We start from the raw sequence: 57,671 nt of genomic DNA on the forward strand, positions 1-57,671 counted from the left end.
GATGCCAATAATCCACCGTGGCAAAAGGGCATCTACGGCACTGGTACAAAAGAAGATCCTTTCCGCGATTATCCCGACGCGAAGAATCCACCATGGCAACAAAACATTACTGGAAGCGGTACGAGAAATGATCCCGTTCGCAATGTGAACATCCCACCTGGACAGAATTTTCCAGCTTCACCGGGCCAAGGGCCAGGCGTACCGAAGCAACCTGGGATGCCAAATGCACCTTTTTATAATCCTAATAGTTGGGTTCCTGTAAATCCGGATGCACCTTTTGACCCACGGGTAAATCAATGGATTGGGTCGCGGGAAGTATATTCCAATGATTGGGAAGTAACGCCCGATGGAAAATTTGTCACCCTTAAAGATAATCCGCTATTTGTCATTCCGATTTCTCAAATTACGGGAGATTCTGGGGATGACTGGGCGACGATTTTTAGTACCCCAGTTCCAAGCGCAGATCATGATCAATATGTTGAAGGTATTGTTGATACGGCTTTGATCATTGATAGTCTTGAGGCGTTAACGGGTGATTCTGAGATCCGCCCATTGACAAGATCGGGCTGGAACCAGCTTTCTGATGCGGACAAACAGCAAACCCTACAATACATTGCGAATTTATGTGGCCATAAATTGGGAGTAGGGCCGGTACAGGTCGATTTCGGTTCTGGCCTAAAGGATGCTAATGGCAATATGGTTCATGCCCACTTCGATCCAAATACAGGGCGAGTTGTGTTTAACACTGACTCATACATGTATAAAAATCCTCAACAGGCGATCGCCACCATCGGCCACGAAGTGAAGCACGCTCAACAATGGGATCCGAATAACCCCATGGAAAACCCCACGGCCCGCCACGCCGCGACGACGAATGCCCAAAAATATACAGGCTCAGACACCGATCCAGTGATTTATGCGGGTCAATATAACGAAAATGATGCTGAATCCTTTGGTAACCGTTTGGGCAATGCCCTGAGTAAAGAAGCCTACAAGAAAGAGTTAGCCAGCATTAAAGATGTCTGGGATCAACTGAAGGGAGGCGCAGAACAGGCACCAAAAAATCAACCACCAAAATCCTGGGTACGGGAGAAAACGCTCATGGATTTTGTCAGTAAGGCAAATCCCCAGCAACGGCAGCAAATTTATAACCTTGTTAAATCCGGTGCTTTAAAAGTTAAAGATGATTGGGGGCGAGAGGTATGGTAACGCCACAAGAACATCCGTTATTACCCTTAGCAACGGCGATCGCCAATTTAGGCTATCAACCAACGTCGTTACTCTGGAATGCAACCCAACGCATGGCCCAGGTACCGGGTTTAGCCCAGGATCTCTTGGCCTATGTAAAAGCAGGTTCACCGCCTCCAGATTTTTCCCAGCAACAACCCGCCATCTTATTTAAGCCTTTACCAGGTGGCTATAGTGTTGCAACTTTAATTCGGGATTATCAGTTTCAGGCCATTGGTGCTTTTTTGATCGCTGTAGAACTCAGTCTGCGGCCCGACCAAGGGAAAGCTTTGTTAAATTATTTTCTGCACCGGGGTTATTGGCGTACAAATACCGATGGTTCAAGGGATCTGATCTTTCCCCCGCTCACAGAACAACTGCCCCAATGTCCCCAATGCCGTAGCCGCTGGTTTGAAGATCTGCCCCGATGCCCAAACTGTGGCCTTGTGCGTCGTCATGTCACCGTTGAGGATGGCCCCTTACCCTTGGAGGAATTGGCGACAATGACGCAAACTCAATCTGTTGATCAAAAAGTTCCAGCGGCGATCGCCCCTAACCATCCCATTCCCCCGACGAGCGTGAATCGACGCTGTGCCCAATGTCATCATCTTTTATCCCAAAACAGTCATTTTTGTCCCCATTGTGGTGCCGTTGTTGCGGTGGCTGCTGCACCTATTGAGCATCCTTCAGCTTGTCCGAAATGTGGCCATCTAGCCCGCCCTGGTGCAAAATTCTGTAGTCATTGCGGTCTGAATTTAAACTAACTCTCGTCTCTACACATCCCTGGGACTCATCTCCTAACGATAGAGGGTAAAAATCCTCTCATCTATCATTCATTACAATTCATTATTACTTCTTAAGTACTGTCGTATTGTTAAAGATGGAGTCTCTATTTTTTTAGACGACTCTTAAGTAAAGAAAATCTGGAGAAAAATTATTGTGGATACCGCAGTTCGTAAGGTGACAGGTCAATGCCGTTGTGGACAGGTGAAATTTGAGGTTACGTCAGAACCATTGATTACAATGGCTTGTCATTGTGTGGGGTGTCAGAAAATGACTGCAAGTGCGTTTAGCCTGAGTGCATTATTTCCGAGCGCTACCTTTTCAGTCACCTCTGGTGTACCTGTTATTGGTGGACTGCATGGGAACACGCGTCATTACTTTTGCGGATATTGCATGAGTTGGCTATTTACACGGCCTGAAGGTTTGGATGATTTTGTCAATGTCCGCTCCACGATGCTAGATCACCCTCAAAACTACAAGCCATTTATGGAAACCTATACGGATGAGAAGCTAGAGTGGGCTACGACAGGTGCAAAGCGTAGTTTTAAAAAGCTCCCACTTCCAGAGGAATACCCAGCGTTAATCCAGGAATACGCCAACAAATAGCAGCGGCTACAAAATTGAGAAATGTACAGTGCAACACATAAATTCCACCATACTTAATCGATATTCAAAGTGTCAGACATATTAGATACAAAGATCTCTGAGAAGATAGCGAGGAAGTGATTTACCGATGAGGCGATCGCCATGTTGCATCACGAAAGTCTGCGGTAATATCCTGATAAGCCTGGTTTGTTGTGTGGCAGGTGCGGCGTACCCTCTAGTTCAACCATAAAAACCAAAAAGTAAAGCCCACGGAGAGGAAATATGTCATGGCAGACCAAACATTTAAGACGTCGCCACAAATCTACGCGCGGGCAGTAGGGGTGTTGTATCTGATCATCATCGTTCTCGGACTTTTTAGCGAAATATTTGTGCGATCGCCACTTATTGCTCCAGGAGATGCAGCGACAACTGCCAGCAACATCATGGCAGCAGAGCCGCTTTTCCGGGTTGGATTTCTAGCCGACTCAATCATGTGCCTGAGTGATGTGGCCGTGGCTGTATTACTGTTCGTACTTCTGCGGCCAGTTAATAAAATACTTGCTCTGATTGCCCTATGTTTCCGCGTGACCCAGACAGCAGTAATTGCCCTTAGTCTCCTCAACTATTACGCAGCCATACTTCTTTTGAAAGGTTCAAATTATACTGCGGCATTCGATATCGCTCAACTCAATTCACTTTCATCACTATTTCTTGATCTTCATAGCTATGGGTATGATCTCGGCCTGATTTTGTTTGGGGTTCATTGTCTCGTTCTCGGTTACTTAATTGCCAAGTCGCTATATATGCCCAGGGTGCTTGGATACTTAGTCATGGCTGCGGGTGTCACTTATTTGATCGGGAGTTATACACGGTTTTTGTTTCCGGACTTCGTCGAAGCTATCGCGCCGATTTATCTGGTGACGATTATTTCAGAACTCTCCCTATGTCTGTGGTTGCTGATTAAGGGAGTGAATCCAGAACAGTGGCAAGAAAAAGCAGAAAGTGTTGGTTTGCTATAAAAAAATATATTTTTTGAATGGGACAGATTACTTCATTGTTCGTTAGAAAAGTTGTCGGAGTCGTTGAAGATGCCCTCGACAAAGATGACCTCTTGAAATCGCTCGGTATTGATCCAGATAGCGCCGCTGATCCCTCCCAGATGGTTTCTGATACGGATTACTATTCCTTTCTAGAAAAGATTGCCATAGCCGAAAGTAATGGTACAACTTTGCCACTGCGAGCGGGGACAGCAATGCGTTGTGATGATTATGGTGCTTTTGGCCTGGCCTGGAAGTCAGCCACAAATCTGGGCGGCTCCTATGAACGGGCAGAACGTTATGCTCGTGTGCTGACGAGCGTTTCGACCTATACAGTTGAGCGAGTAGACCAAGGCGCATTTATACACTTACACCGAATGGGCGATCGCCGTCTGGGGATGCGACTTTCCAATGAAGCGACAATTGCCAGTATTGTCTCAATTAGCCGGCAAGTCTCTACCAAGCCCTTCACACCGCTAGCCGTTTACTTCAAGCACCAAGCCCCTAAACGCATCAGAGAACATCAAGCCTATTTTGGCTGTCCAATGCACTTCGATGCAGACCGAGACGCATTATTAGTTTCCAATGAGTCGTTGCGAACCCCCAACCAGCTTGGCGACAAAAGTATTTCCCAATTTTTTGATACCCATCTTGAGACTGAACTCTCTAAACTAGCAGACCCCCATTCCCTCGAACACCAGGTGCGTATTTACGTTTCTCGATGCCTGAGTGAAGGTGTGCCAACGATCTCTGATGTTGCCGAGCACTTCACCATAAGCGGACGCACCTTACAGCGCCGACTCTCAGAGCTAGGTTACTCCTACCAAACGCTGGTGGATGAGTCACGGCGTCAGTTGGCAGAACGGCTTTTACATCAGACTGATTATTCTCTAGCAGAAATCGCTTTCATGACGGGCTTTTCTGAGCAAAGTGCTTTTACACGAGCTTTTAAGCGCTGGGCTGGACAGACACCACGTTCTTTCCGTCTCAATTTCCAGACCAAACCAAATTAAGCCGAACTTGGCGCACTCAGTCAAAATTTCGGCAGCAACTGTCAAGAAATTCCCTAGTTGGACTTTTTATAGTGGGCTTACAGTTCACCCAACAAAGGGAAGCAAACCATGAACACTATTCAACATCAAGCTTATAATTCAAACGGATTAACCCTTGTCCTTGGTGGCACCGGCAAGACAGGACGACGGATTGTTACTGCGCTAGAAGCAAAGGGCATACCGACCCGGATCGGTTCACGCTCAGCCACACCAGCCTTCGATTGGCACCATGAAACTAGCTGGGATGCCTGTCTTAAAAATGTGGCAGCAGTTTACATCAACTATGCGCCAGATCTAGCCATGCCGGGAGCGACGGATGCTATTCAGGCTTTTGTTGATCGCGCTAAAGGTCATGGTGTTAAACGCTTGGTACTCCTGTCGGGTCGAGGCGAAATCGAAGCCCAAGCCTGTGAACAGATTGTGCAAGAGAGTGGTCTTGATTGGACAATCATCCGAGCCAGTTGGTTTAATCAAAATTTCTCAGAGGGTGCGTTCCTCGAAATGGTCACGGCTGGACAAATCACTCTCCCAGCGGGTGATATTTCTGAGCCTTTTGTAGATGTCGATGATATTGCCGAGGTTGCTGTCGCTGCCCTGACAGAAACGGGGCATACCGGAGAAATTTACGAAGTCACTGGCCCTCGCTTAATGACCTTTGCTGATATTGCGGCTGAGTTGTCAAATGCCAGCGGCTGTGAGATTACCTATGTGCCAGTTCCCCACGATGCTTTTGTGGCTGGTATCAAAGAATCTGGCGCCCCCAAAGAAGTGGTTTGGATGCTGGACTATCTTTTTAACACTGTGCTTGATGGCCGCAATGCCTATCTCACCGATGGCATTCAGCGTGCCTTAGGACGTTCACCCAAGGATTTTGCTGATTATGCTAGCGAGATTGCTACCACTGGCCTATGGCAACCAGTAACCCTGTAGAAAAACACGAGAAGTTTGAGGCAGGACGCAGAAGTTAGAAATTGTTACCAATATTTTTGTGCGTCCTGTTTAAACCGATAAAACTGGTCGGCCGCTAACCCTAGGGAATACATCATCAGGCTGTTGCTCGAAACCCCGACCACTGTACCCACCAGGGGAATCATTTCGAGAAAACTTAGGCCTGTTTTGAGACCATTGCCGCCGAGGGACAAGCCAAAAATTGCCAGAATTTCTGCCCGGCGACGGGGATCCTGGAGATTCAGCCCATGGAGGCCAGAAATTTGATAAACCATCTCCGCCTGGAGTCTTGTCATACTTGCCAACTCCCAGCCAAATAATGCCAGGGCCAAAGGGGGTAAAAGATTGGCCACAAACCCTAATTTGGCAGCTTCTAGACTTTTTGCTTGGATAACTCGCTGGGTTAGTTGGGTTGAATTTTCGTTGGGATAAGCCTGTTTTAACCGCTGAATCTCAGCCTGAACCATTGCCACATCCACATCTCCGACAATTGCTGCTAGCCAACCAAAGCCAAAGATTTTCTGAATTGTTTTAAAAATAGGATTGTTGGCGATCGCCGCCAGATTTTGCCCTGTATTAGCAGTGAAAGTTTCAATGAAATCGTGAAGATCTTTTTGGCGGGCTTTGGAATCGAAGGGATTAGTCGGCATAAACTCCCAAATCACTTACAGGCTAATAGTCGTTTCTTTACCGTAACAAGTTGCTCCCCAATCAACCTCTGTAAAGAGAAGCAGTTTGATGCTGATTACCTATGCATAGAATGCTAGAAAAAATTGTCTGGAGGTCGTGAAAGAGCTTTGATGGGGCTAGGAGCAAGCTTGACGTAGGCCAGTCTTCAAGCCATGGTGGGGAAAATAGTTATTGTTCACAGTATCCTTTAGGATATGGGTAGCTTCCCTAAAATGCTTTCTCCTGTTTTTGCTGGACTTTCCATGTAGAAAGCTTTTTAGAGCTTGTGTTTGTCAAGCGGCTTAAGTTGACAATGCCGTTTAGCCCCATCCATATTTTGGATTGCTGAAAGTCAGTATATTTTTACCATTACTAACACTCATCAACTTTTTTAAAATGCCTTTAAAAACTAGCTCTACCGCTGTTACAACGCCAGCAGACAAAGCAGGGCTAGGTATGTTCGGTGGGGTCTTTACCCCTTCGCTGCTGACTATTTTGGGGGTGATTATGTACCTCCGCTTTGGTTGGGTGGTTGGCAATGTCGGCCTTTTTGGCACATGGCTGATTGTCACGATGGCTGTGAGCATTACCTTTCTGACGACATTATCAATTTGTGCGATCGCCACTGATCGGGTCGTGCGAACTGGTGGCGCTTATTTTATGATTAGCCGCTCCCTAGGCATCGAGACCGGAGGAGCCGTAGGGATTCCCCTCTACTTTGCCCAGGCTTTGTCAGTTGCACTCTATACCATTGGATTTGCCGAAAGCGTTGTCAATGCCTTTGGCCGCTTCAACCAGACTTACATTGCCCTAATTGTCACCATTCTTGTGGCAGTATTAGCAATTACCTCAGCCGAAATTGCCATCAAAGCCCAGTACTTCATCATGGCGATCATCGCCTTATCGCTTGTTTCCCTAGCTTTCGGTTCACCACTAGAAGCAACTCAGCTAGAACCCTGGGGTACGGATAGTGGCGAATCTTTCTGGACAGTTTTTGCCGTCTTTTTCCCAGCCGTGACCGGAATTATGGCCGGGGTTAATATGTCCGGCGATCTTAAAGAACCGACAAAGGCAATTCCTACAGGTACATTGGCAGCTGTCGGCGTTGGTTACTTGATCTATATGGCTCTGCCTTTTTTTCTTGCCACTCGAGCCGATGCCAGTACGTTAGTTGAAAATCCCCTAATTATGCAGCAGATCGCCTTTTGGGGGCCATCAATTCTGTTAGGCATTTGGGGAGCGACATTATCGAGTGCTATCGGTAGCATTTTAGGTGCCCCCCGGATTTTGCAAGCCTTGGCAAGGGACCGCGTCTTACCGCGATGGCTAAGCTTCCTAGGCAAAGGCAGTGGTCCTAATAACGAACCACGCATCGGCACGGCGATCACCTTAGGGATCGTCACAGTAGCGGTCATGGTGGGTGATTTAAACTTAATCGCACCAGTGCTGAGTATGTTTTTTCTCACAACCTACCTAGTACTCAACATTGCCGCTGGCGTTGAAGGATTTCTTGATAGTCCCTCTTTTCGCCCTTTATTTGCAGTACATTGGTCTTTCTCATTGCTTGGGGCTCTCGGATGTTTAGCGGTTATGTTTTTAATTAATCCAGTGGCGACCATCGTTGCTGGGTTAATTGTTGCGATGATCTTTTTGTGGATTCAGCGACGGGAGTTAAAGAGTACTTGGGGAGATGCCCGCCGCGGTATTTGGATGATGCTGTTGAGAACAAGCTTATTTCAACTGGGTCATCACCCCGATCCGAGAACATGGCGGCCCCATATGTTAGTCCTTTCCGGTGCACCAACGCGGCGTTGGGGATTAATCGAATTAGCAGATGGATTAAATCGCAATCGGGGCCTGTTTACCATTGCAAGTATTTTGCCGATGGATTCTCGCAGTATCCGCCAACAGCAGCAAATGGAAAAGAGCATTAATGATTATCTGCAAGAGCGAAATATACAGGCATTGGTCAGGGTCTTGACCGCCCAAGATCCATTTGTGGGCGTTGAGCGGCTTGTTGAAATTTATGGCCTTGGCCCCATCGTGCCTGATACAGTCCTCCTTGGTAATAATGAAACCCCCGAAAATCGCAGTAGCTATTGTCAGCTTATCCATGCACTGCATCGCGCTGAGCGTAATGTGATTATCTATCGAGAGAAATCTCAGCCCGAAAGTAAGCAGCATCATCAAATTGATGTTTGGTGGGGAGGTTTGCACGCTAATGGTGCACTCATGATGATCTTGGCAGAGCTACTACGGGATAGTATGGAATGGCGTAGCGCTCAAATTTATTTGAAGCTAGTGGTGCCGGATCAATCAGCCGCAGCAACTGCCAAACAAAATATTAATGTCCTGGTGCAAACGCTTCGCATTGATGCAGAGATTTGTATCTTGGTGGCAGAAGGTCGATCATTTGATGAGATTTTGTCTGAGTCTTCGCGTAATGCAGATCAAGTCATCCTCGGTATCGCAGAACCGAACGAGAATTTTTGTGATTACTATGCCTCCATTGAAGAGAGAATCCATGATCTACCATCTACAATGTTGGTTCTTGCTGCACCAAGCTTCGCCTTTGCTGAAGTCCTAAAAAAGTAGTACTTATTTTTTTCGATCCAACTTCAAATCCTGCTGTATCAAAAAATCTGCACTTCATGACTCTGTAATGGGCATTAGGTCGTTCACAATAAGGGTGTTCCGCAGCTCTCGCTACCCATGGATATTATTTTAGCTCTTTGTATTGGCGTTACTCTCAGTGCTGCTGCTGGCTTTCGTATTTTCATTCCCCCGCTAATACTCAGTGGGATGGCGATCTTCGGCGATCTATCCCTCGGTGAAGATTTTGTCTGGTTGGGAACTTACCCAGCCTTTTTTGCTTTTGGAATAGCGACGATCGTTGAAATACTTGCTTACTACATTCCTGTTGTTGACAATTTATTAGATGGGATTGAGATTCCTTTGGCGATCGCTGTTGGTACTCTTTTAACTTCTGCCAGCCTGGGGCAGCTAACTGAACTGGAACCGTTACTCCAATGGACTTTAGCAATTCTTGCAGGTGGAAGTACTGCCGGTACCATTGAAACTTTTACGGCGGTAACGCGAGGCGCTTCAACTACGGCTACTGGCGGCATTGCTAATCCAGTGGTGTCAACGGTCGAGGCTCTTAGTGCTGGAGTTTTATCTTTACTGGCACTATTTGTGCCGTTCCTGGCAATAGCAATTGTTGTTGGGGTTCTGGGAGTTGCGCTACAGCGACTATTTCGTGTTTTTGTTCGAAAATCTAGATCTTAGTGATCTCAGAGCAATTGATTATGAGATTGCTGAGGAAAACAATCTTGCAATTTTTGACCAGACAATATTTCTGATAATGTGCCCAAGCTGTTAAATGACCTGACTGCCATTGGTCATCAAGGCCCAGTCTTTGAAAAGGTTGCAGTGAATCCTTACGGAGCCTGTTTTGGCAGGAGCAACTATTTATTGTAGGTTTGGCGGTCTCTTCGTGTTTTCTTTTTATTTATGCTTGCGAAATTTGTATACTTGCCAGATTGTCAAGTCATAGCGCAAGAAAATTAACATTACGTTACAATACAATCAAGGTGATAGCGTCAGTGCCCCATAAAAAATCGAGGATAACAATCTTCGCCGCGAAGACTAAAACTTACTCAATATTCACGGCGATCGCCTTTACTGATAGCTACTGGTTTACGTACTCATGTTTCCTAACCTCCTCAATGCAACCCAAGAATACTGGCGCAAGCTAGACGCCCTGGAAGCAAGGTATCAACAGGGTGAAATTTCATTACAAGAAGTTAATGCAGAGGTGACCAGACTAATACGAGAATTAGGAAATGAGCGACGCCGCAGCCTACACAATTTCAAGAATATGCTGCAGGGGTGGTTTAGTCAGCAAAAGGAATTTGTTTACGGGTTAATCCTGTTGGCAGTTGTAACCTATGGCTGGGTCATTTCAACGACACAGTTCTCTTAGCTCGACTTTATCCATTGAAAGAAGTGAGGAAACGGTAGCAAGATCAGAGTAGAAGATTCGCAGAGGTTCTGAGGCAATGCTACCGGGGGCGAGGGAGCCAAATTCTGGTTATCAGTGCTCAATGAAATCTACCATCGCGGGGTAGAGAACATTTGGGTAGTACTAAAGGGGTAATGATGAATTTTAGTGATGGATAAAATTCCACAGCAGTTCAATGTGATTAAATACACACCTGGAGAAAACTAAGTGGCTATGTCCACATTTTTGATGGTGTATTGAGATAGAGACCGCAACAAACCCATCATTACCTTTTAGGTTTCACCTAATTGCGTAAGCAAAAAGCACTAGCACAACAAAAGCCAGATGTTACTTAAGAACAAGGAATAAAGCCAAACTCAATACGGTAAATGACATCCTCTAAAGTCACATCCACCGTATCAATGCCCATAGAAGTAACTTCATCACCGGAACGGGGTCCCCAAGCACTAATGTTAGTGTTAATACCAAAGTTTGTTGTAACCGGTCGAGTGCAAGCATTAACCGCTGAAAGGGCAATATCGACATTACGTTCAAAATCGCTTTGAAAGCCTGGGCCAAAGTTGCTACGGTCAACCCACCCGCCACTTGCACCGAAACTCGCAAAGGTATTCAACGTACTACGTGCCCCTGATACATTAGGAATATTGGCATAACCTAAATAGCGGAGATTCACTGGTTGTACTGTGTAACCGCTAGGAACATCGAGCTTCATACGAATGTTGCAAGAAGCCCGTTTAAATTCCCGTCGGGCCGCTTCGGTATACATTTCACTAAAAATAATTGAAACCGAATTCCCATTCACAATCCCAAAAGCACTGCCAGGAGGACAGCCACTACCATTTACAATGACTGGTACACGTTTAAAGGCAAACCCTTCTTCTGCCTTGACGGCTTGAACATTCGCAGTGACTATACCCGAAGCAGCCAATAGACCTAAAAAAGCGTGTTCTAACTTCATTTCAATTACCTCATTAATGATGCAGTTTCCAATTCGTTTTTCTAGATTTAAAGTTCTAGATTTCAAGAAAGTCAAAAGTTCGCCAAAAGATTTGACGCAGCTATTTATTAACTGGTGATGGTGTATTAATGCTTTCTTTTTTGAAGAGGTATTGCAGATTGTGTTAGGGTATTTGACTAGATTGGTTATCAATTGTTTCCAATTTTTGGATTTATTTTACGGGAACAAAATTCAAGATTTTTAGTCGATCCAGACGCTGTTTTCAGAATCGCTCAAAATTAATATTTTTTTGCATCTAAATCCCAACTATATACCTCTCTTTTTTTCAGAGATATTAATAAGCCAATTAAGAATCTCCTGATACCTGAGTTTTAATTAATTGGCCAATATTTCAGCAAGCTCTAGGAATAGCACTAATTCGGAAGGAATATATCCATTGAATCTGAGAGGATACCTAAACAGCATCAAATACTATTGAGTCACTACCCTAAATCTCTTCATGTGGGGGACGAGACTGCATTGACTTAGCATTTAGGAGATTTTCCTAGCCTGGGGGAGCAAGGGGGGCTTTGCCAGCATTATTCCAAACCAACCCTAAGAAGAGTGAATAACTCTCCACAAAATAAGTCGACATCCAAATGCTTGAACCGTAGTGTAGAATATTCGAGAATGATTATCATTTTTTATTATGTCGATACCCCCACCTCGCCCAGAGTCTCCTTTAGCCACTGTTGTAAATATTTCTACTAAAGCCACAACCCCTGCTAAAACCACTGATGCTACGACTCCTGCTGAAGTAGCAATATATCGGCCCCGGCGACTACGACGGACTACTGCTTTACGCCGCATGGTGCGTGAAACGGCTTTGACGGTGAATGATTTTATTTATCCTCTATTTGTCATGGAGGGTGAAGGACAAAAAGCGGAAATCCCTTCGATGCCTGGCTGTTTTCGTTATTCTTTGGATTTGCTATTAGCTGAAGTGGCAACAGCTTATGACCTCGGCATTGGGGCGATCGCCCTTTTTCCGCTGATCCCTGATTACCAAAAAGACAATGCGGGTACCGAAAGCTATAATCCTGCCGGGTTAATTCCCAGGGCTATACGGGCGGTTAAAGAAGCCCTGCCCAATATGGTCGTTATCACAGATGTAGCCCTCGATCCTTATAGCAGTGAAGGTCACGACGGTATTGTCGAAGACGGAGAAATCCTCAATGACGAAACAGTCGCTGTCCTGGTCAAACAAGCCCTCATGCACGCAGAAGCAGGGGCTGATTTTGTGGCACCATCAGACATGATGGATGGTCGCGTAGGAGCGATTCGCCGCGCCCTCGATGCCGCAGGCTGGATTAATGTAGGGATTCTCGCCTATTCCGCTAAATATGCATCCGCTTACTATGGGCCATTTCGAGATGCCTTGGATTCGGCCCCTCAGTTTGGTGACAAAAAAACCTACCAAATGGACCCGGCCAATGGTCAAGAAGCCCTCAAAGAAGTGGAATTAGACATTCTCGAAGGGGCTGACATCGTGATGGTTAAACCGGCCTTAGCCTATTTGGATATTATCTATCGCATCAAACAACGGACAAATTTACCCGTCGCCGCCTACAACGTCAGTGGGGAATATGCCATGGTCAAAGCAGCGGCCAAACGGGGTTGGCTGGATGAACAAACCGTCATGCTAGAAACCTTGACCAGCATGAAACGGGCCGGGGCTGACTTGATTTTGACCTATTTCGCTAAGGAAGCGGCTATAGCTTTACAGCAAATGTAATTCGCTGATCTTCCCTACATCTAAAACCAGTCAGTCATCCTTCGGCGCGTTGCCGCATAAAACTTGCAGGGCGATCGCCCTCCGACAACCAACAAACCACTAATTGATAAAACTTGATCCCATGAATTTACCCATTTCCTTGACTGATATTCGCCAACAAACCATTAATACTGAAATCAAACCACCAGTTTCAGAAGCCGAAATGCAGGCAGCCGTGCGCACTTTATTACTCGGCTTAGGCGAAGATCCAGATCGTGAAGGGTTACGCGATACGCCGAAACGATTGGTCAAAGCCCTTAAATTTTTGACATCTGGCTACCATCAATCCCTTGATGAACTCCTCAATGGGGCCGTGTTCCATGAAAATACCAATGAAATGGTCTTAGTGCGAGATATTGATCTGTTTAGCTCTTGCGAACACCATATTTTGCCGATTTTAGGCCGCGCCCATGTGGCCTACATTCCAAATGGTAAGGTGATCGGCCTCTCTAAAATTGCCCGTATTTGTGAAATGTATGCCCGGCGTTTGCAAGTACAAGAACGCTTAACCCAACAAATTGCCGATGCCCTTCATGGATTATTACAACCCCAGGGAGTCGCTGTTGTGGTTGAGGCAACCCACATGTGCATGGTGATGCGTGGGGTCGAGAAACCAGGCTCTTGGACAGTAACCAGTTCAATGCAGGGCATATTTGCTGACAATGACGCCACTCGCCAAGAATTCATGGAGTTAATTCGCCATCGTCCTTCGTTCCACTAGAAAATATTGATTCCCCTGAGAATCTAAAAAAATCCCCCTAAATCGTCAAAATAAGGAAATTAAGGGGGAAATTTTGCTATTAGAGGGCAAAAAATCAACCAAATCCCGCTCTACCATAACGCACTGTCCGAAAGGTCACTTGGTCTGTATTGGGATTGTAGAGGGTGTAGGTGGCTTGCTTGGGGACTCGGCCCACACTGCCAACACCAACAATCAAACGGGCGGCAGTACCAACAGAGTCGCCAATAGTATAGTTCTGACTGATCGCAGTCTGGTCAAGGGTAGTGACTGTAGCCGCCAATTTTCCGGTGCTCACCTGATATTGGAAGGTTTGGCCCGATCGCCCGCAAAAAAGACGATTACTCCCCGTGCGGGACAGACGATCTAATAAAACCAAAGGAGAAATGTCCGGTGTGAGGGCTTCAAACACCGTCAGGCTACTGGCATGGAGCAAAAGACAGTCTAATTCTGCAAAGCCGAAGTGGAGTTGTCTAAACCATTGCACCGTTTCTAAGGGAACATGATCCCACAGTTGCTTGAGCATGGCACCACCTTTTTCTGCGAGAAAAGGATTTTCTTCGGGTTCTGCCGCTAAACCCCGCACAATGAGACATTGTTCTTCCCAAGCGCCCTTACAGACCTGGGGGATCAGTTCGCCTGGTTTCGGGTGACGGATGCGCTCTACAACGGCATTACCTGCCGAGGTTCCGTCAATTAGATCGCCTAGAATATATAGCTCTGTGACCTTGGGGGTTTGTCGCCGAATATCTTGGAGTACCGCTTCATAGGCCGCTAAATTCCCTTCGATACCGCTTAAAATTGCCCACTGCATCATCGTTATACTCCCCGTTCGCAAAGGTGGCTTGGATCGTCGGCCCGTTCGGCGAATTCCATCCCCTGAGCTAAGCGCCAGGCAAAAATCGGCGGTAATCCTTTTTCGATAATCGCCCCACAGGTTTTGTGATAGTCATATTCCACTTCCCGTAATGTCACCTGATCGCCATCGTAAATGACATAAGTTGCATTGGGGCGGCCATGGCGCGGCTCACCGACAGACCCAGCATTAACAATCCGTTTAACGGGGGCGGTAAATTCCTGCTCTGGGGCGATCGCCTTCCCGGAATTGGTGCGGACAGAAAATTTCAGAGAATGCTGATCGAGGGTGCGCACATAGGGCACATGGGTATGGCCACAAAACAGAATATCTGCCCCCGTACTCAAAACCCGCTCTAGGGCGAGGAAACCATCTAGTTCTGGCAGTAAATATTCATGCTGACTTTGGGGACTGCCGTGGGTAAAAGCCAGTTGATCCTGCTTGAGTACTTTTGGTAACTGGGCTAGATAGGTGCGGGTTTCGGGGTGAATTTCTTGGTCTGTCCATTGGTGGGCAACTTTACCCCGTTTTTCTGCGAGCAATGATGGATAACTGCATTCGCAGGCATTTAAGCCATCGACAATATCTTCATCCCAGCAGCCTTGGACAGTGGGAATATCCAGCGATCGCACGAGGGTCACCACTTCATTGGGGTAGGGGCCATAGCCGACCAAATCCCCTAAACAATAAATCTGGTCTACATTTTGGGCATCAATGTCCTTGAGCACCGTAGTCAGGGCTTCATAATTCCCGTGAATACAGGAAATAACGGCAATTTTCATGATTTTGAGAAGGTTTTATTAATTTTGTTAGACGTTTTAGCAGGCTAAATAAATTAGGCGTTTAATTTTAGGTATAGGCATACTGTTGTTTTGAGTCAGGTTGCTGCCGTTGTCGCCGTATTTGCCCTTGGTAATAAGCCAGTAATTCATCATTGAGACAGCAATCTGGGATGGTAGCAGCCATTTGTCGCCCATCGAGTTGAGTGCCGATCACTTCTAGGCCACTAAAGCGTTCGGGTCTACCTTCCAGCCAAAGCTCACAGGGAAGCTCGCGATAAAGACTATCTGCCATCCCTGCCACATAGTCGAGATAAAAAGCTCTGCCATCAATGATTTCGACAATGCCCTTGGCCCGCTGGATCTGGCCATAGGCCCCGGCGGTGAGTTCATCCCAAAAAATATTGAGGCTCGCCGGATCAAAGACCTGACCCCTCAGGGGCGATCGCCACACCTGAATTTCATTCGTCGGCAGCGGTAGGGGTACTTCAATCAATTGATCGGCCCAATCATGCCAAGGGGAACTGGCGATCTGCTCGGAGACAAAGGCCAATCGCTGACAGGGAAAACCAGCCTCTTCCAATGCTTTTAGCAATTCTTCCCCAGACGCTAAGGCCACATAAAAACCAAGCTCTAAGATGGCGATCGCCCCCTGTTCTACAGCGCGGATCAGTTCAATTTCCTGCCCTTCTTCTAAAAACTGCCAATGGGGAAATTCAAGGGCGAGACAATGGCGATCAATGGCACAGTCCACCGTCCGCGGTGCGAAATAGGTAACAGGCACCGTTTTCCCCTGGAATTGCTGCCGCAGCCATTGGGTTTTTCCGGAGCCCGCCAGACCGGCGATCGCCACGATAGCTGTTGTTGTCCAATCGATCATTATGTTTTCTTCCTGCTAGCGGACAAGCCAGCGCTTGGTTCAGTGATTTGTTATTATCAATATTTTGATAATAATTATCATTTTTATTTAAAGTCGTGAAAATGTCTATCCCCCCAAGAATTTCCGTCAAGGCGATGCAGCAGTGTGACATTGCAATTATTGGCGCAGGCGTCCAGGCCCTGACCTTGGTGCTTCATCTTTTAAAAAAACGTCCCCAGTGGCGTAAGCGAATTGTTGTTTTTGATCCCCATGGTTGTTGGTTGGCCCGCTGGTCTCACCAGTTTGCGGCCCAAGGAATTCCCCATTTGCGATCGCCGGCGGTACATCATCCCCACCCAGATCCCTTTGCCTTGCGCAGGTTTGCTGAGGGACGCCCCCATGAACTTTTTCCGCCCTATGATTTACCCAGCACCCAACTTTTTGAAGATTTTTGCCGAGAGGCGATCGCCGAATTTCAGTTAGACAAACGACTAATCGCCGCAGCAGTTACAGAGTTAATCCCTCCCCAGAGAGGTCAACGCAAATTTTGTTTAACCCTCGATAACGGCCAACAGTGGCAAGCCAAGCGGGTCGTTCTAGCGACGAACCAAACCCAACGACAGCTACCAGATTGGCTGGAACAGATCGAAGCTAGCTATCCATCTGATCGTCTTTGCCACAGTGATCGCGTTGATTTACGGAAGTTACATCTTCAGGGTGAAAAAATTGTCATTGTTGGTGGTGGTCTCTCCACAGGTCATCTCGCATTGGGGGCGATCGCCCGCCAAGCCCAGGTTACGATCGTTGCCCGTCGCCCTTTCCAGGAGAAACTTTTTGATGCCGATGCAGGTTGGTTAGGGCCGAAATATCTCAAGGGATTTGCCGCTGAAACCGATTGGCAAAAACGCCACCAAATGATTCTGGAAGCCCGTAATGGCGGTTCCCTTACGCCAGCGGTGATGACCCAGCTCCGCCGCGCCGAACGCCAGGACAAAGTTACCCTCAAGCCCAATTGCCAAATCCAAGCCGCCCATTGGCAAGGGAATCACTGGCAGTTGCACTGTGACAATGGGGAAATTCTCCAGGGCGATCGCCTCTGGTTAGCAACGGGGAGTCGCTTTGATGTCATGGCCGAACCCCTACTCACGAAGGTGATGGATCGCTATCCCCAACCAATCTTGAACGGTCTCCCTATTTTGGATGAATATTTACGCTGGCAAGGCTGTGATCTATTCCTCATGGGAGGATTAGCCGCCCTGCAACTTGGCCCCACCGCCCGCAATATCTCCGGGGCGCGTCTGGCTTGCGATCGCCTTGTCCCTGCCCTAACCAAGTCAAGTCTGCAACGCATTTACCAAGCGAATACCTGCTCTGGAGTTAGCGCCTAGCAATGTAGGTGTGAATGAAGAGTTTTTGAGAGTTTGCTCTAAGTTTAGAGACATAAAAGGCGATCGCGGTGGGATCATTACTTCAAAAGTACAAGTTACCCACCTAGCCTGCTGGAGTTTTTGTGTACTTTTGTTAAATTATGGCTGATCTATGACTTCGGCTAAATACTTCCAGGATACTTTGCTTTTCATCGCGCTAGCCCATCAATATTAAGCTGGCCTGTGCTGATCTTGGGCGAGCGCCTTTTCTTTTCCTGGAGAAGATCCTGTAGAATTAGAGAAATTTAAAAAAGATGAGGGTCGGCGAAAATCTGCTTCCACCAACCCAACAAAGAACTTTTTGCACCGGTTCTTAATGGGTACATTCTAGCAGCTTTTTTGCTGATTCTCCAACCCCCCCATCTGGAGAATAAAAAAAATGACTGCCTTTGCCATGATTACCGCCGATAGTGACTACCTCCTCAACCAAGTCAGTCGCTGCGCCGCCACCCTCTACAACTGGCTTCTACGCAAACGTCCCGCCGGTACAACCTTTGAAGTAGACCTCGATACTTTCCGCCACTGGACTGGCAAATTCCGCAAGAAACCCTACTGTTCTAAGTGGATCCGCCAGGCCGTAACCGAACTCGCAAACATTGGTCTCGTCGATATTCAGCGCCAGTACAACAGCAAAATCTACAAACTCGCCGCTTATCGTCCCGGGAATAAAACTTCCCAAATCGAGAACAAAACTTCCCAGTTTGGGAATAAAACTTCCCAAAAACGCGCCTCAAACCCTAATGCTGCCGTATCTTCTTATATAGATATTAAAGATTCAACAGATCAGGCTTGTTCTGCTGTTCAATTAAAATTTTCTTTTTTGAATTCTCAGGCTACTGATGTACTGGAACAGAAAACTCAGTTTAGCCAAGGGAAAAATGTTAAAAACCATGAAGTTGGAAATGCAGTAACTGGTGAAACCCATAAGTTAGACCAAGAGAAAGAAAAAGCGCCGGGCCAAAGTGTAGAATCAACAAGAAACATTTGTGATCACGATAATGGGCTGGTGACTGAGAAATCGGCGATGATTGGGCCTAGGGAGCAAGGAGAGAGTCAATCAACTTCTAATTCTGGGAAAAGGGTTGAGTTTTCAACGGAATCAAGGGAATTGAGGCAAAAAGAGAAAGAAAAAGATAAGCGACCTCCAGTTCAGGAAGCTAGGAACGTTACAACTCAGGCCGTTGAGGAAAAGCAATCGCAGACGGAAGAAGCGGATAAAGCGGATGTGGTGGTGAATGCCCAAGCCAAGGCTCATTTGGAACGGCTTGATGATTTAGGGATTGTGTTGAATCCTTCTTTGGTGCGGTTAGTGAAAACGACGGCGGCAGAAATTATTGAGGGGGCGATCGCCGCCTATCAGCGGTATCGGCGTGACCACTATGTGAAAAATCCAGCGGGCTTTTTTGTCTATGCAGTCAAGAATGCAGTGGCCAACAATCACACAAGCGAAAGGGCGAATTTCTTCTACTGGTTTGAGGCGATGAAGAAGTTGGGGCGTTTGGGTTACTACGAAGAGGTGGATGGGGATTATCTAGTGCGGGATGGCATTCATCTGGTGTCCTGGCAGGTGCTAGTGGACCGGGGCTGGACTTGTGAGTATTTGCAGAAACGACTGCAGCGCTAAAGGCTCTAACATCAAGTGATTTGGCTTCGTAACTTACCCTAAAGACAGATCTCGATTTTCAACTGAAAATCGAGCTATGGAAAAAATCACAATGCATTCTCGATCAAAAACAATTAATCAAAAACGATGACCAAAGTCGCGATCGCCGCCGATTCTAAACTTGCCGCCAATATCGGCGCAGAGATTATCGCCCAGGGAGGTAACGCCATCGATGCCGCCCTCGCCGCCACATTAACTTCCATGTGTTGCGAACTGGGGGTCATGGCACCGGGCGGTAGTGGTTTCATCACGATTTGGCCCCAGGATCGAGAACCCGTTGTCATTGATGCCTATGCAGCGATGCCTGGTAAAGATTTCCCTGGCGATCGCCCCTACCCAGAGTTACAAAAGACCTTGCTGAACTATGGTGGTGGCATTTATACCGGAATTGGTTATGGTGCGGTGGCAGTGCCAGGGATGTTCGCCGGGATCGCCAAAGCCTCAGCAGAATACGGCCAATTGTCTTGGGCAGAATTAATCAAGCCCGTGGCCAAAGTGGTAGAGCAAGGCAGTCCCCTGTCCCGTGTTTCAGGAATGTATTTAGAACAGGCCCATGCAGCGATTTTTGGGTGGCATCCCGAAAGTTATCAGCTTGTTCATCCAAACGGCAAAGATTATCTCAAGGCTGGTGAGATCGTCCGCTTACCGGGCCTCGCTAAAACTCTAAAGCTGATGGCTGATGAAGGCCCTGACTGTTTGTATCAAGGGACTTTAGCCCAGGAATTAGTCGCTGCAATGGAGCGATCGCACGGTGCCATTACCCAAGCTGACTTGGCAAGCTACGAAGCGATTATCAGAGAACCAATTCGGCTGAACTACGGTGACTGGGAAATTGTTACCAACCCGGCCCCCGCAGTGGGTGGTGCTTGTTTAGCCGCTTTACTCCTCCTCCAGCAAACCCGCCAAAGTCTCGACCATAAAACCATTGCTGCGATCCAAGAGGCCGTCCTTAACTATCGTTTTGAACATCTCAATGTTGACCAAGATCGATGGCAAGCAGTCACGGATCTGCTACATTTTGCCCGGACAAATCAGCTCGATCATTACCGCAGTTCACCTTCTACGATCCACGTGTCCACGGTCGATGATCAAGGTTGTGCCTGTTCGCTGACGGCATCGGCGGGTTATGGTTCTGGGGCGGTAATTCCCGGTCGTAATTTTTGGTTAAATAATTCCCTGGGTGAGTTGGAGCTGCATCGAGAGCAGAGTGAACCCATTGCGCCAGGCACGAGATTGATTTCAAATATGGCCCCCACCATTGCGCGTCACCGGAATGGATCTGTACTGTCGATTGGTTCCCCTGGTGCGTCGCGGATCACCACGGCGATCGCCCAGTCACTGACCAACTTTATAGTGCATGGTGATTCCCTCAGTGAGGCGATCCGACACCCACGCCTCCATGTGGAAGCATTTGACGACCAATTGATGCTTGCCTACGAAGAAGATTTAAGGGCTGAGAATTTATTGAATCTGTCGATGCCGCTCCGGGAGTTTCCGCCGCTATCAATGTATTTTGGTGGCGTACAGGCCGCATTGTGGTCTGAAGAAGCGCAGCAATTGCAGGCGATCGCCGATCCCCGACGGGAGGGCAGTGTCGCTTTTGCCTAAAATCCAAAATTTTAGGTGTGGTTACTGGAAAAGGCTACTTTTCTCTAATGAGAGGAGGTTTGGGATAAATTTTGCAACTTAAATTGGGGATATCTTTCGGCTGTTGGCACCTTGCAACCACCCCGGAGGTGGATGTTTTGTGTTGGGTCTTCGACAATCTCTGCGGTATAAATTATTTGGCGATCGCCTTCTTGTTGAGCCGTGATCTGACACCGAAAAAACGTCTCGTCTTTATTCGCGTCTAATATTTGAAAATCAATCTCGTAGTCTAACCATTGCCAACCATGACGGTACCATAATTCTCGCTCTAAGATTTGTACCGGCGCAGGTAAAACGCCCCAGCCTCGATAAACTTTTTTGAGAAAATCTAAATCGCCTTGACGGGTCAGTAAAGATTGCAAGGAAGCCTCATCTAGCCTGCCATAATAACGTCCTCCAGGAAACTCGATGGCCGTGGGCGCAAAGCGATGTCCACCGAAATGAGTTGCTTGCCAAATGCGCACTCGATCTTCAAGGTTTAATTCTTGAACCAATCGTACTGCTTGCCGATAAAAGGGCTTGCCATATTTTCCACAACACTTGTCATAAGTGCCGTGGGTACAAATAAGAATATCCCGTTGTTGTTGGCTTGAATCTGTTGTAGCAAAAAAACTATCTGAATCAGTGAAACAAGTTTCTAGGATTGGAATAACTTCTGCTAACTTCGAAATTGTAAATTCTTGGCGTTTGTAACCTCGAATAAATCCTTGCTCTTGTTTTAATAAAATAGCTCGACTTCGATCTTTTGACGACGATTCACCCCAAATAAATATGGGCCGGATTTGGATTTTTCTCGGTGTCAAAAAAGTTTGGTAAAACTTTAGGAGCGGTATAAATTGGGGATCACTCTCTAAAATGTTTTCGCGCCAAGGCTGGGCATATTCTAACAAAAGATAATAGGTTGTATTGACACCCCAGCCGATAGGATCTTCTCCTAGTTTGCGGGATGACTCGGCACAAAAAAATGAATTCATATCTCGATTAGTTAATCCCCCAAAAATCCTGTAAGGCTTTGAGATGTAGGAGCGAAGCCTTGTAGCCGTAAATCATACTTCGTATTAATTAGTGCTAGTGGATGTTGTTTCTTTTTGGGCGGCGATCGCCAATCTTGCTCCTTCAATTTGCCGCAGTTCATCCATTACTTCAATTACGGATCCATGGCTAACTGCTTCATCGGCATTGATAATCACCAAGGTTTCTGGGTTCTCAACCATTAGATTTCGGACACCAGCTTGGAGTGTAGCGATTTCAACGGGTGCTTCGTTGAGAAAAATATCTCCCGCCGCATCTACGGTCACTGTAATTTCAGTGCTCGGTTGCTGTTGTGCTGTATTTGCCCCAGGTAGATTAACCGGTAGGCCCTCAGATTTCGTCAAATAGAGGGTCGAAATAATAAAATAGGCCAAAATTGAAAAGATAATATCAATCATCGGCACAATATTAATGCCTGCGGATTTTTGTTCTTCCTGGGGAATACGCATAGTAATGAATTTAAAACAAAAGAATTGAGCTTAAATCTATGGATTACAGATAAAAAATAATTGTGTGTCGTTTTATTGGCAGGAATTAGCGGTTCATAATCGTTGCTTCACTCTTTTCATAGAAACGGCGATATAGTAATTCTAACTGGCCACCATATTCTTGGATAAATGCTAGGTTACGTTGATATAGCCCATTGAAAAGATTGGCAAAGAGCAGGGTGAAGATTGCCACAACCAGACCCATCACAGTCGAAACCAATGCTTCACTAATCCCACCAGTCACCCCAGCGGCATTGGTATTACCCACATCACCAATGTTGAGCGCCGAAAAAGATTGCATCAAACCGAGGATCGTTCCCAACAATCCCAGTAGGGGCGCAACAGCAATAATTGTGTCAAACACAGTATTAAACCGTTTTAGGGTCGGGATTTCGGCTTGGGTTGCACTTTCGAGGGCGAGACGAAACTCTTCACTGTTGGGATTTTCTAAATCAAGGGCTTCTAAAAAAATCCGGGCAATGGGTAGATCCGCGTTACGCTTCAAAAATTTCATCGCATTGAACGGATCTTGCCGATATAGACCGAGGGCGTCCCGGACAACTTGACGCTGCCGACGATTAATCCGCCACCAAAAAACGGCTCGCTCAATAATGCAGGCTACACCGGCCAAAGAGAAGAGGAGCAAGGGATAAGCAACGATGCCACCGGCGGCAAAGAAATTTGTGATGTTCATAGTGCTATGGGTTGAAATGTGCGAGGGCGTTTAAGAAGCATTATCTGGTACTGCTGCCCAAATGACTATACCCTAACTCAAAATATTTTCAATAAATTTACTCTGATATATCAGAAGTCTTAGCAAAAACAAAGCCCTTAATCTAGAATAGTAATTCCTAAAAATACTTTTAGTTCTTAGTTTCAGTGGCTTTTAGCTGATAAATGTGGCTTTGTGAAAATTTTAAATACAAGAGATTCTCGATAAAGAACTTGACAATGGTTGAGATAATCTCTTAATCTTCCTGATCTAACGCAATTCTTTAGCAATAAGTGTGAGGGAAGTTTCTTGAAAGAGTTGACCTATAGTCTGGGGGTTGCCAGTGGGATGCTGGTTGTTCTGGCTCCGGCGGTAGTGGCCCAAACAGTAATTAGTAATATTCGGATTAACCCGACCTCCTTGGGTGTAGAAGTTTTTCTGGATAGTGATCAGGCGATCGCCCCTGAAGTAAATCAACGGCTGGAGGGCGATCGTCTCATCCTCGAAGTCGAAAATGCCCAGTTAACAGATGGTGCAATTTTGCCTGATTTTGCGCCCCAAGCTGGTCTAGAGGCCATTGAAATTACGCAAATATCTGAAAATACCGTTGAAATTATTCTTGTAGGTGAAACAGCAGCGCCCTTTGTTGATGTATTGTCTCAATCCTCTGGTTTGCTTGTACAGGTAACACCGGATGATTTTGTTGATAATTTGGAATTAATCGTTACGGCAACTCGGACAGAAACAGAGGAAGCGGCGGTGCCCCGGTCTGTGACAGTGATTTCCCAGGCAGAAATTGCCCGTCAAGCGGATCTCAACCGCGATCTTTCCAGCATTTTGGCGAAGTTAGTGCCGGGTCTCTCACCTTCGACAGAAACCACCAGTATTTTTGGACAAAGCCTCCGGGGTCGTAATATTTCGGTCTTGGTTGATGGGATACCCCAGAGCACAAACCGTAATGCCCAACGGGATTTGCGCACCATTGATCCGGGCGTGATTGAGCGGATTGAAATTGTCCGTGGCCCCAGCGCGATCTATGGAGATGGTGCCACTGGTGGGATTATCAATATTATTACCAAGCAGGGAGCCGCTACAGGCGTAGAATCCCGCAGCACTATCGGCTTTGAATTTTCCACGACCAATCCAGAAGACAGTTTTGGCTACTCTCTCCAGCATTCTGTGTCTGGTACAGAGGACAAGTTTGACTATGTCGCGGATTTTGCGATTTCCAAGACAGGTGGTTTCTTTGATGCCGATGGCGATCGCATTCCGCCCGATCCGCTGGGTCAAGGGGGTTTAGCTGACCTCAGAAGCATCAATTTGTTTGGAAAATTGGGCTACAACATCGACGAAAACCAACGGCTCCAATTCAGCTTTAATTACTTCTCCGATGACCAGGATTCTGACTTTGCCCTGAATCCATCTCCTAGTGGCGATAAAGCAGAAGCCAGACCTGGCCTAGTCTTGCCTGACCAACCCGGCACCGAAAATACATTGGTTAGTTTGGCCTACAGCAATGATGATCTCTTTGGCAGTCAGTTAAACAGTCAGCTTTACTATCGAGATTACTCCACCCGTTTCTATCCTTTCGATGATGATTTTGGCACCTTTGGGGGTGAAGTTTTGCAATCGGAAGTGGAGTCCGAAAAAATTGGTGGTCGTTTAGATATCAATACGCCCCTCGCGGCAGGCGATCGCCTCAGTTTACTTTGGGGTGTGGACTATTTTTACGAAGAATCTGCTCAACCTGCTGATCTCTTTGATGAACCTACCTTTGAAGCGAGTAATGGCCTAGTTTTTGAGCGAATTGGCACTGGTTTCCTTTCCCCACCCACAGAACAAAAGAATCTCGGCTTATTTGCCCAGTTAAATTGGAATGTGACCGATCAGTTAGTTCTCAATGGTGGCATTCGCCAAGAATTTATTGATGTCAGTGTGGATGATTTCACCACTCTAGCGGGCAATAATGTCACAGGGGGCGAACTGAACTACGATGCGACCCTCTTTAATGTGGGCGCTGTGTATGCCCTTAATGACAATGTAAATATTTTTGGGAACTTTGCCCAAGGTTTTTCCATTGCGGATGTGGCCCGTTCCCTACGGACTTCTCCGGGGGGCAGTGTGGAAAATCTACGGCCTGAAGCCCAACGAGTTGATAACTATGAGTTAGGGATTCGCGGCAACTGGGGTAATGTGCAAGCTTCCATTGCTGGCTTTTATAGTTACTCAGATCTCGGTACTACCTTTGATAGTGCGTTTACAACGATTCGTGATCCCCAGCGCATCTACGGTGTTGAGGCCGATCTACGTACTCAACTCAGTGAACAACTCGCCCTAGGGGGAACCTTTACTTACACCGATGGCGAGCGGGATGCCAATAACGATGGCGATTTTGAAAGTGGCTTACCTAGTTTCCAAATTCCCCCTGTTAAACTAACCGGTTTTGTGGAATATGAACCCGTTGAAGGTTGGGAAAATCGTCTGCAATTATTGTATTCAGCGGGCCGTGATCCCAAGGGTAATGGCTTTGGTTTAGGGGAAGTAGAAAGTTACTTAACTGCTGATTTTATCAGTAGCTATGATACTGGTGCTGGCAAGATTCAGCTCGGCGTTGAAAATCTTTTTAATGCTGAATATTTCCCCATTATTGCCCAGGTTTACGGGGGCAGAAATCAATTTGCTGGCAGAGGTCGCACCATCACTTTAAGCTACAGTTTAGATTGGTAAAATCCAGGGCGATCGCCTGCGTATTTCAGAAGTTAATTACGTCTTAGTTTGGGATGGAGAGGAGGATTTTATTTTGCCTTTTCATCCTATTTTTTTAAAATTAAAAAACCTTTAAAATTTATGCAATATCAAAAAAATAAACCTACGATTCGACGCCAGATCCTTGGCTTAATCTGCCTAGCAAGTATGAGTTTAAGCGGCTGTTTTGCCACGATCCAAAATCCATCTCCCACAACGACCCCAGAGCCTGTTTCCCAAGTTTCTGACGAAGCAACCCGCACCATTGAACACGCCATGGGAACGACGGAAATTAGCGGCACTCCCCAACGAATTGTCGTGCTCACCAACGAAGGCACAGATATGTTAGTTGCCCTGGGGGTAACACCCGTCGGTGCCGTCAAGTCCTGGCAAGGCGATCCCTATTACGAGTATCTCAGCGCCGAATTAGAAGATGTACCCATGATTGGTGACGAATTTCAGCCAAATTTAGAAAATATTGTCGCTTTAAAGCCAGATTTGATTATCGGCTCTAAAGTCCGGCAGGAGCAACTCTATGGCAAATTGCAGGCGATCGCCCCGACCGTTTTTTCCGAAACCCTGGGTGCCACCTGGAAAGAGAACTTCAAACTCTACGCCAAAGCCCTCAACCGAGAAACCGAAGCTCAAACTTTACTTGAGCAATGGGATCAGCGGGTCGCCAACCTCAAAGAACAATTAGGTGATCAGCCGCCAACTGTTTCCCTCGTTCGGTTTATGCCAGGGACAGCGAGGATTTATTATGAACAATCCTTTCCGGGGCAAATTGTCGCTGAAGTGGGCTTACGACGGCCTGAAGTACAACAAAAAAATGACTTTGCCGCCGAGATAGGCCTAGAAAGTATCCAGGATCTCGAAGCCGACTATCTTTTTTATTTCACATTTAATGAGGCTGAAAACCGAGGTGAAGATACCCAAAATCAATGGCAAGATCATCCCCTTTGGCAAAATCTCGCCGTGGTTGAAAATGGCAATATTTATCAAGTTAATGATGGAGAATGGACAAGTTCTAGTGGTATTTTAGCGGCTAATCAAGTTCTCAATGATCTCGCGAAACACATTTTAGATGAAACACAAAATTAGTAATTATTTGAAGTGTAGCAACTAAAAAAGAGAGTATTTTTCAATACTCCCTGAAAAAAGAAATAATTTGCTATGCTAAATCATCCTGGGCAATCATTTGGATCAAGCGTGGCATCGTCGGATCAAACCCTCCTAAATCCCATGACAGAGGATCTTTTGGATCAACCAAACTCAATTTGTAGGTGGCCAGGGTCACATAAATAGCCTTGACATTAGGGTTTACTTTGCGGCGATATTCCGCCAGTTTTTGGCAGGGTTGCGTGCCCGCCCAGGATTCACAATCTGTCCAGAAGCAAATTATATCGGCATGAAAGCGATGTTTAAGCGCCCATTTGTAGACAGAGGAAGCATCGGTGCCACCGAAATTTTGATCACTCGTTTTTTGTAAGGCCGTGCGGAAACTATCGCTGGTGGTAATGCCTAGATCTTTAAACGCGGTAGAAAAGCCACGAATGGCATAATTTTTCTCGGCTTTTGCGGTGACCAGGGCCATGGTTGCGGCTATCTCGGCACAGGTTAAATGGACAGAACCCACAGAGTAATAGGACATCGACCCCGACACATCCACCGCATGGAGAAACGTTTTCCCGGTGGCAGGCACTGTTTCAAAGGACATCTCCAGGGCTTTTTCGAGGATGTCGATAATGCGGGGTACAGGTTCCCAGGTTTTTTTGCTGCGCCCTAATCGACCCCCAGATTGATAGGTTTTTAGGGCTTTGAGGATGTCAATGGGATGGATGCGACCTTTGCGCAAGCGTTGTTTATCGTTTAAAACCATCGCCACGTGCTTGAGGTTTTTCTGGCGGTTGACCCGCAATACCCCAATTTCGGTCAGGGAACCTAGGTTCCGTAACAGGGCACCAATGGGCATCTCCAGCATCAACAGTTTCCAGGTCTGCTCATCCATTTGACCAATGGGGGCGACCATTTCGTGGGTAAGGTGGCCTTGGGCGATCGCCTTTTTCGTTTGATCGGGGTTGCGCTTTAGCCATTCGTACCACCAAATTTGTTCAAGGGCAGTTGCAGGGGGCTGTTTCGGTAACTGCTCCCAGCCGTTAACGACCCAGTTATATAAGGTTTGATGCTCGACACTTGGGGGTTTAACGTGGAATAAACGCAACGCATCCCGGTGGCTAAACCCGTACCGTTGTTGATACTTCAGCAGTTGGTAGGCCAAAGCTTGCACATCGTTCTGACTGAGCCAACCTTTACCGCACTCACGCACCACTTTTCCGAATCCCCGCAGGGCTTTGGTGTAGCTCAACCATTCATAGAAATGGCTCCCGGTGCGCACCACCTGGGGAAAGATTTCCATAAATGCCCGTTTCGCCGCTGGGGTTTCTCCCATGGATAACAGCGTTAACGCATATAAAGGGGCGCTATTGTTGAGCGATCGCCCATCGCTCGCATAGAGAATTTCCTGGGCGACCCGGCCTGGATCCGCCACCACGCACTGCTGCACAACCTGGGTAAACTCACCCGTCAACTCGTGCTTATCAGCATAAAAAGTATTTTGGGCGGTACCGATTAATAAACAGCGCCGCAACATAACCCAAATCCCCGGATCGAAGTGATAACCACCGGCTCGCCCCTGCACCATTTCTGTCGCTCGACCCGGAATTGGTTGCGATTGGGGCGTTTGGCCACGGGCTGTAAAAAATTGATATGACATGACAACTCCGTCCCTTGCGGGATAACAACTTTAGATCAAAACCCCATGTGGGGAAGGGAGACGAGCCGGAATCGAACCCGCATCTCGGCGGACAAAAGGGAGATTCGTCCATAGCGATAACCTTTAGTCCTGCGGCCCCTAAGGGCAAATATTGCGCTCTACCATTGAGCTACCGTCTCCAGGTTTGACATTTTTCTAAATGGGGGGACAGGGAAAGACTTGAACTTTCGACCCGATAATCTTGATGCAGCGACCCGTTGGGGTAAAAAAAGTGCAGCAAGAATCTGCTCTACCAACTGAGCTACCTGCCCAAGTCATTTAGGAAAAGATCGTGGCGAACGGAGGAGGAATCGAACCTCCATCTCCCGCTTAACAGGCGATAACCCTAAATTCAGCGACCCTTACGGATAAATAAATGAATCAGGGAAGATTGGTGTTTTGCCATTAAACTATCCGTTCATTGCGTTGCTTTTAATGTATGGGCTACTGCTCCCCCGATTCCAATGGGAGTTAAATCACCTGAAATGGTTACGATATCGGGCTTTGGGATTAGGGGAGCTGATAAAAGTTATGGTCTCCCCCCAACTTTCTAAAAATAGAGCATCAAAGATTTATTGATAGATAGCATTGGCGATGTCGTCGTTAAAGGCCGTGGTGGGCACATCCAAAATAATCTGACCCGCGCGCATCCCTAAAATGCGATCGCCGTAGCGTTTGGCGAGATGAACCTGATGGAGGCTACAAATCACAGTGAGGCGTTTTTCATTACAGAGGGAGCGCAGTAGTTGTAGCACTAATGCCGCAGTTTCTGGATCAAGGCTCGCAATGGGTTCATCGGCCAGGAGCAGTTGGGCTTTTTGGGTCAGGGCGCGGGCGATCGCCACCCGTTGTTTTTGTCCCCCAGATAGTTGGTCAGCCCGTTGAAAAGCAACATCGAGGAGCTGCACCCGTTCTAGGGCGGCTAAAGCTTCACAGAGCATCGCTTCAGGAAAACGTCCCAGTAAACATCGCCAGAGAGGTAACTCTGGTAACCGTCCGCCCAGGCAATTTTCGAGGGCCGTGCGGCGTCGCACTAAATTAAATTGTTGGGCAATCATCGCCATTTTTTGCCTGGCTTGGCGTAACTGTCGAGGTGATGCGGTGGTTAGATCAAGACCTTGAAAATAAACTTGGCCAGCATCGAGGGACACCAATTGGGGCAAGCAGCGCAGCAAGCTTGTTTTGCCCGCACCACTGGAGCCAAGGAGAACAGTAAAGCTATGGGGCTCGATGGTAAAGCTAATGTCCTGGAGGCTGAATTGACCGTGGGAATAGGCTTTTGTGAGTTGGTGAACCTGCAGCATAGAATTTTTTTGAAAATGAATTTTTTAACCCAACGTTAGTTGTGAGGTAAATGTAAAAGTGAATTTTTCAGTGCGGCGATCGCCCTTGATCTGCACCATTGGACGGCGTGATCAGGGCGAAACTTTGTTTAAGGCAATCAATATTCCAGAATTACTGTAAAAATACCTTAAATAAGACAGTAAGGCAGGAAAAATAAATAAATTAATCGCAATTACATCGAATTAAGCGAAAATCTTCCTTTTTGAGGCCATAAAGGCTACTGTAAGCGACGGCGTAAATAGGCACTCAAGGCATCAATTAAACTCACCATAATCAAAATCAAGATCAAAATTGTGGCCAAGCGGGGAAAGTCGAGTAGCTTCAGACTAACCAGCAATTCGTAGCCAATGCCGCCGGCCCCGACAATGCCGAGGATCACAGAGGAACGCACGTTAAACTCCCAGAGGTAGAGACTAATGCCTACCAAACCCGGTAATGCTTCAGGAAATACCGCAAAGGCAAAGGTGCGCAGGCGATCGCTCCCGGTGACTTCGATGGCTTCGATGGGTTCAGGGGGAATTGATTCGAGCACTTCACCGTAGAGTTTGGCCATGGAACCCGCCGTGTGACAGGCGACCCCCAACGCCCCAGCAAAGGGGCCAAGGCCGACAATCGACACAAAAAAGAGAGCAAAGATCGCGGTATCAATGCCCCGCAGTAAATTTAAAAAACTCCGTAAACCCGTGGCTAACCAGCGATTTGGGGTTGTATTGCGGGCCACGCACAGGGCGAGGGGTAAGGCCACCAGCATCGCCGCCCCTGTGCCGACAATGGCGATCGCCAACGTTTCCCAGATCGCCACCAGAAAATTGGGCAACTCCGAAAAATCCGGGGGGAATAATTGCTGCAGCCATTGACCCACCGTTGGTAAGCGCTGCCAAAACTGTTGGGGATCAATTTCGGCGGTGCGCACGGCCATGACCAGGATCGCTACCCCCAGGGTTCCCCAAAAACCAGACCTGAGTAATCGCCACAAACTATATCGGCGGCGTCGTTCTTGCTGTAGGATTTGGGCAAAATCGCTTGCTTTAGCGGGTTGCTGCAAGAGGGTCACTATTTCAATACCTCTAGGGCAAGACCTGCTGCTTCGATGGGCTGATAGTTGCTGCCATCGGAAGCGACGAAACCCGTATAGTTTTCTGGTAAAAGGGCAGCGGCCTCGGCGGGAGTGAGATTGACTAATTTTTGTTGGAGTTGTTTTTTGTAGGCTTCCGGGAAATTTCCCCGCACCACAATGGGATCGTTGGGTAAAGGTTCAGACTGCCAAATGATTTTAATCTCGTCAGCCTGAATGCGTCCTTCAGCAATCATCACATCGAGGTTGCGGTTGTAATCGGAAGCAATGTCGATCTGGCCGGTACTCACGCCAATCACCTGGGCGGCATGGCTCGCTCCTTCGCTATAGTCAAACACGGTTTCGGGATTGAGGTTACGGCGTTTAAATTCTGCCTGGGGAATTAACCAACCAGATGTGGAACCGACATCGGCCAAGCTAAGTTTCAGTTTTTCACCCTGCTGACTGAGGGCGATCGCCTCTTCGAGGGTGTCAAAGGGGGCATCGGCGCGGGCAATCAAAACGCTGTAGTAAACAGGTTCGTCCTGGTATTTTACGGTGGCGATCGCCTCTAGGGAAGGATCATTATGGTGCGCCAAAACGTAACCCCAAGGCCCCAACCAAGCCAGATCTAAGGTGCCAGAACGTAGGGCTTCAGAAATGCCAATCCAATCTTCGGTGACGGTGACATCTCCGGGGAGATCCAGTTCAGCGGCGAGGGCATCGAAGAAAGGCTCGAACTGTTGGCGGTTCTCGTTGGGTGTCGGGAAATAGGGGCCAACACCAAAGGAAATGCTATCGAGGGTCGTTGTACTTTCTGGCCCAGGATCAGACTGGTTATTGGCCGAGGCACAGCCCACTAACAGGACACCCACAGTCCCGATCAAGATATTTTTCCACTTTCTGATCCGTTGCATTTGCCTGATTATGCTTCCATCAAAATTTGATCAACAAAGCCTAAACCTTGATTTAGACCCAGCTACGTTCAGCATAGCGAAAATGGTTTGAGAAAAATGAAAAATACCTTAAAAATTTGTTGATTTCCCTGATTTATGACGTTCTGAAGCATGGTCTGATGTTTGCAATTCTCCACATTTGTGGCGGCCCTAGGGATCTTCGCTAGAGTGATAAAAAGCCTCCCCAAAGGCGATCGCCTTAATTTATCGCTCCCCATGCCATCGACCCACCAGCCGCCAACAACCACAAACATTGGGAAAGTGGTTTCCGTGCGCGGTAGTGTCGTTGATGTGTGTTTTCCCCAACGGCTACCCAGCTATCTCCATCAACTCAATGCCGGGGAAAAAGGTCAAATCATTATCGAAGTCGTCGCCCACCTAAACGCCACCCTTGTCCGGGGCATTGCCCTGACCCCCACCTCCGGCCTCGCCCGGGGAGCCACCGTGACGGATACCAGCCATCCCCTCAAAATGCCCGTGGGCCGCGCCTTACTCGGACGTATGTTTAATGTCTTTGGTGAGGCGATCGATCAAGGCAAACCCCTAACTGCAGTTAAGCATCGCTCAATTCACCAAGCCGCTATTCCCCTCGCCCAACAATCAACCCAAGCAGAAATCCTGGAAACAGGGATCAAAGTAATTGATGTCCTCGCCCCCATCGAACGGGGTGGAAAAGCAGGCCTCTTCGGGGGGGCAGGGGTCGGCAAAACGGTCTTAATTACCGAGATGATCCATAACATGGTCAGTCAGCACCAGGGGATTAGTCTATTTTGCGGTATCGGTGAACGGAACCGAGAAGCTGAGGAACTCTATCGGGAAATGCAGGCGACGGGGGTACTAGACCAGACGGTGTTACTGTTTGGCCAGATGAATGAACCGCCCGGAGCCAGGTTTCGGGTAGGCCATGCGGCGTTAACTATTGCTGAATATTTCCGGGATGAAGCTCGCCAGGATGTGTTGCTCTTGATTGATAACATTTTCCGCTTTATTCAAGCTGGCCAGGAGGTTTCGGGTCTAATGGGAGAGCTGCCTTCGCGGGTGGGCTATCAACCTACTTTAGCGACAGAATTGGCCGCCCTCGAAGAACGGATTACCAGCACAAAAAATGGGGCGATCACCTCGGTGCAGGCGGTGTATGTGCCCGCTGATGATTTTACCGATCCGGCGGCGGTGCATACCTTTGGCCACTTATCGGCATCCATTGTGTTATCGCGCAAGCGGGCCAGTGAGGGGTTTTATCCAGCCGTCGATCCCCTACGTTCGAGTTCCAAAATGTTGATGCCGGCGATCGCCGGTCGGCGTCACTACGAAATTGCCCTGGCGGTGCGTCAAACCCTCGCCACCTACGAAGAGCTTAAGGACATGATTGCGATGTTGGGGATGGCGGAACTCGCAGCGGGCGATCGCGCCATTGTGTACCGCGCCCGTCGGTTAGAGCGATTTCTTACCCAGCCTTTTTTCTCAACGGAACAGTTCACCAACAAAACAGGACGAGTGGTCAGTTTAGAGGCGGCCTTAACGGGTTGTGAGCGAATTTTAAACGATGAATTTGCCGATGTGCCCGAAAGCGCTCTTTATATGATTGGGGCTATTGGGGAGGTGCAGCGGCCATGATTGCCCAGATGGATCTCAAGGTACTGTGTTTGACAGAATTACTGGTGGATCAGCCAGTACGAAAAATCATGGCAGAAGGTGATGGGGGCGGCTTTTGTCTATTGCCCAACCATGTGGATTATGTGGCGGTTTTGCCAGCGGGTCTCTTGATCTTTGAGAGCATCACGGGAGAAGAACATTGTCTGGCCATTGATGAAGGCATTTTAGTGAAACAGGGGGCTGCCGTTTGGGTGTCGGTGCGCAATGCGGTGCGAGGGGATAATCTTGATGATTTACAGCAGGCAGTGCAAGCGCAATTTACCCAGTTAGATGAACAAGAAGAACGGGCACGGAGTATGTTGGCGCGTCTAGAAAGTAGCATTGTGCGGGACTTTATCGATTTGGGAGGTGCCCTATGACCACACCAGAAGGCGATCGCCACCGGGAAGATTTTGAACGGCAGATCCAACAAAAATCCCAACAAAAACTCCAGGCCAAACAGGAAGGCGATCGCAGTTTGTGGTTAGGATTTGGGGTCTTTGGGATGGTGGGTTGGTCGGTGATGGGGCCGACCCTACTGGGGATCTTTCTGGGGATTTGGCTCGACCGCCGCTTTCCGAGTCCCTATTCCTGGACATTAATGGGCTTATTTCTGGGGATTATTCTCGGCTGCTGGAATGCATGGTTATGGATTCAACGGGAGCAAAATCGATGAGGTCGAATTATTTAACTGTTCCTGCAAAAGATAAAAATATTAAAGGCGATCGCCTAATCCAATCGCTAATCTAAACTCGATTAAAAAACGAATTTAAAAACTCAATTAAAATTACAATGAATCTATTTTTAGAAACAATAATACCTAATTTATTTGTTTTTCCCCTCGGCTTTGGGTTGGGATTATTTTACTTCACAGCGCTGTGGTTTACCGTTAAACAATTAACTCGTTCTCAACATCCAGTATTACTAATAATTACCAGCGGTGTGGTGCGCTTAATGCTCGCTATGACAGCCTTATATTTGATGATTGGTGGCCATTGGGAACGAGTACTAATTGCCCTCGCAGGTTTTTTGTTAGCACGAACGATTTTAATTCATCGTTGGCGGCCACAAACTTCATTATCGGAACTGTTGCTGGAGGAATAAATGTAGGATGCAAATTACACCGGATAACATCATTTTTTATCAATATCAGTTTGTGGTGATTAATGCCACTTTGGTTTACACATGGCTCACCATGGCCCTATTAGTAATAGGAGCAGCTTGGGTAACAAAAAAATTAGTGGTGCGTCCCAAACTGTCCCCTTGGCAAAATTTTTTAGAAATTGTTGTTGATGGCATTTATCAACACATTGCAGAGGTCACCCAACAGGAACCGGAACCCTATCTTGCTTTTGTGGGCACTTTATTTTTATTCATTTTAACGGCTAACTTATTAACTGTAGTTCCCGGTTATCAAGCCCCCACTGGCTCCCTTTCAACCACCACTGCTTTGGCGATCGCCGTATTTATTGCGGTGCCGATCTACGGAATCCGTCAGCGGGGAATCTTAGGGTATCTCAAAAGTTATCTCCAGCCGACGCCGATTATGTTGCCCTTTCAAATCATTGGTGAATTTTCCCGAACTTTAGCCCTGGCCGTGCGTCTTTTTGGCAATATTATGAGTGGAAACCTTTTGGCGGCAATTTTATTAGCCCTTGTTCCGTTATTTGTACCTGTGGCGATGAATTTATTGGGACTTGTATTTGGGGTCATTCAAGCCTATGTGTTTGCGATTTTAGCCTTGGTTTACATTGCTTCTGCCGCGACGGTGCAGGAGAAAAAACAAAGTATTTCGATGGAGGAAAATTCATGAGTGATCTCGCATTAATCGGCTCGGTGGCGATGGTAACCGCTGGTATTACCATTGCCATTGGTTCCATTGGCCCGGCCCTAGGGGAAGGCATGGCCGTAGCTAGGGCTTTGGGGGCGATCGCCCAACAACCTGACAAGGCCAATATGATTACCCGCACTCTATTTGTGGGCCTCGCGATGGTGGAATCAACGGCGATCTATTGCCTAGTGGTGTCGATGATTTTGCTGTTTGTCAATCCATTCTGGAACTATTTTCTCAACCAGGGGGGTTAACGGTGTTAATTGACTGGTTTACGGTGTTTGCCCAAATCCTCAACTTTGTCATTTTGCTGGGGTTGTTGCGCTGGTTTTTGTACAAGCCCATTTTGCAGGTGATGGCCAAGCGTCAGGCCCAACTGGCAGAACAATGGCAAACGGCCACGGATCTCCAAGCCCAGGCCCACCAAGCCCTAGAACAATATCACCAGGAACAACAGTCACTTCAAGCGCAACGGGCTTCATTTTTGGCGGCAGCGCGGGCAGCAGCAGATGAGGAGCGACAACGGCAATTACTAACCCTGCGTGAGGATATCCAAGCCCAACGGGAAGCTTGGGAAGCGGATCTGCACCAAGAACAGAGGGCTTTTTTCCATACGCTCCGGCAACAGGTCAGCCAACAGGTGGTGGCGATCGCCCGGCAAGCCCTCCGGGATTTGGCGAATGTAAACCTCGAGCAACAAATAGTAGAGCGTTTCTGTGAACAACTGCAACACCTTTCTCCGGCCCAACGACAACAGATCAATCATTTAGAAACCCCACCAGAAGCTGTCTTTATCCGGACAGCATTCCCCCTGGATGTCACCCACCAAGCGCAAATCAAACAAAGTCTTGCCACCGTTCTAGAGCTTGACCGAACGCCCATTCATTTTGTCACGGTGCCGGAGTTGGGCTGTGGCATTGAACTGAAACTGGCTGGCCAAGAAATCGTTTGGGGCCTTGATCCCTATCTCGATCAACTCGAACAAACTTTGGCGATCGCCACCCGTTAAAGCCCTGAATTTTTTGACCCACTGCTCACCATGGAACTCCTGGCCCAATCTCTCCAAGGCACTTACACAGAAGCCTTACAGCAAATTCAGCAAACCCTGGCAACCTTTCCGGCCCAACTGACATTCCGGGAAACGGGGGTTGTGGAATCTGTCCGGCCCGGCATCGCCAGAGTGAAGGGATTACCCAACGTCCAAGCCGATGAATTGGTTTATTTTTCGCACTCCAGTGCTGGGGGTGAACCGCTGCTGGGGATCGCCTTTAACCTCGATCCCGATGAAGTGGGCGTAATTTTGCTAGGAGATAGCCACGCCCTCCAGGCAGGGGATGAGGTCTACCGCACCGAAAGGGTGATGGATGTGCCTGTGGGAGAAATGCTACTAGGGCGGGTGTTGACCGTGCTGGGGGAACCTTTGGATGGTCGGGGTGCCCTCAAAGCAGTGGAATGGAAACCCGTCGAACGGGAGGCCGCCGCAATTTTGGATCGCGCCCCGGTAACGGTGCCTTTGCAGACAGGGCTGAAAGTGGTAGATGCCCTGATTCCCATTGGTCGGGGACAACGGGAATTGATCATTGGCGATCGCCAGACAGGAAAAACCACCATCGCCATCGATACGATCCTCAACCAAAAAGACCAGGATGTGATTTGTCTCTACTGTGCCATCGGTCAACGGTCAGCGGCGATCGCCAAGGTGATTGCGACCCTCCGGGAACAGGGGGCCATGGATTACACCATCGTGATTGTGGCGGCGGGCCAGGATCCCCTTGGACTGCAATACATTACCCCTTATGGCGCGACGACGATGGCGGAATATTTTATGGAACAGGGGCGCGATGTGTTGATCGTTTACGATGACCTGACCCACCACGCCCGCACCTACCGTGAACTCTCCCTCTTGCTGCGACGACCACCGGGGCGCGAGGCCTATCCTGGGGACATTTTTTACCTCCATTCGCGGCTTTTGGAACGGGCAACCCATCTGGCAGAAGCTTTGGGGGGCGGCTCCCTGACCGCTTTGCCGATTATCGAAACCCAAGCCCAAAATCTTTCGGCCTATATCCCAACCAATTTAATTTCCATTACCGACGGCCAAATTTATCTCTCACCAGAGCTGTTCCAAAAGAGTATTTTCCCAGCGGTGGATGTGGGTAAATCCGTGTCCCGGGTCGGCGGGAAAACCCAACTAGCCGCCTACCAAGCTGTTTCTGGAGCGTTGCGCCTCGCCTATGCCCAATTCCAAGAGGTCGAAGTATTTGCCCGGTTTGGGACGCAACTGGATGAACAAACTAAACAAACCCTCCAACGGGGGAAACGCATCCGGGAGGTGCTCAAACAAAATCAAAGTCAACCCCTGACGGCGGCAGCCCAAATTGCCATTTTGATCGCCGTCACCCAAGGTTTATTAGACCATGTGGCCCTAGAAGAAATCTCAACGGTGGAACAAAAATTAGCCCAGGCGATCGCCCAAGAATTACCCGACCTTGTGGAACGCATTCAATATTCCCATCCCCTCACCGAAGCCGATCAAACCCTCCTTTTGGAAACCCTCCAAGCCGCCATCAAAACCTAAGCAATGCACACCCTCGAATCCCTGCGCAACACCATCAACAGTATTGAAGATCTCCGGGCCGTTGTCCGCACCATGAAAGCCTTGGCCATGGTTAGCATTCGGCAATACGAACAGGCCCGCATGGCTCTCCAAGATTACAATCACAGCCTCGACCTAGGTTTTCAAGCCCTGCTCCAGCATCGGCGTTTTGCAGAAACCGATCTTGATCAGCCGTTGCCCTTGGTTAGCAATTCTCTACAGGGAAAAGTGGGGTTGATTTTGTTTGGCTCTGACCATGGTCTGTGTGGTCAATTTAACGAACAGCTTGCCACCTATGCTCTGCAAGCTTGCCAACAACGGCATCTGACAACTGCTGATTATGCTTTGGCTACCGTCGGCGATCGCCTTTTGCCCTATTTACAGTCCTTAGACCACCCCCACCACACAACCTTCCGACTGCCCAATTCCCTCGCAGGAACGCCCCGCCTGATCCAAAACCTCCTAGGCTTGATTGATCAATGGTATTTCGAGGCCGAAACATCACCCGTTCGCCAGATTCTCTTGATCTATCATCAATCCCAATCCAAAACCCTTTACCAGCCCGTCACCCGACAACTATTACCCCTAGACCGTCAATGGCTCCGGGAAATGGGCGATCGCCCCTGGCAATCCACCGCCTTTCCCCTCCTCAATGGCCCCTGGGCACCAACCTTTGCGGGTGTTGTTCGCCAATACCTTTTTTTAAGCCTGTACCGTGCCGCCGTAGAATCCCTCGCCAGTGAAAATGCAGCTCGCCTTGCATCCATGCAAGCTGCCGAAAAAAATATCGAAGAGCGACTGGGTGATCTCCAGGCCAACTATCGTCAGCAACGACAAAATTCCATTACCGAAGAACTCTTAGACATCGTTTCTGGGTTTGAAGCCCTTAACCCCAACCGTACCCGTTAGTAACAACACCCAAACATCTAACCCACACAAACTTGATTACGTCCACTGCGTTTGGCGCGGTAACAAGCCTGATCCGCCTGGGCCATCAAATCATCCACGGAAGGCAAAGGAGCCGATTCTGACGTGAGCAAAATTAAACCAATGCTGATTGTGATCTGAAAGATTTCTTGTTGCCAAGTAAACGTATAGTTTTTGAGAACGCTGACTATTGCCTCTGCAATGGCAAGACCATTTTCTAGGGTGCAATTCCGCAATAACAGGGCAAATTCATCGCCTCCCACCCGGGCAACTTGGTCTTCAGCGCGGACCTGTTGGGCAAGTAAATGGGCAATATCCCGCAGGAGGACATCGCCAGCATTGTGACCGACGGTGTCATTGACGGGCTTGAAATGATCCAGGTCGCAAAACAGCAATACATGGTTGGCTAAACCAGAATTTGCTTCACTCCGGGCTTGTTCTAAGGTGGCAAAAAAGGCCCGCCGATTTAACAAATCCGTCAACGGATCATGGCTGGCCTGGTAGCTATTGATGACTGCTTGGCGACGCTCGGCTAATTCCTCGGCGGTGACCAATAACAGGAAAGATTCGTTGAACAATAACAAAATAAGGGCAATGGTTAAGACCAACTGAGGCGTGTAGGATTTTTTAGCCCAAATTAAAGCTTCAGTGGGCTGAATTTGGAGTTGCCAAGTGCGCCCCCAGTAACGAATGGGTACAGTAATGGGCTCGGTTTCGGTGGTGGCGATCTCTCCGAGATCCGCTTTGCGGTGCGCCGTTGGATTGGGTGGATCTAACTGGTCAAGATTAAGGGTCTGACCCGATTCCGTAGTGTAGAGCAAGGCCACCCGTAAATTTTGTTGCTGGGCGCAGGTGCCGACTGAAAAAACTTCCGCCAAGAGATTGTCCAAGCGGTAAACACCTACCGCAAATCCTCGCACTGATTCTCCTTGTGAATTGACCGGTAGTAGCACGAGGATACTCCGTTGTCCATTGGTGTCTTGGAGCAAGGTCAGGGGTTCTGTGGCATAGGCTTGGTCGGTTTCCATGCTGTTGATAACTGCCGCTGCCCGTTGGGGATCCGATTGAATATCAAAGCCTTGAACGATTCGATGTTTTTCATTAAAGGGTTCGATAAACTGCACGACCACGTAGGAAGGCCGTTTTTGGGCCGGAATTAGTTCGCCATTGGGGAGCCGTTCGGTAATTTGGAAATCGTCTGGTATTAAGGGATCGAGCCGTTGCTGGGCCTCGAAGGCTTGGCGTTCTGTATCAAGGACAAATGGATTCCAAGAGAGGGCAGATAAACCAGGCAAGTTCTCCAAACTGTGGCGGGTAAAGGTCCGAAATTCGCTGGCTGTAACGGTTTCGCTAGAGAGGATGAAACTTTCAACACCTTGGAGGGCTTCGGTGTGGCGGGTTAGATTTTTCTCGAATTGGTGCGCCATATTTTGGGCACATTCTTGTAACTCTAGGCGAATCCGTTGTGTTTCAAAGGCGTAAATTTGGTCGTAGGCGATCGCCGCCATGATCATCAACAGGAGAGACGGAAAAAGTACCTTTGTGCGACGTCCCTGCCACTGATACTGCATCGTGGGGAGAAACATCAAAGTTGCTGGGGTAAACACAATGATCCCCAAAACATCGCCAGCCCACCAGGTAAAGGCAGAAAAAGGAATTTGGCTAGCGGTGATTTCCCCAAAAAAATATTGAGCGTAGGCCCCCACACTACTACCCAAGAGACTACAAACTGGCCCCATCACAATCAAGAAAGGCAGAATTTCTTTGGGGTGACGCAGGGCGGGAGTAACCCCAGAGATGCGACGGCCACACCAAGCTGCGAGGGCTATTTGCAAAGTCGATCCAGCCGCTAAAGTCAGCGCTAGAGGCAGATGCCAATCGCTTAAAACCCCATCGACCAGTACAGATCCCAGGGCGATCGCCGGTAGGTAACGGTATCCATGGGCCAAAACAATGGCGATCGCCAAGCCCGCCGCAGGCCAGAAGGGAAAAGATAGACTTAAACCCTGGGCGAGATAACTTGTGCTGAGGCCGATCCCTGCATAGGCTAATGTCAGAGTAACACTGCGCCATAATAATTTTGTTCGAGCCTTCACCCTGAAAAAAGTCTCCCTGTGCCGTGGAATGGAACTTTTAAAATCAATGCCAAAACGAAAGCAACGCTAACAGACATTAATTATCATTAATTATATGGCTTACTGGATAGCTAAGTGTTTATTTTTCTGTTTGCTCTGGCCTGCATCGGATTGATTGTTGCTAGAAAAATATCGAGGCGATCGCCAAAAGACCTAGTCTTAAAATTCCCTGAAGAATTTCTGTGGGAATCACCGTAGTGAACTAAGTTTCCAATAATGTCGTGAAAATGATTACCATTAAAAATGTCTTCTCAATTGATAATCAATGTAAAAAAATCTCAGTAAATTTTGTCTTATGAGAAGGATGAAAAATCTTAAATTTTGCATAACTAAATTAATCTGCTAATTTCTGCCAAACGGAATTTACATAATATTTTTGTTGATCTGAAAAAGTATGTAGTACCCGAAAGTGATGCTGCTCCGCCAGTTCCTTAATCTGCTTGCGGGAATATTTCCGGGAGGTTTCCATGTGAATCGCCTCCCATGCCTCGAAAATATAACTCTGGGACAGTTTATTGAGAGTAACGGTTTGGGTACAGGTACTAACGAGATAACTTTGTGCCTCGCCGGTGAGGGGATGATAAATGGGGCAATGTTGAAAATGATCCAGTTGAAAATCACCCTCTAGTTCTCGATTAATTCGTTCGAGTAAATTGAGGTTAAAAGCACGGGTCACTCCCTGGCTATCGTCGTAAGCTTTGAGGATAATTTGGGGATCTTTCATCAAGTCAAAACCCAACATGATCAAGTCGCCTGGATCAAGATTGCGGGTAATATTTTGCAGAAAATCAGCGGTTTCCTGGTCTGAAAGATTACCAATGGTTGAACCTAAGAATAATAAAATCTTGCGCCGACTTAAATCATGATCCAGAAAATCGGTATGAAAATAATCTCCTTGGATCGGAGCAATGCTTAGATTGGGTAAATCAGCCTGAATAGTCTCTGTTAAATGGGTCAGAATATTTTCAGAAATATCGACGGGGGCATAGATAAAATCAACAGCTTGACTTAGAAAGTAATCAAGTAAAATCTTGGTTTTTGAACCATCCCCAGCACCTAATTCTACCAGGGTAAACGGTTGGCGATCGCCATAAAATAAGTCTAGGATATGTTGCTTTTGGGTTAAAAAGATTTCCCGCTCACAACGGGTTAAATAATATTCATCTAAGGTCATAATTTGCTGAAATAAAGCATCACCTTGGGCATCATAAAAATATTTACAAGGTAAACTTTTGGGAGAGTGAGATAAGCCCCGGTGGACATCTAAAGCAAAAGAATTAAGGGTTAAATTTTGACTGGGCATAACATTGTGAATTAGTAAAAATAAAAGATGGCAAGATTTTCTGGACTCAAGAATATTCCGCAAGGCGTAAACCGGAAAATTGCCAACGCATTTGTGGGTGAAAAAAGTTACGGTATGTGGGTCGGATATGTTCCCTTAAAGTCGCACAGGAACCACCCCGGAGTACCATCTGATTCACCATAAATTTACCGTTATATTCCCCTAGGGCACCCGCCGGAATTTCATAGTACGGATAGGGGCAATAGGGACTACTGGTCCATTCCCAAACATCCCCATAAAATTGTTGACTGTGTTGTGTTCGTGGTTGGGGATGCAGTTGCTGGGAATTCAAAAAATTAGCAGTTTGAGGAATCTCAGGTTCGGATAAATTGCAAGCCACTTCCCACTCAAATTCAGTGGGTAGACGTTTTCCGGCCCACCGAGCAAAGGCATCCGCTTCGTAGAAACTAATGTGGGTGACGGGAGCGTCCCAATCGAGGGCTTCATAACCATGCAATGTGTAGTGGCACCAACCTTGCTGCTCTGGGCTTTGATCCAAGTGCCAATACAGGGGAGCTGTGAGGTTTTCTGCCTGGATCCATTCCCAACCTTCCATGAGCCAATATTGGGGATTTTGATAGCCGCCAGATTCGATAAATTCTCGGTATTCACCGCAGGTAATTAGACGGTCGAGGATGCGGTACTGATGCAAAAAAACTTGATGTCTGCCCCGTTCATTATCAAAATAAAATGAGTCACCTTGATGGCCAATTTTATAGATACCTTCGGAGATTTCTAAATAATGTTGTGGTGGAGTTGATGTTGATGTATGGGGTATTTGTTGGGTTTCCAAAGGAGATTTGGTTATATAGGCCGGAAACAAAGGATTATGACCGAGAATATATTTTAAGTCGTATAATAATAGTTCTTGGTGTTGCTGTTCGTGGTGGATACCGAGGGTAATTGTTTCGTAGATTTGTTCCTGTTTGAGTAAATCAAATGCTTCGATATCTAGTAATAATGTTTTGAGGAATTGATCAACAGCATGACGGTATTCGATAATCTCAGCGACCGTTGGCCGTGATAAAAAACCCCGTTGCGATCGCCCCCATCTTTCTCCAGCCTGTTCATAGTAACTATTGAAAAGATAGGCATATTGGGGATGATGAGCTTGGTAATCTTTAAGGTTTTTTTGGAGGACAAAAGTTTCAAAGAACCAAGTGGTATGGGCGAGGTGCCATTTAGGGGGGCTCACGTAGGGCACAGGCTGAACAACCTGATCTTCTGGGGCGAGGGGCTCGGCCAGTTTAAGGGTGAGCGATCGCGTTTTTTGATAGTTTTCAAGGAGTGAAGCAAACATGGGCGATGTGATCATGCGGGTAAAGTAAAAGTAATTTTAGAAGAGGCGTTTACCAACCCCATGTGCCCACTTCTCCTTTAAAGGGGCCGACAATATCAGCAGTAATCCAACCGCCATAAAAATTACCCGCTTGGGGGGTGACTTTTTCTCCATTAACGTAGCAGGCATCCATCCCCTTGGCACTAAAGCCGTAGAAATTTTCAATGTCTTGGAAGGCTGGGGTCGGTTGAAAAAAGCGCCAGGCAGCAGCTTCAAGACGGCGATCGCCCACCACCACATCGTAGTATTCGTAGCGACCTTTCCATTCACAGATTCCCCGTTGGCGGTTGGGCACGAGGTACTGGCATTGGACGGCGGCGGCGGGAAAATAATAGCTTGGTGGATGGCTGGTTTCGAGCACCCGTTTTCCCCCAGTGGTCTCAGCAATGGTGATCTGATTACAGATAACGATGAGATGTTTCGCCGTGTCTTCTAGGCGGGCGGGACGGGGATAGTCCCAGACAGACTCTTGGTGGGGTTCAGGCTGAATTGGAATTGGGCGCATGAAAACATCTTTCCTCTCGAAGAATTATTCCGCCAAAGGCGATCGCCTTCTAGTGTGTGCTGTTTTGGCTTGGAAATTCAAGTCTGAGAGGTTTTCCGAAGGGTGTTGTCCGAAATTTCAATGCACCACTATAAGCTTGGGGTAACTTGTCCATAGGGAATTGCCTTCTCGGAGCCAGACTGTTCTACGAAGACACGACCGATTTCTCTGTCTACTCTTGCCACGGTGTATTCGCCAAATGAAGCCCCAAAAACCGCTTGCACTGTATCCCCTGCCTCTACATCGGGGACGAGCGGTACAGGTTTACAATCTGCTTTGTCATAAACCTTCATTCTGCCCGCAAAACCCAGGGTCAAGACTTTTTCGCCCGCAACTTTGACAATTTGCACAGAATTCCATCTTTCGCCATCATTGGCCGCAATCATATTGCCTTCTTGCCAAGGGTCGGTAATCTTTACGAAGGAATCAGGCGCAAGTGGATATTCCGTTGCACCGATAGATTTACCGCTGTCTTGGTCTGTTGCCGGATTGTCATAGGCTAAATCCAAATACATAACCACGGGTTCTTGGGGGTTTGCATCATCCACAACGATTGCGCGTTGCATCCCGGAGCCAGTTTGCCACCAGGTCAGGACGATGTCGCCTTTTTGCGCTGTTTGCCCTTTTGGGATGGGGATAATCATCGCGTTCGGCATTGTGACAATCCCGTCAAAGGTTGAGTCAATATCTGATTCAACTTCTCCTGGTGCGGACATCTGTGCAGAATAGTAAATGTAGGTTTCGTTCGCCGGGTTTTCTGAGGTTATGGCATTTGTCCACATCCTGTTTGTGGGGGTCAGTACATAATCTCCGGCTTCGGCTGTGATGCCCACTGTCGGGAAATCGAAGGGAGTCATGCCAGGGGCGATCGCTGTTGTTTCTTCTGTCACTTCGACTTCTGAAGTTTCAACTTGTGGCGTATTCTCGGTGTTGCTGTCTTCATTAGTACCGCAACTGCTCAAGGACACCAGCATACCGCTCGCTATTAGGGCTGTGGCAACAAATTTTTTGAACGTCATAATCCAGAGAGTTTAACTTTTTTCTAATCTATTTGTTTCTCAGATTAGGAGAGACTTACCTCAACAAAAATTAATCCTAAGAAAACCCTTAGAAAGTCTCTGGTTATGATGGTGACTACACAACTTTTACTGGATTTACTGCCTGAATAGTTTATCTCTGGGTTGAGATGGTTGCGATAAAAGCTATTATTAAATCTTTTTTGAATATCTTTTTAGTTGTAAATTAAATCTATTGATTCCCCTTGGCAATTGTGAAATAATCAGAATAAAATCAAGAAAATTTGTGATAATTTGCGGTTTGAATCCACTAAAAATTTGTCTAAATAAAAACTATTTTAGCGAGAAAAATAGCGATGATTGAGTAGATTTAGTGACATTTCAATTTTGTGCATTTGAAGCTGCTTAAAAATTTATTTCAAGACGTAGCCCACACTGCGTACCGTATGGATCAATCGCTTCGGATTGGTTGCTTCGAGCTTCAGCCGTAAAGCCCGAATATAGACTTCAATCACGTTGGATTCTCCCATAAAGTCATAGCCCCAAACTTTTTCGAGGATCTGCTCGCGGGTTAGGACTTGCCGTGGGTGGCGCAGGAGTAACTCTAACAAATCAAATTCCTTGGCGGTGAGCTGGATCAGTTGGCGATCGCGGTAAACTTCGCGGGTAATGCCATTGAGAGAAAGATCCTCAAATTCTAATTGGTCAACCACTTCCCGGCGAGCGCGGCGGAGATGGGCATTGACACGGGCCAGTAGTTCTTCGATGCTAAAGGGCTTTGTGACATAATCATCGGCCCCGGCATTTAACCCAGAGACCCGATCAGAAATTTCATCCTTTGCGGTCAACAGAAGAATCGGCGTTTCGATGCCACTAGAGCGGAGTCGTAGACATAAATCTAGCCCCGACAAGCCCGGCATGAGCCAATCGAAAATCAATAGGTCATAGGTATTTTCTCGGATTAGATTTAGACTATCGATGCCGTTGTGGGCAACGGTGATCAAATAACCTTCTAGGCGTAATTCGGAGGCAACGAATTGAGCGAGGTTTTGGTCATCTTCGGCCAGTAAAATATGGGGTTTCATAGTCAGTGGGTGGTCGTTGGTAAGGGAAATTAATAAAGATGTGGTGGTGCATATTTGCAGAAAACTCAATGATCAACGTCTTTGTAAAGGAGAAATGCTTGGGGTTTAACCATGGCGGCGTAGTCCATCCTGCTCGGAGTTGTGGCTTGTGGAAACGGACTGAATATCCCACAGGGGAAGCTTGAGGGTAAAGCAACTGCCCTGGTTGGGTTGAGAACGGAGGCTAATTTTGCCGCCCATACCTTCGATGAGACTTTTGGCGATCGCCAAGCCTAACCCTGTGCCATCCCGGGAGCGAGTCATGGTTTCATCCACCCGATAAAATCGTTCAAAAATGCGAGCTTGGTGGGCTAAGGCAATGCCAATACCCTGATCAACGATGTGGATTAGGGCCATTGGTGAAGCGGTTTCGAGGCAAATTTCAATGGCCTGGTCAGGGGCAGAATACTTTAGGGCATTATCAATTAGATTTAACATCACCTGTTGCAGTCGGTCTTGATCGGCGCGAATCACGACATCTTCTGGGGGTGTTTTGAGGTGAATGGGGCGTTGGTTGATCTGTTGACCCATGACGCTGACTTCTTCGAGAAATGTATTGAGCATGACGGGCTGGGTGCGGAAATGTAAATGGCCCCCGTCGGCCCTGGCCAAATCCAACAAATCTTGGAGCATTTGAATGGTGTGGGTTGTTTCGGTGGCAGCGGTGGCGATCGCCTGTTGTTGATATTCACTGAGGCCATCGCCGCGACGTAGGAGACTCTGGAGATAACCTTCGATAATCGTCAGGGGAGTACGGAGTTCGTGGGAAACATTACCGACAAACTGCCGTTGGTTGTCCCAGGCACTTGATAACCGGGACAACATTTCGTTAAATACCTGGGCCAAACCTAAAATTTCATCGGGCGCTTGCTGGAGTTCTAACTTTGCCCCTTGGAGGTCATCCGCAGAAATCGCCTGGGCCATGTGACTCATTTGGGCGAGGGGTTGGGTGACTTTTTGAATGCGGTGTATGATCGCGGCGATTAATAAAATAAGCGTTGCTCCACTGACCAGGCGCAGCCGCCACAAACTGACATAGAGTTTTTGCAGATCGGCGGTGATGTCCTGGGATAAATACAGTTGGCCTACAGGTTCCCCCGCGATCGCTAGGGAACTAATGCAAAGGACAATTTGGCGATCGCCTACGCGCACAATTTGGGGGGGCATTGCCCCTTGCTCAAAGGTCATCAGATCAGGCACTTGGGCGACAAAATCAGCCGTCGCCGTTGATTGGGTCACCAGTTGACCGTCAGGATCTTTCACCCAAGCCATAACATCAGCAGTCGTCACCCGCTGGAGAGTGCGTACCAGACTGGTTTCCACGGGTTCCATTTCGCTATACAGTTCTAACTGTTCCGGGAATCGCGAGGCAATGTAATCTAGGGTTTGTTTGTGGGCTGCCACGAGGTTTTGCTCCATCTGCCAGCCCGCCCAAATGGCAACGATGCCGAGGCCACAGATCGATAAACCAGCCAGCTCAAAGGTGAGGCGAAATTGCAGGGAACTCGTCGAAAAATGCCAATGGTCTAATTTCAAGCGTTTGGCGATCGCCTTTTTTAGTTTTTTTAGCCCCATTGCTTACTACCGGGAAAAAGATTAAAAATTTGTTGCCCTGCCCTGGTCGAGGTCAAATTCAAAGCGCTGGTCATAGTCGGTCTCCCCATACACATTAAAGCTAATGGTTGGCGTCGTGCCCAATGCTTTCACCCGATGGATTGCGTCTGGCATTAAACAAACCAAATCCCCAGGATTTAATACTAAGCTCCCAGCCTCCACTAACTGGGTCGAATCTCCAGGCGATCGCTGCCAAAATTGATTTTCTTCTCGGCCTTGCAATAGAGCGACCAAGCCCCAACAACCATGGTTATGGATCGGCGAGACCCGTTGGGGTTCCCAGGCCACAAGCTGCACTGTGAGTGGAAAATGCGGTTCATCATACAAAATTTCCACAGCCCAACCTGTTTTTGGATCTGGCGCAATGGGGATCAGTTGCAGCCATTCTGAACTCTGCAACAAACGCTGCACTAAAGGATATAGGGCCTGTAAACGTTGGCGATCGCCTGGCTCACGGTTTAGCAGATCTTCTAAATCCGTCAGGAAACGGTAAAGCCGATAGGGTTGTGTTTTCGATGTCGGGAACTCAGCGGCTGGCCAAAGCTCCTGGGTGCCGCCGCGATCAATAAACCAAGTTTGTGGGGCCATAAATTCATGCAAAAGATGGGACGGCTTGTTTTTCTACAATGACATTTTTGCCTGAGCGATCGCTGATGGCAGTCTGAATTTTTCCTGAAGATTGCTCGACATTTTATTGCTCAATATTTTTAAGTTTTCTCTAGTTTCCCCTCATCTGCGCTTCATGTTTAGCCGATTTAATCAAGCTCAAGAACCACTGCAAAGCTTTGGTTTTAACTCAGCAATCTAATTAATTTCAGGAGAATGACCATGAAAATTCGCTATGCTGCCACCCTCGTATCGATCTCTTTGCTAAGTCTCGGGGCGATCGCCGGCTGTTCCGGTGTCAAAAACCCTTGCGCTGGACTGTTTAAAAATCCCTGTGCGAGTAAAACAGAAATAACCGATCCCTGTGCCTCAAAGGCAAATCCCTGCGCGGCGAAGGAAAACCCCTGTGCTTCTAAAACCAATCCTTGTGCGGCAAAAGAAAATCCTTGCGCTTCTAAGGCAAATCCCTGTGCCGCGAAGGCCAATGAAGCGGAATAAAAATATTTGCTGGCGATCGCTGCTGAAAACATTATGAATTTACGAAAAAAAATCATGAAACAGGTGTCGCGTCTTGCGTTGTCGTTATTGCTGTTACGGCTCAGTATTTTTATTGTGATGTTTGTCTGGACGTTGGATAAATTTTTTAACCCAGACCATGCCAGGGCCGTTTTCGAGAATTTTTATCTGATTTCTGGCCTCAGCAACGGGGTAATTTTTCTCATCGGTATTGTGCAACTGGCCATTGTGTTGGGTTTCGTGACGGGGTTCCAAAAAAATCGGTGTTATTTTTTGGTGCTGCTGCTCCATGCCGGGTCAACTTTTGCTTCCTTTCGGCAATACCTCGATCCCTTTAATAACCTCCTCTTCTTTGCGGCCTTACCGATGCTGGCGGCTTGTTTTACGCTGTTTTTGTTGCGGGATGCAGACACCCTCTGGACGGTGGATTAGGGGCGATCGCCGGATAAAAAGAATGATTAACTTGAGGGAAATTTGATGAAACCTGCTAACTTAAAGGGTGACACCAATCAAAAAACTAGGCATCGACGGCAACCAAAAAAATTACCTTGTTGGAAAAGCTTTACGGGTTTAGCCTTGGGTGCATTTGGGGTAAGTATGCTTTTAGAAGTGGTTGCACTCTCAACATTTTTCGCTGGCATGGCGACGGCGGCCAGTTCAACATCAACCTTTGTCCAGGGGATTTTTGGCACAGGATTTGATCCCCAGGCTTGGTTACTCCAGGGCTTGCAATGGATTGATAGTCTGGGTGCCCTAGGGGCGATCGCCTTTATGGTGCTTTATGTGGTGGCGACGGTGGCCTTTCTGCCGGGGTCGATTCTGACCTTGGGAGCCGGGGTGGTTTTTGGTGTCGCTTTAGGGTCAATTTACGTCTTTGTTGGCGCAACCCTAGGGGCGATCGCTGCTTTCCTAGTGGGTCGTTATCTGGCCCGCCAATGGGTGAGCCAAAAAATCGCCGACAACCCGAAATTTCGCGCCATCGACGAAGCTGTGGGCAAGGAAGGCCTGAAGATTGTTCTCCTGACGCGTCTCTCACCTGTATTTCCCTTTAATCTGCTTAACTATGCCTATGGGGTCACGGGCGTTTCCCTAAAAGACTATGTCCTCGGCTCTGTGGGGATGATCCCTGGCACCATCATGTATGTCTACATTGGCTCCCTGGCCGGAAATCTTGCGACCCTCGGCACAGAAAGCACCAGCGCCAACCCCATTGCCCAGTGGTCGATCCGGATTCTTGGTTTTGTGGCTACTGTTGCTGTGACTGTCTATGTCACCAAAATCGCCAGACAAGCCCTAAACAAAACCGTGACTGATTTGAAGTGAGCTATTCTTGGCGCAGTTTCTAGGGACATAACTGATTCGTGCAAGCTTTGCCTTTCTCCAGTGCCTGTAAATTATCTAAGGTCGTCGTTGCAATATTTCCCAAGGCTTCCTGGGTGAAAAAGGCTTGGTGGGCAGTGATCACTACATTCGGAAAAGATTGTAATAACTGAAACGTATCATCTTGAATCACTGTATCCGATAGATCTTCAAAAAAGAGATTTTCTTCTTCTTCGTAGACATCGGTGCCAAAATAACCCAACTGACCTGTTTTCAGTGCCTCGATAACGGCCCTGGTATCAATTAAGCCCCCCCGACTGGTATTAATCAGCATGGCACCGGGTTTGATCTGGGCGAGGGAGTTGGTGTTAATCAGGTGATAGGTGTCGGGTACTAAAGGACAGTGGAGGGAAATCACATCGGCTTGGGTGAGCAGATCTGGTAAATCTGTGTATTGGACACCCAAATCTAAACAGACAGAATTTTCTTGGGGATCGTGGGCCAGTAAACGACAGCCAAACCCTTGCATAATTTTGGCAAAGCATTCGCCAATTTTTCCGGTGCCAATAATCCCGACTGTTTTACCGTGGAGATCGAAACCCAGGAGGCCATTAAGGGCAAAGTTATCGTCCCGGACACGGTTGTAGGCGCGATAGAGTTTGCGGTTGAGCATCAAAATCAGTCCCACGGCATGTTCGGCCACGGCATAGGGGGAGTAGGCAGGCACCCGAACAACGGTCAAGCCTAATTTGCGGGCGACCTCAAGGTTGATATTGTTGAACCCGGCACAGCGTAGGGCAATGTATTGAGTGCCGTTGTGGGCGAGTTGTTTGAGGACAGCTTCTCCTAGGTCGTCGTTGATAAATGCACAAATGGCCGGAAAACCAGCGGCGAGGCTAACGGTATCGGGGGTGAGGCGTGGTTCGAGGAAGACCAGTTCGTGGTGAAAACGTTGGTTGGTGTTGTTAAAGGAGACTTGATCGTAGGGCTTGCTGCTAAAGAAGGCGATTTTCATGGTGCTTTGGGGTAATGGAGATGGTTTTTTTGGTGATTTCTTAATAATTAGGGTTAGAATCACAAAATAGGTCACAAAACAGACGGTATTGGCTGTGATGTTGGCCAGAATTTTTTAATACTGTAGCGATTTCAGGATTATCTTGCGGCGCTAGGTTTAGATGAAACATTCTTCTCGATATTCTGATGATTGGCAGGCGATCGCCTTACAAGTAAAAGAGGATGCAGACTGGCGCTGTGAACTCTGTGGCTTGGTTTGTATTCCGTCGGATGTGAAGGTCAAAGGCATTGATCGTCACCTGCGGGCTGTTTTAACCTTAAGCGTTCACCACAAAAATTACATCCCCGAAGACAATCGTCGGGAAAATCTCATCGCCCTTTGCTCGGCCTGTCATTTACGCCAACACCAACGCCGTTACGGCTCCCTTCCCCTTGGTCAGTTGAGTTTGTTCGGGGAAGCTTAGGTGCTTCTGGTCTTCTGGGTCTGGGGGGAAGTGGGTTAAACTTTCAGCTAGATCAATTGCTGTAATTTGATGTGGTCTGTGGGAAATGTCTATGAAAAAAATTGCGATTGTTAGTCGAAAAGGGGGCGTCGGCAAGTCCACATTAACGATGAATTTGGCTGTGGTGGCTGGGCCAGCCACGATCATTGATACCGACCCCCAGGCGAGTTGTGCCGATTGGGGCGATCGCCGCGCCGATGATCCGCCGTTAGTCCACACCGTCCCCGCAGGTCGCGTGCAAGTTTCCCTGAAGCGTTGTCAGACCGATTGGCTGTTTGTGGATACCCAACCCAGTGCCGAAGCGAGTTTAATTGAAATTGCCCAAATTGCCGATCTCTGTGTGGTGGTGTTACGACCTGGCCAACTCGAACTCGATGCCCTAGGAGCGACCCTCGCGGCAATCCGGGCGGCCCAAGCCCAAGCGGTTTTTTGCATTAACCAAGCCCATCCCCAGGCCAATTTGACGGAATTGATCGAGGGGCTCGCCGTCTACTACCCTGTCGGGCCATTGATTCGCAGTCGTGCCGATTTTCCTGCTTCTGTTGCCGAGGGACGTGCTGTTACAGAATGGAATCCGGATGGCAAAGCAGCGACGGAAATTAAAAATTATTGGTTGTGGCTCCAGGAGTACCTAAACTAATGGCCCGTAAAAAAGCGACCCTGAATCTTGATCGACTCAACCAACGGGCGACGGCAGAATTCACCGCCGAAAAAGCCTATGAAAATGAAGTTAACCAAAATCTAAAGCTCCTGTTGTTTGAGGATATTTTGGATCGTCCGGGGGGAGATGCCCGTCCCCTCAATGATAAACACGTCCAGGAATTGGTCGATTCGATCCTGGTGCTGGGTTTAATTACTCCTTTGACGGTGGATCGCCATGGTCATCTACTGGCCGGGGGACATCGTCGGGAGGCCCTTTATCAAATTAAACTAGCCCACCCCGATCAATATGCGAGTTTATTTCCCGAAGGAATTCCGGTGCGGGTGGTGGATATTGACGCGGCGGCGGATGCTGTGGATGCCCTGCAAATTGAAATCGAAGAAAATACCCAACGGAAAAATTTTACGGTCACGGAGATTCGGGAGGCGGCAAAAAAGCTAGAAATTGCTGGTTATAAACGCTTACGGGGCCGACCCAAGACGGGAGAAAAATCCTTGAAACGGGAACTGGCTAAGGTTTTTCGGCTTTCTGAGGATCGGATTCAGCGCATTTTAAATGATTCTGCCCCAAAAGGTAGGCGTACACCTACCTTTTCGCCGGAGTCGGCGATCGCCACCGTCGAGAAATGGTCAAAACAACTGGCAGACAGTGAGGATCCAACCCTGGGGCCAGTCCAAGGGCAATTAAAAAAACTCCTCGGAGAACTGCGCAAACTACCACCGTCGAATTCTTAAAAAAGGTATGTTTCTAAAAGGTAGGTGCGCACCTACCTTTTTTTTTTAACTTTCCGAAGACCCAATGGAATTAACCCAAGACATGGAGTAAAAAGCGCGATGTATCATCAACCGTCGGAAATTTGTTTTCGTTTGCCCCAATGGTTGCAGGCATACAGCAGCCAATATCAACCGACCCCAGGCGATCGCCAAAAAATGCGCTTTGTGGTGGGTGCCGCCCGGGAAAATACTATTCAAAAAACAGGCGGGCCTTTCGGGGCCGGGATTTTTAACATCGAAACCGGGGAACTGATCGCCCTAGGGGTGAACCTCGTGACTAGCGAAAATTTATCGTTGCTCCACGCGGAGATGGTGGCAATGGCGATCGCCCAACGCAAATTTAACCAATACAATTTCAGCACTGCAAATTTGCCTGCCCTGGAGTTGGTTACCAGTACCGAACCCTGTGCGATGTGTTTGGGGGGAATCCACTGGTCTGGCCTAAAGCGCGTAGTCAGCGGAGCTAGGGGCGTTGATGCGGAGGCCATTGGTTTCGACGAAGGGCCAAAACCCCCAAATTGGCAAACGGCCCTTGAACAGCGCGGCATTATCGTGAAAACAGAAGTGGAGCTGGCTTTTGCCCAGGGGGTCTTGCAATTTTATCAGGCGCAACAGGGGCCAATTTATAATGCCTAGGCTAGGTGACGCAACAGAAAATTTGCCCGAACTTGCCAATGGCGGCCATTGTGTTGTAGCAAACTCAAACCCCCAGCGGTAAAACAATGGTTTAGAGAACGCTCCCGAAAAAAGGCCCAGGCCCGGTCAAAATTAGTACGGCTTAAATCTTTAAAAGCGATGGTCACATGGGGACAAAAAGGGCGATCGCCATAACGTTGATCCTGAATGTTTAACTGTGTCCCAAAGGCCGTTTTTAATTGGGATTGGCAGTCTTGGAGTTGGGGAGTCAGTTGGACATCAATGTAAACCACGCGCGGCGCAAAGCAATTAAAACCCGTCAACTGAATCGAGAAACTAATTTGGCTTTGGGTAAAGGTTTGGAGAATGTTTTCGAGGTGATCGATGTCTGCGACTGGAAACTTAAAGGGCGGTTGCAGGGTGATGTGGGGCGGCGAATTGAGAGCCTTTTTAGTTTGGAATCGCTCAACACAATAATGTTGCCAACCAGAGGCGATCGCCCCTAGGTCGGGCGGTAACAACAACGCGACGAAAAATAACGATTGGGCCATAGAGATAAATTTAACAAGATGACCAAGCCCGTTGAAAGACTTCGTAAGGCAAAATTTTTGACCAGTCCCAGAGCAATTTATAACAGTAGCGCCGATTGGGAGAATTGGGGTTTACTGTCTGATAAATGTGTTTCACCTGGAGCAAAATGAGGGGTAATTGTTCCGTCTCAATTAATTGACCGAGGGTGTCAACGGTCAACTTGAGGGTACTTTTGCGGCGGGCCTGACGAAGGGCTATGAGTAGATTGGGAATAATCTCTGGATGGTCAGGCAGATAACCACTGAGACGGGCAACTAGCCTTGTGCGTTGATCGAGGTTGGTTTCTAGACTCAATTTTTTTAAGAGACTTTGGCTAGCCAGGGCCTGTTCACGGGACGATTTAGGCTGGGGCGATCTCTCCGAGATCCGCTTTGCGGTGCGCCGTCGGGCGGGCAGAGTTTGACTAACAGTATCTGTTTGCACGAAAGGATGATCTGGACAAATTTCCTGGAGGGTGGCGATCGCCTGGGGAGACGTTGCCGCAAGCTCTAACAAAGTGGCGATCGCCTGGGGATGATGGGGCTGGAGTTTACCGAGACGCAGGGCGGCTTTACGGCGGATGGTTGCTTTTTGATCCGCTGCCAACAGGCGAGAAAGACTGGCAATGACGAGGGCATTATCGGGAGCGATGGCCCCTAAACTGCGGCAGAGATTAAGTTGAAAATTCGGATCTGCGTTTTCTGTCAGCAGATCTTCGAGGTTGGCGATCGCCGTGGGATTGCCAAAATCATGGTTTTTGCCGAGGCTATGGGCTGCTAACCAACGGTCAAAGGCATCGGGATGGGTCGCTAAAAATTGTTCGAGGGTAGTCACCACCCGCTGGCGATCGCTTCTGGAGAGCGCAATGCCTGCCTCCTCAACTAGGGGCGATGGTAACTTGGGTTGCCTCTGGGCGGTGACAAAACGCCATTGCACCAGTTGATCGATCACTGCTTGCCCTTGGGAAAATTCCGGAAACTCGGCTAAAGCTTTGCCAACAAAACAGGTGGCGCGTACTTCGTAGAAACCACCACAATGGTCTTGCCAGTGCAAAAGCGCTTGCAGAAAATTTTCTTTTTCGCCAGCGGCAATTTCTTCGCGCCCCAGCCACAGTAAAATCGTTTCCTGCCAACCCAACGAAAATATCGGATATTCGCCGCCTTCGTCAATAAAAATCTCCCAGTGGGCGATCGCCGTTGCCGCAAAGTATTCTTGAAACGTTAAATGATGGAAAGCGTAGACATTTTCCCCCGTTGTTGCAGAGCGACTGACCCGCTTTAACCACCCCAACTGGAGCGCGAGGGTAAAAAAATCAGGATCAACGGCATCGAAAAACGGTTGAATTTCAGCCTGACGAAACCGAGCTTTTGCGGGATTTTTTTGCAGCACCTTGAGAGCGCACTGCCCTAAAATCTGATTGAGTTGCTGGCGTTGGGTCTGGGTTGTGGGAAAAGTATCTTGTTTCCAGTCATAGAAAGCCTCCACAAACTGGCGATACAAAATGGCTTTTGTCCCCGGCAATTTGCCTTGGGTGAGCTGCCAGGTGCGACACAGTAAGGTCAAATACAGCGGCTGGCGCGCAACCCCACGGATGCGACTATGGATACTGCGGTTTAGTTCACCATAGAGGCGATCGCCGAGTTGAGGTTGTCCTTGAAACCATTTTTGGATAAAGCGTTGCACTTGTTTACGCTGGGCATCATCACTAAAGCCTTGGCAACGGTGGATCACAAAATCAGTAAGGGCATTTTTCCCTGTGTCCCACACCGCACTGCGACAACTCAAAACGACGGAAGCATTGCCTAACCAGCCCTGGAGTTCCCGGTCGAGTTTGAATGACGCTTGGCTAAGATTGTCCCCCATTTCATCAAGGGCATCTAAAAATAACCAGACTCGTTTGTTTTGAATCAGTTCAGCAAATTCAGTCTGGATTTTTGGCGCGATGGTAAATTGCTTAAAAAGCTGCTTTAGCCAAACTTCAAGCAAATAATTTTCTAGCGATCGCCCCCCCACATCGGCCAGGGGGATCCAAACGGGTAGATCTTCGGTTGCCGACAAAGCCAGGGCCAACTGTTGCAAAAAAGTCGTTTTTCCGGCCCCTGGCTCCCCAATGATCGCCAGTCGATTATGGGAAATCTGATGATATTGCGCCAAAAAATCCTGGGGATCATCGCTTAGAGAATCTTCCTCTGCATGGGCGGCAGTCACCCCCAAGGGCACGTACAAATCCGCTAATTCAAAGGCCATGCCATCCCCCGCTGTCAGGGGATTACTGGTTAAGTGGGTATCCAGCGCTTGCCGACACAGGCTTTGCCAGTCCGGGTAAGTTGGGTCATGATCTGTTTGAGAATTCTCCTGAAAATTATTTTGCTTTTTTTCGGATGTCCCCAAGCGACGCGCGGCCCAAGTGTGATTAAACTGTTGTATATTTTCTGCCCGCGCCCAGCGATCGCCCCAGAAATTTAAGGAAAAATGCCAAGTATCAGACCCCCGGATCGTCGTGCGATGATCCTCTAAAATCCCCAAAAAACTTTCTAAATCCTTGAGGGCCGTTTTCAGTTGGGGTACGGTTAAAGGCGTAGGAGTGAGTGCCGTTAAAGTTTGCAAATGGCGCAATTTTGTCTGCACCACCAGTCGTCTGGGCGATTGCCAATGGACTTTTATCGTTGTCCGTAGTCGGTCTAATTGGCGTTCATCTGCATCGAGGGCATCATTTGCAAAATCAAGCAAGCCAAACAGTAGCGTTTGCGATCGCTCCTGGGG

55 protein-coding genes and 3 tRNA genes (1 of these 58 running past the window's edge) are annotated in these 57,671 nt (G+C 47.9%); 31 read left to right on the forward strand and 27 right to left on the reverse strand.

The annotated features are described in order from the left end of the window. The 6 genes from AACT35_RS01230 to AACT35_RS01255 form a co-directional block, all read left to right on the forward strand. Nucleotides 1–1,209 (forward strand): hypothetical protein (locus tag AACT35_RS01230; RefSeq protein WP_445267892.1); only part of this gene is annotated, 1,209 nt, incomplete at its 5' end. Further along, nucleotides 1,203–1,991, forward strand: coding sequence for a zinc ribbon domain-containing protein (locus AACT35_RS01235; RefSeq protein WP_099238256.1), 789 nt, complete (start codon nt 1,203–1,205; stop codon nt 1,989–1,991). The genes AACT35_RS01230 and AACT35_RS01235, both read left to right, overlap by 7 nt. 175 nt (nt 1,992–2,166) lie before the next feature. Next, nucleotides 2,167–2,616, forward strand: coding sequence for a GFA family protein (locus AACT35_RS01240; RefSeq protein WP_099238258.1), 450 nt, complete (start codon nt 2,167–2,169; stop codon nt 2,614–2,616). 266 nt (nt 2,617–2,882) lie between these two features. Further along, a complete protein-coding gene (locus tag AACT35_RS01245) occupies nt 2,883–3,614 on the forward strand; it encodes a DUF4386 domain-containing protein (RefSeq protein WP_099238260.1) in 732 nt (243 codons plus the stop codon). Nucleotides 3,615–3,631: 17 nt separating this feature from the next. Continuing rightward, nucleotides 3,632–4,645, forward strand: coding sequence for an AraC family transcriptional regulator (locus AACT35_RS01250; protein WP_099238262.1), 1,014 nt, complete (start codon nt 3,632–3,634; stop codon nt 4,643–4,645). Nucleotides 4,646–4,753: 108 nt separating this feature from the next. Then, nucleotides 4,754–5,614, forward strand: coding sequence for an NAD(P)H-binding protein (locus AACT35_RS01255; protein ID WP_099238264.1), 861 nt, complete (start codon nt 4,754–4,756; stop codon nt 5,612–5,614). A gap of 44 nt (nt 5,615–5,658) precedes the next feature. Here AACT35_RS01255 and AACT35_RS01260 read toward each other — a convergent pair whose 3' ends face one another. Continuing rightward, nucleotides 5,659–6,282: a hypothetical protein gene (locus AACT35_RS01260; RefSeq protein WP_099238266.1), complete on the reverse strand. Its 624-nt coding sequence runs from the start codon at nt 6,280–6,282 to the stop codon at nt 5,659–5,661. 415 nt (nt 6,283–6,697) lie between these two features. Here AACT35_RS01260 and AACT35_RS01265 point away from each other — a divergent pair, with 415 nt between their 5' ends. The 3 genes from AACT35_RS01265 to AACT35_RS01275 all read left to right on the forward strand — a co-directional run bounded on the left by AACT35_RS01265 (nt 6,698) and on the right by AACT35_RS01275 (nt 10,286). Then, the gene (locus tag AACT35_RS01265) at nt 6,698–8,896 is read left to right on the forward strand and encodes an amino acid permease (protein WP_065711873.1); all 2,199 of its coding nucleotides are present in this window, start codon (nt 6,698–6,700) and stop codon (nt 8,894–8,896) included. 117 nt (nt 8,897–9,013) lie between these two features. Next, nucleotides 9,014–9,589 (forward strand): DUF4126 domain-containing protein, encoded by a 576-nt coding sequence (locus AACT35_RS01270; protein ID WP_012305601.1) that lies wholly within the window; start codon nt 9,014–9,016, stop codon nt 9,587–9,589. 421 nt (nt 9,590–10,010) lie between these two features. Further along, on the forward strand, nt 10,011–10,286 hold the full coding sequence (locus AACT35_RS01275; protein WP_099238268.1) for a hypothetical protein: 276 nt from the start codon (nt 10,011–10,013) through the stop codon (nt 10,284–10,286). 370 nt (nt 10,287–10,656) lie between these two features. Here the strand turns inward: AACT35_RS01275 and AACT35_RS01280 are convergent, their stop codons facing one another. Then, nucleotides 10,657–11,283 (reverse strand): DUF4360 domain-containing protein, encoded by a 627-nt coding sequence (locus AACT35_RS01280; RefSeq protein ID WP_012305603.1) that lies wholly within the window; start codon nt 11,281–11,283, stop codon nt 10,657–10,659. A 688-nt stretch (nt 11,284–11,971) separates the two neighbouring features. Here AACT35_RS01280 and hemB point away from each other — a divergent pair. Together hemB and folE are read left to right on the forward strand one after the other, a co-directional pair. Then, nucleotides 11,972–13,057, forward strand: a complete 1,086-nt coding sequence (gene hemB / locus AACT35_RS01285) for a porphobilinogen synthase (RefSeq protein WP_254047961.1) — start codon at nt 11,972–11,974, stop codon at nt 13,055–13,057. Nucleotides 13,058–13,178: 121 nt separating this feature from the next. Further along, a complete protein-coding gene (gene folE, locus AACT35_RS01290) occupies nt 13,179–13,817 on the forward strand; it encodes a GTP cyclohydrolase I FolE (protein ID WP_099238270.1) in 639 nt (212 codons plus the stop codon). A gap of 94 nt (nt 13,818–13,911) precedes the next feature. Here folE and AACT35_RS01295 read toward each other — a convergent pair whose 3' ends face one another. The 3 genes from AACT35_RS01295 to AACT35_RS01305 all read right to left on the reverse strand — a co-directional run bounded on the left by AACT35_RS01295 (nt 13,912) and on the right by AACT35_RS01305 (nt 16,350). Further along, nucleotides 13,912–14,652: a metallophosphatase gene (locus AACT35_RS01295; protein ID WP_099238272.1), complete on the reverse strand. Its 741-nt coding sequence runs from the start codon at nt 14,650–14,652 to the stop codon at nt 13,912–13,914. A 2-nt stretch (nt 14,653–14,654) separates the two neighbouring features. Then, complete coding sequence (locus AACT35_RS01300; RefSeq protein ID WP_099238274.1) at nt 14,655–15,473, reverse strand: metallophosphoesterase family protein; 819 nt, start codon at nt 15,471–15,473, stop codon at nt 14,655–14,657. Nucleotides 15,474–15,540: 67 nt separating this feature from the next. After that, complete coding sequence (locus AACT35_RS01305) at nt 15,541–16,350, reverse strand: GTP-binding protein (protein WP_216820513.1); 810 nt, start codon at nt 16,348–16,350, stop codon at nt 15,541–15,543. A 101-nt stretch (nt 16,351–16,451) separates the two neighbouring features. Here AACT35_RS01305 and AACT35_RS01310 point away from each other — a divergent pair, with 101 nt between their 5' ends. The 3 genes from AACT35_RS01310 (at nt 16,452) to AACT35_RS01320 (ending at nt 21,027) form a co-directional block, all read left to right on the forward strand. Continuing rightward, on the forward strand, nt 16,452–17,717 hold the full coding sequence (locus AACT35_RS01310; RefSeq protein WP_254047969.1) for an FAD/NAD(P)-binding protein: 1,266 nt from the start codon (nt 16,452–16,454) through the stop codon (nt 17,715–17,717). Between the two features lie 418 nt (nt 17,718–18,135). Further along, nucleotides 18,136–19,380 (forward strand): hypothetical protein, encoded by a 1,245-nt coding sequence (locus AACT35_RS01315; RefSeq protein WP_099238278.1) that lies wholly within the window; start codon nt 18,136–18,138, stop codon nt 19,378–19,380. A gap of 126 nt (nt 19,381–19,506) precedes the next feature. After that, a complete protein-coding gene (locus AACT35_RS01320; protein ID WP_099238280.1) occupies nt 19,507–21,027 on the forward strand; it encodes a gamma-glutamyltransferase in 1,521 nt (506 codons plus the stop codon). Nucleotides 21,028–21,071: 44 nt separating this feature from the next. Here AACT35_RS01320 and AACT35_RS01325 read toward each other — a convergent pair whose 3' ends face one another. From AACT35_RS01325 to AACT35_RS01335, 3 genes are all read right to left on the reverse strand, one after another. After that, the gene (locus AACT35_RS01325) at nt 21,072–22,040 is read right to left on the reverse strand and encodes a sucrase ferredoxin (protein ID WP_099238282.1); all 969 of its coding nucleotides are present in this window, start codon (nt 22,038–22,040) and stop codon (nt 21,072–21,074) included. Nucleotides 22,041–22,124: 84 nt separating this feature from the next. Then, entirely contained in the window at nt 22,125–22,547 is a 423-nt protein-coding gene (locus AACT35_RS01330) for an ExbD/TolR family protein (protein ID WP_012305613.1), read from the reverse strand. 85 nt (nt 22,548–22,632) lie between these two features. Continuing rightward, on the reverse strand, nt 22,633–23,280 hold the full coding sequence (locus tag AACT35_RS01335; protein ID WP_099238284.1) for a MotA/TolQ/ExbB proton channel family protein: 648 nt from the start codon (nt 23,278–23,280) through the stop codon (nt 22,633–22,635). A gap of 327 nt (nt 23,281–23,607) precedes the next feature. Between AACT35_RS01335 and AACT35_RS01340 the strand changes: the two genes are divergently transcribed. Next, nucleotides 23,608–26,025 carry a TonB-dependent siderophore receptor gene (locus AACT35_RS01340; RefSeq protein ID WP_099238286.1) on the forward strand — a complete coding sequence of 806 codons (2,418 nt, stop codon included), beginning with the start codon at nt 23,608–23,610 and terminating at the stop codon, nt 26,023–26,025. Nucleotides 26,026–26,211: 186 nt separating this feature from the next. Beyond that, a complete protein-coding gene (locus tag AACT35_RS01345) occupies nt 26,212–27,144 on the forward strand; it encodes an ABC transporter substrate-binding protein (RefSeq protein WP_254047962.1) in 933 nt (310 codons plus the stop codon). A gap of 70 nt (nt 27,145–27,214) precedes the next feature. On the opposite strand, the gene AACT35_RS01350 is transcribed toward AACT35_RS01345, so the two are convergent. From AACT35_RS01350 to AACT35_RS01380, 7 genes are all read right to left on the reverse strand, one after another. Next, a complete protein-coding gene (locus AACT35_RS01350; protein ID WP_099238290.1) occupies nt 27,215–28,816 on the reverse strand; it encodes a TROVE domain-containing protein in 1,602 nt (533 codons plus the stop codon). 56 nt (nt 28,817–28,872) lie between these two features. Then, nucleotides 28,873–28,995: transfer RNA gene (locus AACT35_RS01355), tRNA-OTHER, on the reverse strand. A 25-nt stretch (nt 28,996–29,020) separates the two neighbouring features. Next, nucleotides 29,021–29,127: transfer RNA gene (locus AACT35_RS01360), tRNA-OTHER, on the reverse strand. Between the two features lie 21 nt (nt 29,128–29,148). Then, nucleotides 29,149–29,275, reverse strand: a tRNA-OTHER gene (locus AACT35_RS01365). Between the two features lie 152 nt (nt 29,276–29,427). Beyond that, nucleotides 29,428–30,159, reverse strand: coding sequence for a phosphonate ABC transporter ATP-binding protein (phnC, locus tag AACT35_RS01370; protein ID WP_065711886.1), 732 nt, complete (start codon nt 30,157–30,159; stop codon nt 29,428–29,430). 257 nt (nt 30,160–30,416) lie between these two features. Then, on the reverse strand, nt 30,417–31,253 hold the full coding sequence (gene phnE / locus AACT35_RS01375) for a phosphonate ABC transporter, permease protein PhnE (protein WP_099238291.1): 837 nt from the start codon (nt 31,251–31,253) through the stop codon (nt 30,417–30,419). Then, nucleotides 31,253–32,140 (reverse strand): phosphate/phosphite/phosphonate ABC transporter substrate-binding protein, encoded by an 888-nt coding sequence (locus tag AACT35_RS01380; protein ID WP_339374578.1) that lies wholly within the window; start codon nt 32,138–32,140, stop codon nt 31,253–31,255. Before AACT35_RS01380 ends, phnE begins: the two co-directional genes overlap by 1 nt. Nucleotides 32,141–32,425: 285 nt before the next feature. Between AACT35_RS01380 and atpD the strand changes: the two genes are divergently transcribed. The 9 genes from atpD to AACT35_RS01425 all read left to right on the forward strand — a co-directional run bounded on the left by atpD (nt 32,426) and on the right by AACT35_RS01425 (nt 39,177). Then, nucleotides 32,426–33,823 (forward strand): F0F1 ATP synthase subunit beta, encoded by a 1,398-nt coding sequence (atpD, locus tag AACT35_RS01385; RefSeq protein WP_099238297.1) that lies wholly within the window; start codon nt 32,426–32,428, stop codon nt 33,821–33,823. Next, nucleotides 33,820–34,221: a F0F1 ATP synthase subunit epsilon gene (locus AACT35_RS01390; RefSeq protein WP_216820514.1), complete on the forward strand. Its 402-nt coding sequence runs from the start codon at nt 33,820–33,822 to the stop codon at nt 34,219–34,221. The genes atpD and AACT35_RS01390 overlap by 4 nt, the downstream gene beginning before the upstream one ends. Next, entirely contained in the window at nt 34,218–34,517 is a 300-nt protein-coding gene (locus AACT35_RS01395; RefSeq protein ID WP_099238299.1) for an AtpZ/AtpI family protein, read from the forward strand. The genes AACT35_RS01390 and AACT35_RS01395 overlap by 4 nt, the downstream gene beginning before the upstream one ends. 116 nt (nt 34,518–34,633) lie before the next feature. Continuing rightward, nucleotides 34,634–34,945 (forward strand): ATP synthase subunit I, encoded by a 312-nt coding sequence (locus tag AACT35_RS01400; protein ID WP_099238301.1) that lies wholly within the window; start codon nt 34,634–34,636, stop codon nt 34,943–34,945. Nucleotides 34,946–34,952: 7 nt separating this feature from the next. After that, nucleotides 34,953–35,654, forward strand: coding sequence for a F0F1 ATP synthase subunit A (locus AACT35_RS01405; RefSeq protein WP_099238303.1), 702 nt, complete (start codon nt 34,953–34,955; stop codon nt 35,652–35,654). Beyond that, on the forward strand, nt 35,651–35,926 hold the full coding sequence (locus AACT35_RS01410; RefSeq protein ID WP_012305626.1) for a F0F1 ATP synthase subunit C: 276 nt from the start codon (nt 35,651–35,653) through the stop codon (nt 35,924–35,926). Before AACT35_RS01405 ends, AACT35_RS01410 begins: the two co-directional genes overlap by 4 nt. Before the next feature lie 2 nt (nt 35,927–35,928). Continuing rightward, entirely contained in the window at nt 35,929–36,681 is a 753-nt protein-coding gene (locus AACT35_RS01415) for a F0F1 ATP synthase subunit B (protein ID WP_099238305.1), read from the forward strand. Between the two features lie 30 nt (nt 36,682–36,711). Further along, nucleotides 36,712–38,250 (forward strand): alternate F1F0 ATPase, F1 subunit alpha, encoded by a 1,539-nt coding sequence (locus AACT35_RS01420; protein WP_099238307.1) that lies wholly within the window; start codon nt 36,712–36,714, stop codon nt 38,248–38,250. Nucleotides 38,251–38,253: 3 nt separating this feature from the next. After that, the gene (locus AACT35_RS01425) at nt 38,254–39,177 is read left to right on the forward strand and encodes a F0F1 ATP synthase subunit gamma (protein ID WP_099238309.1); all 924 of its coding nucleotides are present in this window, start codon (nt 38,254–38,256) and stop codon (nt 39,175–39,177) included. Between the two features lie 17 nt (nt 39,178–39,194). Here AACT35_RS01425 and AACT35_RS01430 read toward each other — a convergent pair whose 3' ends face one another. The 9 genes from AACT35_RS01430 to AACT35_RS01470 all read right to left on the reverse strand — a co-directional run bounded on the left by AACT35_RS01430 (nt 39,195) and on the right by AACT35_RS01470 (nt 49,445). After that, nucleotides 39,195–41,291 carry a diguanylate cyclase domain-containing protein gene (locus AACT35_RS01430; RefSeq protein WP_099238311.1) on the reverse strand — a complete coding sequence of 699 codons (2,097 nt, stop codon included), beginning with the start codon at nt 41,289–41,291 and terminating at the stop codon, nt 39,195–39,197. A gap of 373 nt (nt 41,292–41,664) precedes the next feature. Continuing rightward, nucleotides 41,665–42,633: an L-histidine N(alpha)-methyltransferase gene (egtD, locus tag AACT35_RS01435; protein ID WP_030007998.1), complete on the reverse strand. Its 969-nt coding sequence runs from the start codon at nt 42,631–42,633 to the stop codon at nt 41,665–41,667. A 46-nt stretch (nt 42,634–42,679) separates the two neighbouring features. Next, the gene (gene egtB / locus AACT35_RS01440) at nt 42,680–43,972 is read right to left on the reverse strand and encodes an ergothioneine biosynthesis protein EgtB (RefSeq protein WP_254047964.1); all 1,293 of its coding nucleotides are present in this window, start codon (nt 43,970–43,972) and stop codon (nt 42,680–42,682) included. A gap of 49 nt (nt 43,973–44,021) precedes the next feature. Further along, nucleotides 44,022–44,516, reverse strand: coding sequence for a DUF427 domain-containing protein (locus AACT35_RS01445; RefSeq protein WP_030008000.1), 495 nt, complete (start codon nt 44,514–44,516; stop codon nt 44,022–44,024). 128 nt (nt 44,517–44,644) lie between these two features. Further along, nucleotides 44,645–45,574 carry a hypothetical protein gene (locus AACT35_RS01450; RefSeq protein ID WP_012305634.1) on the reverse strand — a complete coding sequence of 310 codons (930 nt, stop codon included), beginning with the start codon at nt 45,572–45,574 and terminating at the stop codon, nt 44,645–44,647. A gap of 410 nt (nt 45,575–45,984) precedes the next feature. Then, nucleotides 45,985–46,656, reverse strand: a complete 672-nt coding sequence (locus AACT35_RS01455) for a response regulator transcription factor (RefSeq protein ID WP_012305635.1) — start codon at nt 46,654–46,656, stop codon at nt 45,985–45,987. Between the two features lie 105 nt (nt 46,657–46,761). Further along, entirely contained in the window at nt 46,762–48,270 is a 1,509-nt protein-coding gene (locus AACT35_RS01460; protein WP_254047965.1) for a sensor histidine kinase, read from the reverse strand. A gap of 21 nt (nt 48,271–48,291) precedes the next feature. Beyond that, complete coding sequence (locus tag AACT35_RS01465; RefSeq protein WP_099238315.1) at nt 48,292–48,897, reverse strand: cysteine dioxygenase family protein; 606 nt, start codon at nt 48,895–48,897, stop codon at nt 48,292–48,294. 251 nt (nt 48,898–49,148) lie between these two features. Beyond that, a complete protein-coding gene (locus AACT35_RS01470; protein WP_158227949.1) occupies nt 49,149–49,445 on the reverse strand; it encodes a hypothetical protein in 297 nt (98 codons plus the stop codon). A 1-nt stretch (nt 49,446) separates the two neighbouring features. Between AACT35_RS01470 and AACT35_RS01475 the strand changes: the two genes are divergently transcribed. Both AACT35_RS01475 and AACT35_RS01480 read left to right on the forward strand, forming a co-directional pair. Continuing rightward, nucleotides 49,447–49,863 carry a hypothetical protein gene (locus tag AACT35_RS01475; protein WP_254047966.1) on the forward strand — a complete coding sequence of 139 codons (417 nt, stop codon included), beginning with the start codon at nt 49,447–49,449 and terminating at the stop codon, nt 49,861–49,863. Nucleotides 49,864–50,028: 165 nt separating this feature from the next. Then, nucleotides 50,029–50,754: a TVP38/TMEM64 family protein gene (locus AACT35_RS01480; protein WP_232309028.1), complete on the forward strand. Its 726-nt coding sequence runs from the start codon at nt 50,029–50,031 to the stop codon at nt 50,752–50,754. Nucleotides 50,755–50,773: 19 nt separating this feature from the next. Here the strand turns inward: AACT35_RS01480 and AACT35_RS01485 are convergent, their stop codons facing one another. Then, nucleotides 50,774–51,766: a 2-hydroxyacid dehydrogenase gene (locus AACT35_RS01485; protein ID WP_099238379.1), complete on the reverse strand. Its 993-nt coding sequence runs from the start codon at nt 51,764–51,766 to the stop codon at nt 50,774–50,776. Nucleotides 51,767–51,926: 160 nt separating this feature from the next. Between AACT35_RS01485 and AACT35_RS01490 the strand changes: the two genes are divergently transcribed. The 4 genes from AACT35_RS01490 to AACT35_RS01505 all read left to right on the forward strand — a co-directional run bounded on the left by AACT35_RS01490 (nt 51,927) and on the right by AACT35_RS01505 (nt 54,338). Then, nucleotides 51,927–52,229 carry an HNH endonuclease gene (locus AACT35_RS01490; RefSeq protein ID WP_012305642.1) on the forward strand — a complete coding sequence of 101 codons (303 nt, stop codon included), beginning with the start codon at nt 51,927–51,929 and terminating at the stop codon, nt 52,227–52,229. Between the two features lie 91 nt (nt 52,230–52,320). Next, nucleotides 52,321–52,908, forward strand: a complete 588-nt coding sequence (locus AACT35_RS01495; protein WP_030008008.1) for a ParA family protein — start codon at nt 52,321–52,323, stop codon at nt 52,906–52,908. Continuing rightward, the gene (locus AACT35_RS01500; protein ID WP_099238321.1) at nt 52,908–53,663 is read left to right on the forward strand and encodes a ParB/RepB/Spo0J family partition protein; all 756 of its coding nucleotides are present in this window, start codon (nt 52,908–52,910) and stop codon (nt 53,661–53,663) included. Before AACT35_RS01495 ends, AACT35_RS01500 begins: the two co-directional genes overlap by 1 nt. Before the next feature lie 99 nt (nt 53,664–53,762). Beyond that, complete coding sequence (locus AACT35_RS01505; protein WP_065717500.1) at nt 53,763–54,338, forward strand: nucleoside deaminase; 576 nt, start codon at nt 53,763–53,765, stop codon at nt 54,336–54,338. Here the strand turns inward: AACT35_RS01505 and AACT35_RS01510 are convergent. Continuing rightward, nucleotides 54,335–54,889 (reverse strand): 2'-5' RNA ligase family protein, encoded by a 555-nt coding sequence (locus AACT35_RS01510; RefSeq protein ID WP_065717501.1) that lies wholly within the window; start codon nt 54,887–54,889, stop codon nt 54,335–54,337. The two genes, AACT35_RS01505 and AACT35_RS01510, sit on opposite strands and share 4 nt — an antisense overlap. A 10-nt stretch (nt 54,890–54,899) precedes the next feature. After that, nucleotides 54,900–57,671: the 3' portion of an NACHT domain-containing protein gene (locus AACT35_RS01515; RefSeq protein WP_099238323.1), read on the reverse strand. 27 nt of this gene lie beyond the right edge of the window; the window shows 2,772 of its 2,799 coding nt (coding positions 28–2,799); its start codon lies off the right edge, out of view; its stop codon occupies nt 54,900–54,902.

Source organism: Synechococcus sp. BDU 130192, from assembly GCF_963876085.1.
Classification (GTDB): Bacteria; Cyanobacteriota; Cyanobacteriia; order Cyanobacteriales; family MRBY01; genus MRBY01.

Coding starts and splice junctions, on each gene's coding strand:
- AACT35_RS01235 (WP_099238256.1), top strand. CDS start 1,203: ATGGTAACGCCACAAGAACATCCGTTATTACCCTTAGCAACGGCGATC.
- AACT35_RS01245 (WP_099238260.1), top strand. CDS start 2,883: ATGGCAGACCAAACATTTAAGACGTCGCCACAAATCTACGCGCGGGCA.
- AACT35_RS01250 (WP_099238262.1), top strand. CDS start 3,632: ATGGGACAGATTACTTCATTGTTCGTTAGAAAAGTTGTCGGAGTCGTT.
- AACT35_RS01255 (WP_099238264.1), top strand. CDS start 4,754: ATGAACACTATTCAACATCAAGCTTATAATTCAAACGGATTAACCCTT.
- AACT35_RS01260 (WP_099238266.1), bottom strand. CDS start 6,282: ATGCCGACTAATCCCTTCGATTCCAAAGCCCGCCAAAAAGATCTTCAC.
- AACT35_RS01265 (WP_065711873.1), top strand. CDS start 6,698: ATGCCTTTAAAAACTAGCTCTACCGCTGTTACAACGCCAGCAGACAAA.
- AACT35_RS01270 (WP_012305601.1), top strand. CDS start 9,014: ATGGATATTATTTTAGCTCTTTGTATTGGCGTTACTCTCAGTGCTGCT.
- AACT35_RS01275 (WP_099238268.1), top strand. CDS start 10,011: ATGTTTCCTAACCTCCTCAATGCAACCCAAGAATACTGGCGCAAGCTA.
- AACT35_RS01280 (WP_012305603.1), bottom strand. CDS start 11,283: ATGAAGTTAGAACACGCTTTTTTAGGTCTATTGGCTGCTTCGGGTATA.
- hemB (WP_254047961.1), top strand. CDS start 11,972: ATGTCGATACCCCCACCTCGCCCAGAGTCTCCTTTAGCCACTGTTGTA.
- folE (WP_099238270.1), top strand. CDS start 13,179: ATGAATTTACCCATTTCCTTGACTGATATTCGCCAACAAACCATTAAT.
- AACT35_RS01295 (WP_099238272.1), bottom strand. CDS start 14,652: ATGATGCAGTGGGCAATTTTAAGCGGTATCGAAGGGAATTTAGCGGCC.
- AACT35_RS01300 (WP_099238274.1), bottom strand. CDS start 15,473: ATGAAAATTGCCGTTATTTCCTGTATTCACGGGAATTATGAAGCCCTG.
- AACT35_RS01305 (WP_216820513.1), bottom strand. CDS start 16,350: ATGATCGATTGGACAACAACAGCTATCGTGGCGATCGCCGGTCTGGCG.
- AACT35_RS01310 (WP_254047969.1), top strand. CDS start 16,452: ATGTCTATCCCCCCAAGAATTTCCGTCAAGGCGATGCAGCAGTGTGAC.
- AACT35_RS01315 (WP_099238278.1), top strand. CDS start 18,136: ATGACTGCCTTTGCCATGATTACCGCCGATAGTGACTACCTCCTCAAC.
- AACT35_RS01320 (WP_099238280.1), top strand. CDS start 19,507: ATGACCAAAGTCGCGATCGCCGCCGATTCTAAACTTGCCGCCAATATC.
- AACT35_RS01325 (WP_099238282.1), bottom strand. CDS start 22,040: ATGAATTCATTTTTTTGTGCCGAGTCATCCCGCAAACTAGGAGAAGAT.
- AACT35_RS01330 (WP_012305613.1), bottom strand. CDS start 22,547: ATGCGTATTCCCCAGGAAGAACAAAAATCCGCAGGCATTAATATTGTG.
- AACT35_RS01335 (WP_099238284.1), bottom strand. CDS start 23,280: ATGAACATCACAAATTTCTTTGCCGCCGGTGGCATCGTTGCTTATCCC.
- AACT35_RS01345 (WP_254047962.1), top strand. CDS start 26,212: ATGAGTTTAAGCGGCTGTTTTGCCACGATCCAAAATCCATCTCCCACA.
- AACT35_RS01350 (WP_099238290.1), bottom strand. CDS start 28,816: ATGTCATATCAATTTTTTACAGCCCGTGGCCAAACGCCCCAATCGCAA.
- phnC (WP_065711886.1), bottom strand. CDS start 30,159: ATGCTGCAGGTTCACCAACTCACAAAAGCCTATTCCCACGGTCAATTC.
- atpD (WP_099238297.1), top strand. CDS start 32,426: ATGCCATCGACCCACCAGCCGCCAACAACCACAAACATTGGGAAAGTG.
- AACT35_RS01390 (WP_216820514.1), top strand. CDS start 33,820: ATGATTGCCCAGATGGATCTCAAGGTACTGTGTTTGACAGAATTACTG.
- AACT35_RS01395 (WP_099238299.1), top strand. CDS start 34,218: ATGACCACACCAGAAGGCGATCGCCACCGGGAAGATTTTGAACGGCAG.
- AACT35_RS01400 (WP_099238301.1), top strand. CDS start 34,634: ATGAATCTATTTTTAGAAACAATAATACCTAATTTATTTGTTTTTCCC.
- AACT35_RS01405 (WP_099238303.1), top strand. CDS start 34,953: ATGCAAATTACACCGGATAACATCATTTTTTATCAATATCAGTTTGTG.
- AACT35_RS01410 (WP_012305626.1), top strand. CDS start 35,651: ATGAGTGATCTCGCATTAATCGGCTCGGTGGCGATGGTAACCGCTGGT.
- AACT35_RS01420 (WP_099238307.1), top strand. CDS start 36,712: ATGGAACTCCTGGCCCAATCTCTCCAAGGCACTTACACAGAAGCCTTA.
- AACT35_RS01425 (WP_099238309.1), top strand. CDS start 38,254: ATGCACACCCTCGAATCCCTGCGCAACACCATCAACAGTATTGAAGAT.
- egtD (WP_030007998.1), bottom strand. CDS start 42,633: ATGCCCAGTCAAAATTTAACCCTTAATTCTTTTGCTTTAGATGTCCAC.
- egtB (WP_254047964.1), bottom strand. CDS start 43,972: ATGTTTGCTTCACTCCTTGAAAACTATCAAAAAACGCGATCGCTCACC.
- AACT35_RS01445 (WP_030008000.1), bottom strand. CDS start 44,516: ATGCGCCCAATTCCAATTCAGCCTGAACCCCACCAAGAGTCTGTCTGG.
- AACT35_RS01450 (WP_012305634.1), bottom strand. CDS start 45,574: ATGACGTTCAAAAAATTTGTTGCCACAGCCCTAATAGCGAGCGGTATG.
- AACT35_RS01455 (WP_012305635.1), bottom strand. CDS start 46,656: ATGAAACCCCATATTTTACTGGCCGAAGATGACCAAAACCTCGCTCAA.
- AACT35_RS01460 (WP_254047965.1), bottom strand. CDS start 48,270: ATGGGGCTAAAAAAACTAAAAAAGGCGATCGCCAAACGCTTGAAATTA.
- AACT35_RS01465 (WP_099238315.1), bottom strand. CDS start 48,897: ATGGCCCCACAAACTTGGTTTATTGATCGCGGCGGCACCCAGGAGCTT.
- AACT35_RS01470 (WP_158227949.1), bottom strand. CDS start 49,445: ATGTTTTCAGCAGCGATCGCCAGCAAATATTTTTATTCCGCTTCATTG.
- AACT35_RS01475 (WP_254047966.1), top strand. CDS start 49,447: ATGAATTTACGAAAAAAAATCATGAAACAGGTGTCGCGTCTTGCGTTG.
- AACT35_RS01480 (WP_232309028.1), top strand. CDS start 50,029: ATGCTTTTAGAAGTGGTTGCACTCTCAACATTTTTCGCTGGCATGGCG.
- AACT35_RS01485 (WP_099238379.1), bottom strand. CDS start 51,766: ATGAAAATCGCCTTCTTTAGCAGCAAGCCCTACGATCAAGTCTCCTTT.
- AACT35_RS01490 (WP_012305642.1), top strand. CDS start 51,927: ATGAAACATTCTTCTCGATATTCTGATGATTGGCAGGCGATCGCCTTA.
- AACT35_RS01495 (WP_030008008.1), top strand. CDS start 52,321: ATGAAAAAAATTGCGATTGTTAGTCGAAAAGGGGGCGTCGGCAAGTCC.
- AACT35_RS01500 (WP_099238321.1), top strand. CDS start 52,908: ATGGCCCGTAAAAAAGCGACCCTGAATCTTGATCGACTCAACCAACGG.
- AACT35_RS01505 (WP_065717500.1), top strand. CDS start 53,763: ATGTATCATCAACCGTCGGAAATTTGTTTTCGTTTGCCCCAATGGTTG.
- AACT35_RS01510 (WP_065717501.1), bottom strand. CDS start 54,889: ATGGCCCAATCGTTATTTTTCGTCGCGTTGTTGTTACCGCCCGACCTA.